This is a genomic window from Simplicispira sedimenti, from assembly GCF_022760965.1.
GTDB classification, from domain to species: Bacteria; Pseudomonadota; Gammaproteobacteria; order Burkholderiales; family Burkholderiaceae_C; genus Simplicispira; species Simplicispira sedimenti.
The window spans coordinates 1-55,793 of sequence record NZ_JAKVIJ010000015.1 but is presented as its reverse complement, the minus strand read 5'-3'; the positions used below and the strand labels follow the sequence as shown (position 1 = coordinate 55,793).

General features: G+C 66.3%; 52 protein-coding genes, 1 tRNA gene, 1 other RNA gene and 1 pseudogene (1 of these 55 running past the window's edge). 30 read left to right on the top strand and 25 right to left on the bottom strand.

Annotated features, from left to right (window positions below):
- Positions 1-556 carry the 3' portion of a hypothetical protein gene (locus MJ602_RS15055; RefSeq protein ID WP_243021616.1) on the top strand. It extends 113 nt beyond the left edge of the window, so only the last 556 of its 669 coding nucleotides appear in the window; its start codon lies beyond the left edge, outside the window; its stop codon occupies positions 554-556.
- Between the two features lie 6 nt (positions 557-562).
- Here the strand turns inward: MJ602_RS15055 and MJ602_RS15050 are convergent, their stop codons facing one another.
- The gene (locus tag MJ602_RS15050) at positions 563-1,945 is read right to left on the bottom strand and encodes a phenylacetate--CoA ligase family protein (RefSeq protein WP_243021615.1); all 1,383 of its coding nucleotides are present in this window, start codon (positions 1,943-1,945) and stop codon (positions 563-565) included.
- Between the two features lie 282 nt (positions 1,946-2,227).
- Between MJ602_RS15050 and MJ602_RS15045 the strand changes: the two genes are divergently transcribed.
- Entirely contained in the window at positions 2,228-4,027 is a 1,800-nt protein-coding gene (locus MJ602_RS15045; protein WP_243021614.1) for a PHA/PHB synthase family protein, read from the top strand.
- Positions 4,028-4,085: 58 nt separating this feature from the next.
- Here the strand turns inward: MJ602_RS15045 and MJ602_RS15040 are convergent, their stop codons facing one another.
- The 4 genes from MJ602_RS15040 to MJ602_RS15025 form a co-directional block, all read right to left on the bottom strand.
- Positions 4,086-7,181, bottom strand: coding sequence for an efflux RND transporter permease subunit (locus MJ602_RS15040; protein ID WP_243021613.1), 3,096 nt, complete (start codon positions 7,179-7,181; stop codon positions 4,086-4,088).
- A gap of 21 nt (positions 7,182-7,202) precedes the next feature.
- Positions 7,203-8,321, bottom strand: coding sequence for an efflux RND transporter periplasmic adaptor subunit (locus MJ602_RS15035; protein ID WP_341474766.1), 1,119 nt, complete (start codon positions 8,319-8,321; stop codon positions 7,203-7,205).
- A gap of 217 nt (positions 8,322-8,538) precedes the next feature.
- The gene (rnhA, locus tag MJ602_RS15030; RefSeq protein ID WP_162016511.1) at positions 8,539-8,985 is read right to left on the bottom strand and encodes a ribonuclease HI; all 447 of its coding nucleotides are present in this window, start codon (positions 8,983-8,985) and stop codon (positions 8,539-8,541) included.
- Positions 8,986-9,777 carry a class I SAM-dependent methyltransferase gene (locus tag MJ602_RS15025; protein WP_243021611.1) on the bottom strand — a complete coding sequence of 264 codons (792 nt, stop codon included), beginning with the start codon at positions 9,775-9,777 and terminating at the stop codon, positions 8,986-8,988.
- On the opposite strand from MJ602_RS15025, the gene gloB reads away from it, so the two are divergent.
- Positions 9,776-10,552 (top strand): hydroxyacylglutathione hydrolase, encoded by a 777-nt coding sequence (gloB, locus tag MJ602_RS15020; RefSeq protein WP_243021610.1) that lies wholly within the window; start codon positions 9,776-9,778, stop codon positions 10,550-10,552. The genes MJ602_RS15025 and gloB overlap by 2 nt on opposite strands.
- Positions 10,549-12,081 (top strand): transglycosylase SLT domain-containing protein, encoded by a 1,533-nt coding sequence (locus MJ602_RS15015; RefSeq protein WP_243021634.1) that lies wholly within the window; start codon positions 10,549-10,551, stop codon positions 12,079-12,081. Before gloB ends, MJ602_RS15015 begins: the two co-directional genes overlap by 4 nt.
- 24 nt (positions 12,082-12,105) lie before the next feature.
- Here MJ602_RS15015 and MJ602_RS15010 read toward each other — a convergent pair whose 3' ends face one another.
- The 6 genes from MJ602_RS15010 to dnaX form a co-directional block, all read right to left on the bottom strand.
- Positions 12,106-12,258, bottom strand: coding sequence for a DUF3096 domain-containing protein (locus MJ602_RS15010; RefSeq protein ID WP_162016514.1), 153 nt, complete (start codon positions 12,256-12,258; stop codon positions 12,106-12,108).
- 72 nt (positions 12,259-12,330) lie between these two features.
- A complete protein-coding gene (locus tag MJ602_RS15005; protein ID WP_243021609.1) occupies positions 12,331-13,377 on the bottom strand; it encodes an ABC transporter substrate-binding protein in 1,047 nt (348 codons plus the stop codon).
- A 181-nt stretch (positions 13,378-13,558) separates the two neighbouring features.
- Complete coding sequence (locus MJ602_RS15000; RefSeq protein WP_162016516.1) at positions 13,559-13,981, bottom strand: MAPEG family protein; 423 nt, start codon at positions 13,979-13,981, stop codon at positions 13,559-13,561.
- Between the two features lie 228 nt (positions 13,982-14,209).
- Positions 14,210-14,800, bottom strand: coding sequence for a recombination mediator RecR (recR, locus tag MJ602_RS14995; protein WP_162016517.1), 591 nt, complete (start codon positions 14,798-14,800; stop codon positions 14,210-14,212).
- A gap of 159 nt (positions 14,801-14,959) precedes the next feature.
- Positions 14,960-15,292 carry a YbaB/EbfC family nucleoid-associated protein gene (locus MJ602_RS14990; RefSeq protein WP_243021608.1) on the bottom strand — a complete coding sequence of 111 codons (333 nt, stop codon included), beginning with the start codon at positions 15,290-15,292 and terminating at the stop codon, positions 14,960-14,962.
- 40 nt (positions 15,293-15,332) lie between these two features.
- Positions 15,333-17,333: a DNA polymerase III subunit gamma/tau gene (gene dnaX, locus MJ602_RS14985; RefSeq protein ID WP_243021633.1), complete on the bottom strand. Its 2,001-nt coding sequence runs from the start codon at positions 17,331-17,333 to the stop codon at positions 15,333-15,335.
- Positions 17,334-17,557: 224 nt separating this feature from the next.
- Here dnaX and ffs point away from each other — a divergent pair.
- The 3 genes from ffs (at position 17,558) to mepK (ending at position 19,848) form a co-directional block, all read left to right on the top strand.
- Positions 17,558-17,654: signal recognition particle sRNA small type (ffs, locus tag MJ602_RS14980), an RNA gene on the top strand.
- 54 nt (positions 17,655-17,708) lie between these two features.
- Complete coding sequence (locus MJ602_RS14975) at positions 17,709-19,274, top strand: L,D-transpeptidase family protein (protein WP_243021607.1); 1,566 nt, start codon at positions 17,709-17,711, stop codon at positions 19,272-19,274.
- A 16-nt stretch (positions 19,275-19,290) separates the two neighbouring features.
- Positions 19,291-19,848, top strand: a complete 558-nt coding sequence (gene mepK / locus MJ602_RS14970; protein WP_243021606.1) for a peptidoglycan L,D-endopeptidase MepK — start codon at positions 19,291-19,293, stop codon at positions 19,846-19,848.
- A 31-nt stretch (positions 19,849-19,879) separates the two neighbouring features.
- Here the strand turns inward: mepK and plsY are convergent, their stop codons facing one another.
- The 3 genes from plsY to MJ602_RS14955 all read right to left on the bottom strand — a co-directional run bounded on the left by plsY (position 19,880) and on the right by MJ602_RS14955 (position 22,294).
- Entirely contained in the window at positions 19,880-20,569 is a 690-nt protein-coding gene (gene plsY, locus MJ602_RS14965) for a glycerol-3-phosphate 1-O-acyltransferase PlsY (RefSeq protein ID WP_162016521.1), read from the bottom strand.
- Positions 20,570-20,658: 89 nt separating this feature from the next.
- Positions 20,659-21,162 (bottom strand): Cys-tRNA(Pro) deacylase, encoded by a 504-nt coding sequence (gene ybaK, locus MJ602_RS14960; RefSeq protein WP_243021605.1) that lies wholly within the window; start codon positions 21,160-21,162, stop codon positions 20,659-20,661.
- 70 nt (positions 21,163-21,232) lie between these two features.
- A complete protein-coding gene (locus MJ602_RS14955; protein ID WP_243021604.1) occupies positions 21,233-22,294 on the bottom strand; it encodes an aldo/keto reductase in 1,062 nt (353 codons plus the stop codon).
- Between the two features lie 130 nt (positions 22,295-22,424).
- Between MJ602_RS14955 and MJ602_RS14950 the strand changes: the two genes are divergently transcribed.
- The 5 genes from MJ602_RS14950 to MJ602_RS14930 all read left to right on the top strand — a co-directional run bounded on the left by MJ602_RS14950 (position 22,425) and on the right by MJ602_RS14930 (position 28,449).
- Positions 22,425-23,348, top strand: coding sequence for an alpha/beta fold hydrolase (locus tag MJ602_RS14950; RefSeq protein WP_243021603.1), 924 nt, complete (start codon positions 22,425-22,427; stop codon positions 23,346-23,348).
- Positions 23,349-23,499: 151 nt separating this feature from the next.
- Positions 23,500-24,604 (top strand): peptide chain release factor 2 gene (gene prfB, locus MJ602_RS14945; RefSeq protein WP_243021602.1). Its coding sequence is split into 2 segments (ribosomal slippage): positions 23,500-23,580 and positions 23,582-24,604, totalling 1,104 coding nucleotides; the frame shifts between segments, so codons are not numbered across the junction.
- Between the two features lie 11 nt (positions 24,605-24,615).
- Positions 24,616-27,342, top strand: coding sequence for an aminopeptidase N (pepN, locus tag MJ602_RS14940; RefSeq protein WP_243021601.1), 2,727 nt, complete (start codon positions 24,616-24,618; stop codon positions 27,340-27,342).
- Between the two features lie 11 nt (positions 27,343-27,353).
- Positions 27,354-28,361, top strand: coding sequence for a class 1 fructose-bisphosphatase (locus MJ602_RS14935; RefSeq protein ID WP_243021600.1), 1,008 nt, complete (start codon positions 27,354-27,356; stop codon positions 28,359-28,361).
- Positions 28,362-28,373: 12 nt separating this feature from the next.
- Positions 28,374-28,449, top strand: a tRNA-Thr gene (locus MJ602_RS14930).
- A 170-nt stretch (positions 28,450-28,619) separates the two neighbouring features.
- On the opposite strand, the gene MJ602_RS14925 is transcribed toward MJ602_RS14930, so the two are convergent.
- Together MJ602_RS14925 and MJ602_RS14920 are read right to left on the bottom strand one after the other, a co-directional pair.
- On the bottom strand, positions 28,620-28,862 hold the full coding sequence (locus MJ602_RS14925; RefSeq protein WP_162016528.1) for a hypothetical protein: 243 nt from the start codon (positions 28,860-28,862) through the stop codon (positions 28,620-28,622).
- Between the two features lie 240 nt (positions 28,863-29,102).
- Positions 29,103-29,627 (bottom strand): hypothetical protein, encoded by a 525-nt coding sequence (locus MJ602_RS14920; protein WP_243021599.1) that lies wholly within the window; start codon positions 29,625-29,627, stop codon positions 29,103-29,105.
- A 44-nt stretch (positions 29,628-29,671) separates the two neighbouring features.
- On the opposite strand from MJ602_RS14920, the gene MJ602_RS14915 reads away from it, so the two are divergent.
- Positions 29,672-30,196: an FKBP-type peptidyl-prolyl cis-trans isomerase gene (locus tag MJ602_RS14915; protein ID WP_243021598.1), complete on the top strand. Its 525-nt coding sequence runs from the start codon at positions 29,672-29,674 to the stop codon at positions 30,194-30,196.
- Positions 30,197-30,235: 39 nt separating this feature from the next.
- On the opposite strand, the gene MJ602_RS14910 is transcribed toward MJ602_RS14915, so the two are convergent.
- The 4 genes from MJ602_RS14910 to coaBC all read right to left on the bottom strand — a co-directional run bounded on the left by MJ602_RS14910 (position 30,236) and on the right by coaBC (position 33,064).
- On the bottom strand, positions 30,236-30,664 hold the full coding sequence (locus MJ602_RS14910; RefSeq protein WP_243021632.1) for an outer membrane lipoprotein: 429 nt from the start codon (positions 30,662-30,664) through the stop codon (positions 30,236-30,238).
- A gap of 214 nt (positions 30,665-30,878) precedes the next feature.
- Positions 30,879-31,328, bottom strand: a complete 450-nt coding sequence (dut, locus tag MJ602_RS14905; protein WP_243021597.1) for a dUTP diphosphatase — start codon at positions 31,326-31,328, stop codon at positions 30,879-30,881.
- Complete coding sequence (locus tag MJ602_RS14900; protein WP_243021596.1) at positions 31,325-31,822, bottom strand: hypothetical protein; 498 nt, start codon at positions 31,820-31,822, stop codon at positions 31,325-31,327. The genes dut and MJ602_RS14900 overlap by 4 nt, the downstream gene beginning before the upstream one ends.
- Positions 31,823-31,852: 30 nt before the next feature.
- Entirely contained in the window at positions 31,853-33,064 is a 1,212-nt protein-coding gene (coaBC, locus tag MJ602_RS14895; protein WP_243021595.1) for a bifunctional phosphopantothenoylcysteine decarboxylase/phosphopantothenate--cysteine ligase CoaBC, read from the bottom strand.
- A 101-nt stretch (positions 33,065-33,165) separates the two neighbouring features.
- On the opposite strand from coaBC, the gene MJ602_RS14890 reads away from it, so the two are divergent.
- The 5 genes from MJ602_RS14890 (at position 33,166) to MJ602_RS14870 (ending at position 37,655) form a co-directional block, all read left to right on the top strand.
- On the top strand, positions 33,166-34,821 hold the full coding sequence (locus MJ602_RS14890) for a CTP synthase (protein ID WP_243021594.1): 1,656 nt from the start codon (positions 33,166-33,168) through the stop codon (positions 34,819-34,821).
- 11 nt (positions 34,822-34,832) lie between these two features.
- Positions 34,833-35,690, top strand: a complete 858-nt coding sequence (kdsA, locus tag MJ602_RS14885) for a 3-deoxy-8-phosphooctulonate synthase (RefSeq protein ID WP_243021593.1) — start codon at positions 34,833-34,835, stop codon at positions 35,688-35,690.
- 4 nt (positions 35,691-35,694) lie between these two features.
- Positions 35,695-35,985 carry a DUF1330 domain-containing protein gene (locus MJ602_RS14880; protein ID WP_119965937.1) on the top strand — a complete coding sequence of 97 codons (291 nt, stop codon included), beginning with the start codon at positions 35,695-35,697 and terminating at the stop codon, positions 35,983-35,985.
- An 84-nt stretch (positions 35,986-36,069) separates the two neighbouring features.
- Positions 36,070-37,356 carry a phosphopyruvate hydratase gene (gene eno / locus MJ602_RS14875; RefSeq protein ID WP_243021592.1) on the top strand — a complete coding sequence of 429 codons (1,287 nt, stop codon included), beginning with the start codon at positions 36,070-36,072 and terminating at the stop codon, positions 37,354-37,356.
- Between the two features lie 20 nt (positions 37,357-37,376).
- Positions 37,377-37,655 (top strand): septum formation initiator family protein, encoded by a 279-nt coding sequence (locus MJ602_RS14870; protein ID WP_162016537.1) that lies wholly within the window; start codon positions 37,377-37,379, stop codon positions 37,653-37,655.
- Between the two features lie 162 nt (positions 37,656-37,817).
- Here MJ602_RS14870 and hslO read toward each other — a convergent pair whose 3' ends face one another.
- Positions 37,818-38,819: an Hsp33 family molecular chaperone HslO gene (hslO, locus tag MJ602_RS14865; protein WP_243021591.1), complete on the bottom strand. Its 1,002-nt coding sequence runs from the start codon at positions 38,817-38,819 to the stop codon at positions 37,818-37,820.
- Between the two features lie 19 nt (positions 38,820-38,838).
- Entirely contained in the window at positions 38,839-39,363 is a 525-nt protein-coding gene (locus tag MJ602_RS14860; protein ID WP_162016539.1) for a gamma carbonic anhydrase family protein, read from the bottom strand.
- 206 nt (positions 39,364-39,569) lie between these two features.
- On the opposite strand from MJ602_RS14860, the gene MJ602_RS14855 reads away from it, so the two are divergent.
- Positions 39,570-40,838 (top strand): EAL and HDOD domain-containing protein, encoded by a 1,269-nt coding sequence (locus tag MJ602_RS14855; protein ID WP_243021590.1) that lies wholly within the window; start codon positions 39,570-39,572, stop codon positions 40,836-40,838.
- Between the two features lie 38 nt (positions 40,839-40,876).
- The gene (locus MJ602_RS14850) at positions 40,877-42,148 is read left to right on the top strand and encodes an EAL and HDOD domain-containing protein (protein WP_162016541.1); all 1,272 of its coding nucleotides are present in this window, start codon (positions 40,877-40,879) and stop codon (positions 42,146-42,148) included.
- Positions 42,149-42,159: 11 nt separating this feature from the next.
- Here MJ602_RS14850 and xerD read toward each other — a convergent pair whose 3' ends face one another.
- On the bottom strand, positions 42,160-43,086 hold the full coding sequence (gene xerD / locus MJ602_RS14845) for a site-specific tyrosine recombinase XerD (protein ID WP_243021589.1): 927 nt from the start codon (positions 43,084-43,086) through the stop codon (positions 42,160-42,162).
- A gap of 57 nt (positions 43,087-43,143) precedes the next feature.
- Here xerD and MJ602_RS14840 point away from each other — a divergent pair, with 57 nt between their 5' ends.
- The 5 genes from MJ602_RS14840 (at position 43,144) to MJ602_RS14820 (ending at position 48,264) form a co-directional block, all read left to right on the top strand.
- Entirely contained in the window at positions 43,144-44,103 is a 960-nt protein-coding gene (locus MJ602_RS14840; RefSeq protein ID WP_243021588.1) for a TAXI family TRAP transporter solute-binding subunit, read from the top strand.
- A 104-nt stretch (positions 44,104-44,207) separates the two neighbouring features.
- On the top strand, positions 44,208-46,253 hold the full coding sequence (locus MJ602_RS14835) for a TRAP transporter permease (protein ID WP_243021587.1): 2,046 nt from the start codon (positions 44,208-44,210) through the stop codon (positions 46,251-46,253).
- 8 nt (positions 46,254-46,261) lie between these two features.
- Positions 46,262-46,672 (top strand): DUF1850 domain-containing protein, encoded by a 411-nt coding sequence (locus MJ602_RS14830; RefSeq protein WP_243021586.1) that lies wholly within the window; start codon positions 46,262-46,264, stop codon positions 46,670-46,672.
- Positions 46,673-46,690: 18 nt separating this feature from the next.
- Complete coding sequence (locus tag MJ602_RS14825; RefSeq protein ID WP_243021585.1) at positions 46,691-47,596, top strand: AEC family transporter; 906 nt, start codon at positions 46,691-46,693, stop codon at positions 47,594-47,596.
- Between the two features lie 20 nt (positions 47,597-47,616).
- Positions 47,617-48,264, top strand: coding sequence for a GDSL-type esterase/lipase family protein (locus MJ602_RS14820; RefSeq protein WP_243021584.1), 648 nt, complete (start codon positions 47,617-47,619; stop codon positions 48,262-48,264).
- A gap of 56 nt (positions 48,265-48,320) precedes the next feature.
- On the opposite strand, the gene queG is transcribed toward MJ602_RS14820, so the two are convergent.
- Positions 48,321-49,388 carry a tRNA epoxyqueuosine(34) reductase QueG gene (queG, locus tag MJ602_RS14815; protein ID WP_243021631.1) on the bottom strand — a complete coding sequence of 356 codons (1,068 nt, stop codon included), beginning with the start codon at positions 49,386-49,388 and terminating at the stop codon, positions 48,321-48,323.
- Positions 49,389-49,400: 12 nt separating this feature from the next.
- Between queG and tsaE the strand changes: the two genes are divergently transcribed.
- From tsaE to MJ602_RS14800, 3 genes are read left to right on the top strand one after another with little or no spacing between them, the layout of a single operon-like run.
- Entirely contained in the window at positions 49,401-49,916 is a 516-nt protein-coding gene (gene tsaE / locus MJ602_RS14810) for a tRNA (adenosine(37)-N6)-threonylcarbamoyltransferase complex ATPase subunit type 1 TsaE (protein ID WP_162016547.1), read from the top strand.
- A complete protein-coding gene (locus MJ602_RS14805) occupies positions 49,913-51,337 on the top strand; it encodes an N-acetylmuramoyl-L-alanine amidase (RefSeq protein ID WP_243021583.1) in 1,425 nt (474 codons plus the stop codon). Before tsaE ends, MJ602_RS14805 begins: the two co-directional genes overlap by 4 nt.
- A 32-nt stretch (positions 51,338-51,369) precedes the next feature.
- Positions 51,370-52,212 (top strand): OmpA family protein, encoded by an 843-nt coding sequence (locus tag MJ602_RS14800; RefSeq protein WP_243021582.1) that lies wholly within the window; start codon positions 51,370-51,372, stop codon positions 52,210-52,212.
- 39 nt (positions 52,213-52,251) lie between these two features.
- Here the strand turns inward: MJ602_RS14800 and MJ602_RS14795 are convergent, their stop codons facing one another.
- The gene (locus tag MJ602_RS14795; RefSeq protein WP_243021581.1) at positions 52,252-52,905 is read right to left on the bottom strand and encodes a DedA family protein; all 654 of its coding nucleotides are present in this window, start codon (positions 52,903-52,905) and stop codon (positions 52,252-52,254) included.
- A 58-nt stretch (positions 52,906-52,963) separates the two neighbouring features.
- Between MJ602_RS14795 and mutL the strand changes: the two genes are divergently transcribed.
- Positions 52,964-54,892 carry a DNA mismatch repair endonuclease MutL gene (gene mutL / locus MJ602_RS14790; protein ID WP_243021580.1) on the top strand — a complete coding sequence of 643 codons (1,929 nt, stop codon included), beginning with the start codon at positions 52,964-52,966 and terminating at the stop codon, positions 54,890-54,892.
- Between the two features lie 165 nt (positions 54,893-55,057).
- Positions 55,058-55,747 (top strand): annotated as a pseudogene (locus MJ602_RS14785) (IS630 family transposase); the annotation flags it as partial.
- Positions 55,748-55,793 lie beyond the last annotated feature (46 nt).

Sequence of the window (55,793 nt, the reverse complement as noted above, 5' to 3'; positions counted from 1 at the left end):
CGCAGGATGGGGCCTGTTCGCCTTGGCAAGCGGCGCGCTGGTGTTTCGGGGCAGCCTGCTCGCGGCGTTCGTGGTGCGCTGGGTGGCCTGCCTTGCACTTGCGGCCAGCACGGCATTGCTCCTGGGCATGCCCATGATGCAGCCCTTCAGCCTCACCTTCACGCAGTTGCGCCTGAACCAAGGCCCGGCCCTGGAGTCGGTGGCCATCACAGCCGCAGTGCTGGCGCTGCTGGCCTGGCTGGTGTGGCAGCTGGGGCGCGCGCCCATCCGTGCCGCACGCCACAGTGCAGGCCTGCCGCAGCGCTCCATGCTCGTCCCCGTGCTGGCCGGCGTGGCCATGGTCATGGTGCTGGCCGTTTTCCTGGTCACCATGCGGATCGGCACCACGGCCAACAACGCCAAGATCCTGGCCGAGCAGAAGGTGGGGCCAGGCTACCGCTTCCATATCAGCTCATTGCGCAGCAGCCAGGGCGACAATGGCAAGTCGGTGGTTGGAGTGGTCATCGCCTGGAAGGAAGATGACATCCAGCGCATCCCCGTGCACTGGCTGGAGTGAAAAGGGTCAACAGGCCACGATGCGGCACGCCTTGCCGCTGCGCCCCCTGGGCACACTGTGGCCCAGCTCGGTACGCACCTGGATGGGCGCCAGCCCCTGGCTGGCGGCGTAGCCTTTGAGCGCCGCACGGCAGCGCGCCGCAGCGGCCCGCCCCTCTTCGCCGCGCAGGGGCAGGCGCAGCAACAGCGTGCTGGCATCGATCTGACGCAGGTGAAAGTCGAACACGCCCGCGCCCTCCTCCAGCACCGTGCTCAGCGCCAAGGGCAGCAGCGTGGCCGTGCCGCCATCGCTGCGGACCATGCGCAGCGGGTCGTCCTGGCGGCCACGCACCTCGATCACCGGCAAGGGGGATCCGCAGGCACAGGATTCGCCCCGCAGCACCACCTGGTCAGCCAACTCGTAGCGAATGAGCGGCTGCACCTGGTTGGCCAGGCTGGTCAGCAACACGCTGCAGGCAGGCTCGCCCGCTGGCACGGGGCGGTGCTTTTCGTCCACCGGCTCCAGGATGACCCAGTCGGCGTTGAGGTGCATGTGCCCATGCACGCATTCCCAGCCCATGGCCAGAAACTCCGAGGCCCCGTAGCTGTTGCGCAGCACCCCGCCCAACCCCTGGAGAATGTGCGCGCGCACCGCCGGGCTGAGGGTTTCACCACCGGTCCAGATCTCGCGCGGCGCAATGTGCAGGCGCCCCTCCAGCGCCTCTTGCGCGAGCAAGGCCGCTGCTGTGGGGTAGGTGATGAGCACCGTGGGCGCAAAGGCATTGAGCCCATCCACCAGTTGCGCCGTGGGGACCTGGATGGAAAAGCTGCGCGTGGTGGCCGCTATCCAGGGGTTGATGCTGCGCAGGCGCTGCAGCGACACCATGCTGGCAAAGTGCCCGCCCGTCGCGCCCACAAAGGCATGGCGCTCGGACAGGTGCAGCGGGTCCATCCAGTGTGCCAGCGGGCGCCGCTGGCAGCGGCGCAAGGCTTCCAGCGCGTCGTACACGGCCATGGCATGGCCGTCCTGCACAAAAATGCCCGGCATCCCGGCAGTGCCCGAACTCTCCCACACCATGTAGCGGCCCAGCCAGGGCTCGGCAACGCGCTCGGGGTCGGCGGTGAGTTCGCGCAGCTCGTCAAGATGCAAGCGCGGGTCGGTCACCCAGTCATCGAAGCGCTCCATGAGCTGACCGCGAGTGACCACCGGCAGATCCTGCAGCTGCGTACTGGCGCTGGCCCGGGTGCCCAGGTGCTCCTGGTAAAAACGCGACCCACGCAGCGCGTTGTCCAACATCTGGGCCAGCCGGTTGCGCTGGCGTTGGGCAATGCCGACGCGGCCACTGCGCTGTGCCGCCACCACGTCCATCGAAATCAGCGACAAGCGCAGCAGGTCAAACACCGGCGTCATGCGCTGGCCTTTGCACCTGCGGCGCAGGAAGGCCGCAGCGTGCCAACGGGGGGAGGAATCGGCAGGGGCATCGGCGGAAGTGCTCCAAGGAAATGCAGGCGCCATTTCGGGGCGCGGCGCCATGAACCGACCCATGACCACCACGACCCATCCTGCATCATAGAAAGCATGGCCCTTGGCAGCAATGGATGTCCTGCGGTTCCGCGCGGTCGTCATTGACCTGTGTCACGGACAGGTCGGTGTCGCGGCGCACAATGGATGATGTCCTCTCCAGGAGACCCCATGCCCCGCAAGCCCTCCTCCGCCCCTGCATCCACGCCCCCTCAGGCACCGCACCGCGCTGCTCGCGCTCCCCGCCCGGCAGAGACACCCACCCAGAAGCTCGACCGCCTGGCGCAGGCCGCCGCAGCACCACTGACCGGTGGGCTCTCGCCGGTGTCGCTGGGGCTGGCCGCTGCCGACTGGGCCTGGCACCTGGCCCTCTCGCCGGGGCGCCGACTGGAGCTGGCGGCACTGGCCATGCAGTTGGGACGCCAGCACCTGGCGGAAGGCTGGGCACCGGGCGACGAATCCCCTCCCCCCGATGAAGACCCGCGCTTTCGGCACGAGGCCTGGGCACAGTGGCCCTACCGCCAGTGGCGCGCGGGCTTTCGCGCTGCCGAGACCTTCTGGAGCGAAGCCACGCAAGTGCCCGGCATGACCACGCACCACGCCCAGCTCACCCACTTCTTTGCCCGCCAGTGGCTGGACATGCTGGCCCCCGCCAACTGGCCCGCCACCAACCCCCTGGTGCACCAGGACCTGTGGCACAACGGCGGTGCCCACCTGCGCCAGGGCCTGCAGAACTGGCTTGCCGACGCCACCGGCACGCCCGACGACAACGCGCCGCCGCAGCGCTTTCGCGTGGGACACGACGTGGCCGTCACTCCCGGCAAGGTGGTGTACCGCAACGCGCTGATCGAGCTGATCCGCTACACACCGCAATCCGCCAAGGTGCACCCCGAGCCCGTGCTCATCGTGCCGTCGTGGATCATGAAGTACTACATCCTCGACCTGTCGCCACACAACTCCATGGTGCGCTACCTGGTGCAACAGGGCCACACGGTGTACATGCTGTCCTGGCGCAACCCGGACGCACGCGATGCCGAACTCACCATGGACGACTACCTGCGCCTGGGCGTGCTCGATGCCCTGCAGGCCGTGGGCGTACAGCACGGCGCCGATACGCCCGTACACGCCATGGGCTACTGCCTGGGCGGCACGCTGCTGGCCATCGCCGCCGCTGCACTGGCCAGGCCCCAGGGCGTGGCCGGACAAGACCAGTTGCCGCCGTTGCGGAGCCTCTCGCTGCTGGCCGCGCAGACCGATTTCTCCGAGCCCGGCGAGCTGGGCCTGTTCATCGACGAGGGCCAGATCGACTGGCTGGACCACACCACCCGCGGCCAGGGCTACCTGTCGGGCAAACAAATGGCGGGTTCCTTCGAGTTTCTGCACTCGCGCGACCTGGTGTGGGCGCGGCGCATGCGCGAATACCTGCTGGGCGAGCGCGACCAGCCCAACGACCTGATGGCCTGGAACGCCGACAGCACACGCATGCCCGCGCGCATGCACCACGAATACCTGACCGACCTGTACCTGAACAACGCCCTGGCGCGCGGCAGCTACCGCGTGGAAGGCCGCCCTGTGTCGCTGGACGACCTGCACCTGCCCGTGTTTGTGGTGGGCACGCAGCGTGACCATGTCTCGCCCTGGACATCGGTGTACAAGCTGCACCACCTGTGCGACGCCGAGATCACCTTTGCACTGACCAACGGCGGACACAACGCAGGCATCATCTCCGAACCCGGCCACGCCGGCCGCCACTACCAGATGGCCACCCGCCCGGCGCACGGCCCCTGGATCGAAGCGGCAGACTGGGCCGCCAGCGCGCCACGGCACGAGGGTTCCTGGTGGAGCGCCTGGCAGGCCTGGCTGGCCGCCCGCTCCTCGGCACCGCAACCCGCTGCCCAAATCCCCAAGGCCAGCGTGCTGTGCGACGCGCCCGGCACCTATGTGCTGCAACGCTACCGCGAGAAAAATTAGATCAAATCAGCCCACAGGGCAATAAATACGGGCGCAAGCAGCTATCAAATAAATAGCATCAATGCGACGTCCCCGCAGGCTGCACCTGCGCATTGCGCGGCCCTGGCACGGCGCCCCGTGCCAGCAAGGCATACATGGTGGGCACCACAAATACGGTGAGTAACGTGCCCAGGCCCATGCCGCCCACGATGACCCAGCCGATCTGCATGCGGCTCTCCGCGCCTGCACCATGGGCCAAAGCCAAGGGGATGGCGCCCAACACCATGGCGCCAGTGGTCATGAGGATGGGGCGCAGGCGCTGGCTGGAGGCCTGCACCAGCGCATCGACCATTTCCAGCCCCTGGGCACGCAACTGGTTGGCAAACTCGACGATCAGGATGCCGTGCTTGGTGATCAAGCCCACCAGCGTGATCAGGCCAATCTGCGAATACACGTTGAGCGACCCCCCGCCCCATTTGAGCGCCAGCAGCGCCCCCAACATGGACAAGGGCACCGAGAGCAAGATGACCAGCGGGTCGATGAAGCTCTCGAACTGCGCCGCCAGCACCAGGTAGATGAACACCAGCGCCAGCACAAACACCACGCCCAGCGCCCCTTGCGAACTGCGGAATTCACGCGAGATGCCATTGAGCTCTGTGGTGTAGCCCGGCTTGAGCACCTGGGCGGCCGTGCGGTCCATGAAGGCCAGCGCCTCGCCCAGCGAATAGTCGGGCGCCAGGTTGGCGGTAATGGTGGCCGAACGGCGCTGACCAAAGTGGTTGAGTTCGCGCGGGCTCACGCTCTCCTGCACGCTGACCAGGCTGGACAGCGGCACCATGGCATCGCCGCGCCCACGCACATGGATGGCATCGATATCCTTCGGCGTGCTGCGGCTGCCGCCCTCGGTCTGCACGATCACGTCGAACTGTTCGGCATCGCGCTTGTAGCGTGTGACGGTGCGCCCCCCCAGCATGGTCTCGATGGCACGCGCCACCACGTCCACATTCACGCCCAGATCGGCCGCACGCTCCCGGTTGACGCTGATGCGCAGTTCAGGCTTGTTCAGGCGCAGGTCCACGTCGGGCGAGAGGATGCCGGGGTTCTTGGCCACCTCGGCCAGGATGCGCGAGACCGCAGCATGCAGATCCTCGTAACTCTCCGAGGTCTGCACCACAAAGTTGAGCGGCCGGGAGCGAAAACCCTGCCCCAGTGACGGCGGCGTGACGGGAAACGCGCTCACCCCCGGCAGGCTGCTGATGCGGCCCTGCATCTCGCGCGCCAGTTGCAGGGTGCTGCGCTGGCGCTCCTCCCAGTCCACTGCGCGATAGACCACACTGCCTTGCGACACGGTGGGATTGCCCACGTTGGCGTAGATGCGGTCGAACTCGGGGTAGTCGCGGCCGATTTTCTCCAGTTCACGTGCATAGCGGTCGGTGTATTCCAGCGTGGCGCCGTCGGGCGCGCTGAAGCTCGCCAGGACGGTGCCCCGATCTTCCAGCGGCGAGAGCTCCTGGCGCATGGTCGGCCAGATCAGCGCAATCGCCACCGCACAGGCCAGCATGACCGCCAGCACCAGCCAGCGTGCCTGCAGCAGCGCACCGGCACGGGCCGTGAGCACCCAACGCAGCAGGCGGCCGTAGCCATCGGACAGGGCCGTGAGCCAGCGCTCCATGCTGCGGTCGAACCAACCAGGCTTCGGGTTGTGGCGCAGCAGCAGCGAGCACATCATGGGCGAGAGCGTGAGCGCCACAAAGCCCGACACCAGCACCGCCCCGGCCAGTGCCAGCGCAAACTCGATGAACAGGCGCCCCGTGCGCCCCGGCGTGAAGGCCAGCGGCGCATACACCGCCACCAGCGTGAGCGTCATGGCGACAATGGCGAAGCCGATTTCACGCGCGCCCCGAATGGCTGCGCTGAAGGGCTCCATGCCCTCCTCGATGTGGCGGAAGATGTTCTCAAGCATGACGATGGCATCGTCCACCACCAGCCCAATGGCCAGCACCAGCGCCAGCAGCGTGAGCGTGTTGATGGAGAACCCGGCCAGGTGCATGAGCGCAAAGCTGCCGATCAGGCTGACCGGAATGGTCACGATGGGAATAATGGATGCGCGCACCGTGCGCAGGAAGACAAAGATCACCAGCGCCACCAGCACCACCGCCTCCACCAGGGTGGTGAACACGCTCTGGACAGAGCGGTCGATGTAGCGCGAGTTGTCGTTGGCGATCTCCACCGTCACCTCGGGCGGCAGGTCCGCCTGGAGCTGGGGCAGCATGTCGCGCACGCCCTTGGAGATGTCCAGCGGGTTGGCCGTGGTCTGGCGGATCACGCCCACCGAGATGGCCTCGCGCCCGTTCAGGCGCACGCGGCTGCGGTCGCTGGCCGGGCCCTCTTGCACGCGCGCCACATCGCCCAGGCGCACGGCAAAGCCGTTGACGCTGCGCACCACGATGTTGGCAAACTCCTGCGGCTGCGCCAGGCTGGTCTGCGCGGTCACGCTGAACTCGCGCTCCATCGACTCGATGCGCCCGGCAGGCAACTCCAGGTTGCTGCGGCGGATGGCATCTTCCACGTCCTGCGGCGTGAGCCGGTAGCCCGCCATGCGCTGCGGGTCCAGCCATACGCGCATGGCGTAACGGCGCTCGCCGTAGATCGGCACATCGGCCACGCCGCTCACGGTCTGCAGCCGGGGCTTGACGATGCGCACCAGCAGGTCGTTGATCTGCAGCGGTGAGAGTGTGTCGCTGCTGAAGGCCAGCCACATCACGGGCACGGCGTCGGCCTCGACCTTGGCAATCACGGGCTCATCCACCCCATCGGGCAGACGGTTGCGCACGCGGGAGGTGCGGTCGCGCACCTCGGCGGCGGCATTGTCGGCATCCTTTTCGAGCCGGAAGCGCACGCTGATCTGGCTTTGCTCGGCGCGGCTGAGCGAGGTGATGACATCGACGGCATCGATACCCGCGATCGAGTCTTCCAGCGGCTTGGTGACCTGCGCCTCCATCACCTCGGCCGAGGCCCCCCCGTAGCGAACGCTCACGGTGACCACGGGTTCGTCGATGCGCGGGTACTCGCGCACCGACAGACGATTGAAGCTCACGGCGCCGATCAAGAGCACCAACAGCGACAGCACGGTGGCCAGCACCGGGCGACGAATGGAGATTTCAGCCAACTGCATGGGGCAGGTGCTCCGACGCCGTCAACGGCCTGGTGCCTGGGCAGCGCTGGCCGCCGGGGCTGCGGGACGTGCCTCGGGCTGCGTCGCGGCCACGCGCACCGGCGTGCCGTCGCGCTGCAGCCGTTGCTGGCCTGCAGTGACCACCTGGTCCTGCAGCGCCAAGCCCTGGCGCACCTCGACCATGCCCTCGCGGCGCTGACCCAGTTGCACGCTGGTGCGGCGTGCCACCCAGCCCTGGGCCGAAGCATCGGCCTCCAGCCGGTACACATAGGGGCTGGTGCCCTGGGGCACGATGGCCTCCTCGGGAACGACCAGTGCCTGCACCGGGGCACCAAACACGGCGGTCACCCGTGCAAACATGCCGGGGCGCAGAACACCCTGGCGGTTGTCCAGCCCGGCGCGCACCGCCACCGAGCGGCCATTGGCATCGATCTGCGGGTCGATGGCCAAGACCTGCGCCTCGAAGCCGCGGCCGGGCAGCGCGTCCAACTCCACCCGCACAGCCTGGCCGGTGCGCAATTGCGTCTGGTAGCGCTCAGGCAGACGAAAGTCCACCACCATGCTGTCGATGTCCTCGATGTTGACGATGTCGGCCCCGTCCTTGAGGTAGTCGCCCACATGCACATTGCGGATGCCCGCCATGCCATCGAACGGCGCCACGATGCGCAGGCGCGCCACCTGGGCCTGTGCCAGCGCCAGCTTGGCCTGAGCCACCTGCAGGCTGGCTGCGCTCTCATCGAGCGAGCGTTGGCTCACAAAACCTTGCGCCACCAGCTCGCGGTTGCGCTGGTGGTTGGCCTGGGCAATGGACAGCTCGGCCTGCGCCTGCTGCACCTGGGCCAGGGGCAACTGATCGTCAAACTGCACCAGCACCTGACCCTTGCGCACACGCGCACCGTCGCTGAAGTGGATGTGCGTCACCCGCGCGCTGACCTCGGGCCGCAGCACCACGCTGCGACGCGAGCGCAGGCTGCCCACGGCCTGGGCCTCGTCGCCCAGGGCCATGCTGCGCACCATGGACACTTCCACCGCCACGGGTTGCGCCGGCCCCGAAGCGCCGGCACTGCGGGTGGGTGCGCCCAACTTGGCGGGTGTTGCAGGTTTTTGCAACCACCATGCGGCCCCCAAGGCAACGGTCAAGCCGCAGGCAGCGAGTACAAGGGTTGTGGTTCTGGAGAAGGCCATGGAGTTGTTCTGGAGAAGCTGGCTCGCAGTGAGAAGCGCCCGAGCAATGTACCAGTGCTGCGCCGCAGCAACTGCTGCCCGGCCACGTCACCCCCAGGCAAGGCTGCGGAATTTACCCAGGCTTTACACAAGAACCCGCAGCGCAAGCGTCAGGCGCATGGCCCACACCGGCTCAGCGCCCCAACGCCTGCTCCACGCCCCGGTTGGCCAGCGCATCGGCGCGCTCGTTGCCAGGATCGCCCGAATGGCCCTTGACCCAGCGCCAGTCAATGCGGTGGCCGCTGCCCTGCACCAAGGCATCAAGCCGCTGCCACAGCTCGACGTTCTTCACCGGCTGGCGCGATGCGGTGCGCCAGCCCTTGGCTTTCCAGCCGTGGATCCATTCGGTGATGCCCTTGCGCACGTACTCGCTGTCGAGGTAGAGCTGCACATCGCAGGGGCGCTTGAGTGCCGAGAGCGCCTCGATCACCGCCATCAGTTCCATGCGGTTGTTGGTGGTGCCCAACTCGCCGCCAAAAAGCTCTTTTTCCACCGCCCCCGAGCGCAGCAGCACGCCCCAGCCGCCGGGGCCGGGGTTGCCTTTGCAGGCGCCGTCGGTGTAAATCTGTACCTGGTTCACTCAATGTCCTGTCTTGTGGTGTTTGCCGCTGCGGCGCACCAATGGCACGGCAGCTGCGGCACGCGGGCGCGCAGTGCGCCAGGAGGGTTCCAGCAGGCGCATGCCATGCACGCGCTTGATGCCCACCATGAAATAAGCGGCCCCGAGTATCGGCCATAGTCGATCACCCACATCGTCCATCCAGGCCGTGCGCTGCAGCCAGGGCTCGGTGCGCACGGCGGGGCGGTAGCAACCATACTGCACGGCGTCCAGCTCGAAGTTCAGCAGCCGCAGCCAGTCGCGCAGGCGCCAGGGGCCAATGAATTCGCCCACATCGGGCAGGAACAAGCGCCCCCGCCCCCCCGTCAGGCGCCGATACAGATGCTGGCGCTGCTGGCGCAACCCCCACAGGCTGACCGGGTTGAGCCCGGTGATGACCACCCGGCCTTCGGGCACCAGCACGCGCGCCACCTCGCGCAGCGCGGTGTGCGGGTCCTGGCTCAGTTCCAGCGCATGCGGCAGCAATACCAGGTCCAGGCTGTTGTCGGAAAAGGGCAGTGCCGCCGCATGTGACAACAAATCGGGCGCCGGGCTCTCATCGCTGCCGGGCTCGGGCCATGCATCCAGCGCACGCCAGCGGTGGGGCATTCGGTTGGCGCGAAGGCCGTCCAGCAGGGGCATACCTACCTGCAGGCTGTGGTAGCCAAAAATGTCGGCCACAGCCTCGTCGATGCGCGCCTGCTCCCAGGCCAGCAGGTAGCGCCCAGGCGGAGATTCGAACCAACGGTGCATACCTATAATTTGATCGCTCATGAACCTGCTTGCGTTGCCCGCCTTTGCTGACAATTACCTATGGCTGCTGCACGACGCGCACGAGGCCGTGGTCGTGGATCCCGGCCAGGCCGAACCCGTGCTGCAGGCGCTGCAAGAACGCGGATTGCGCTTGCTGGCCATTCTAGTCACGCACCACCATGGCGATCATGTCGGTGGCGTGGAAACCCTGCGTCAGGCCACGGGCGCCACCGTGTACGGCCCCGCACGCGAGGCCATTGCGGCCCCGTTCGTGCCCCTGGCCCAAGGCCAGACGGTGCAGGCGCTGGGATATTCCTTCACGGTGCTCGACGTGCCTGGCCACACCGCTGGGCACATTGCCTACTTCTGCGCCCAGGCCGAGGGCGGGCCGCTGCTGTTTTGCGGCGACACCCTCTTCTCGGGCGGTTGCGGTCGCCTGTTCGAAGGCACCGCCACGCAAATGCAGGCCTCGCTGGACCAGCTTGCCGCCCTGCCTGACGACACGCGGGTATGCTGCGCCCACGAATACACACTTGCTAACCTGAAATTCGCCCGCGCCGTGGAACCCGGCAATGGCGAACTGCTCCACTACAGCGCCCAGTGCGAGACCCTGCGTGCACAGGGCCTGCCCACGCTGCCCTCGCGCATGGCTCTCGAAAGGGCGATCAACCCTTTCCTGCGCACCCGCGTGCCCACCGTGGCAGCGGCTGCGGCAGGTTTTGCCCCCTCTACCGACACCCGCGATGCAGTGGCCGTACTGGCCGCGCTGCGCGAATGGAAAAACGTATTTCGATGAAGCTCTTCCACATTGCCTGCCTGGCGGGCCTGCTCTGGCTCTCGGGCTGCGCCACCCAGGTGGGCACCCCCGGTGCAGCCGGCACCCCCGGCAACGACAGCACCACCGCCACGACCACCTCCCCTGCATCCGAAGCAACACACACACCGCAGTACCCCGCGGGCCCGTTGCTGCCCATCGCGCCGGCGCGGGCATCGCGCCTGGAGGTGATGCCGCTGTTCACCCCCTCGGACCTGTGGGACCGCATCCGGCGCGGCTTTGCCATGCCCGACCTGCAGCATCCGCTGGTACAGGACCGCGAGCAGTGGTATGCCAATCGACCCGACTACATGCAGCGCATGACCGAGCGCTCGCGCAAGTACCTGTTCCACATCGTCGAGGAACTGGAACGCCGCAACATGCCCACCGAACTGGCGCTGCTGCCCTACATCGAAAGCGCCTTCAACCCGCAGGCCGTGTCCTCGGCCCGGGCGGCCGGCATGTGGCAGTTCATGCCCGCCACCGGCAACTACTTCGACCTCAAGCAGAACGCGTTCCGTGACGACCGGCGCGACGTGCTCGCATCCACCCGTGCAGCGCTGGACTACCTGCAAAAGCTCTACGGCATGTTTGGCGACTGGCACCTGGCCCTGGCCGCCTACAACTGGGGAGAAGGCAGCGTCGGCCGCGCCATTGCGCGCAACCAAAAGGCAGGGCTGGGCACCAGCTACACCGACCTGACCATGCCCACCGAAACACGCCTGTATGTGCCCAAGCTGCAGGCGGTGAAGAACATCGTGGCCAACCCCGAAGCCTTCCGCACGGAGCTGCCGCTGATCGAAAACCACCCCTACTTCCAGACGGTGGACATCACGCGCGACATCGACGTGGCACTGGCGGCCCGGCTGGCCGACGTGGAGCTGTCCGACTTCAAGGCACTCAACCCTTCCCTGGACAAGCCCGTGATCCTGGCCGCAGGCACGCCCCAGATCCTGCTGCCCTGGGACAACGCCAAGGTGTTCGAGCGCAACCTGGCCGCCTACAAGGACGGCCAATACGCAAGCTGGACGGTCTGGATGCTGCCCTCCACCATGAGCACCGCCGAAGTGGCCCGCCGCGTGGGCATGGACGAAACCGAGCTGCGCAACATCAACCGTATCCCCCCGCGCATGCGCGTCAAGGCGGGGTCGGCACTGATCGTGCCACGCTCGGCCACGACGCGCACCGACGTAGCCGAGCATGTGGCCGACAACGGAAAACTGTCACTCGCACCTGACGTAGTCACCCGGCGCAGCGTGGTGCGTGCCCGCAAGGGCGACACCGTGAGCAGCCTGGCCAAGCGCCACCGCGTGAGCGCGGCCAGCCTGGCGGATTGGAACGACGTCAAGACCAGCGCCGCCTTCAAGGCCGGACAGGAAGTCGTATTGATGCTGCCTGTCCGCATGCAAGCCAGCCGCGACACCCAAGCCAGTGCCGGCAAGCGCTCGGCTGGCAAGAGCTCCGCGCGCGTCACGCGCGAAAGCAAACCGTCCAGGAAAAAACGGCGCTGAACGCCCCAAAATGTGCGCTGACGCCTACCAGCGCCATTGGTGCAGCCCAAGCAGACCCAGCACACCGACAAGAATGAGGTACAGCGCCACAATGGTGCTGAGCAGGCGCGGAAACACGAGAACGAGAATGCCCGCCACCAGGGCGATCAACGGGCCGAGACTGAGGTGAATGGTCATGGCTGCAAGCGGTGCAAAAGGCCGCAAGCATACGCCAGGATCAGGTCACCGCGCGAGGTGCGGGGCACGCCCTCAGGCGCTGTACTTCTGTTTGGCCTTGCGCGCAAACTCCTGCGTGTAGCTGCGCGCCAAATCGCTCTGGCGCACAGCCATTGCCGGGTTCAAGACCGACAGCGCGCGCAGCGCTGTACGCGGTGCATCTTCAGGCATCAGCCCATCAGGAGACATCGCATCGCGCGCACGCGCCAGTGCCGCCAGGAACAGACTGCGTTCGGCCAACAAGCCCGAGGTCGGCACATGCTTGACCACATCGGCGGGTTCGGCGGTCTGCAGCCACTTGAGTGCATGCACCAGCCCATGGACCAGCGCCTGCGCTTGCGCTCCCCGCCCCTGCGCAAAACCGGCAGGCGCCAGCAGGCAGGTTCCTGGCAGGGTGCCGCCAAACACGGCCTGCGAGCCCAGCAGACCGCGCGCATCGGCCACGATGCGCACCTCGCCCTGGTGCTCCAGCAGCGCCAGCACCGCGTCGGAATGGCACAGCGCCTGCACCTGGCCCGTGCGCAGCGCCTCCTGAGCGCGTTCGCCCTCGCCCACCGCCACGAAGGCGACTTCGGTCCCCTCCACCCCGGCCTGGTTCAGCGCCAACATCGCCATGGCATGGCCCAGCGAGCCAAAGTCGGCAATGCCCACACGGGCATGCCTCAGATCCGCCACGCTGCGATGGGTCGGCGCTGCCTTGGTGGAAACCGCCAAGGCCATTTGCGGCACGCGCGTCTGCAATACCAAGGAACGCAGACCTTGCGGAACGGCGGCCGTGGGCAAGGCATGCTCAAAGCCCACCGCCGCCACATCGGCCACCCCCTGCTTCAGTGCCTGCAGGGCCAGCAGATCGCTGGCGTAGTCCAGCGTGGTGACCTCCAGGCCCTCCAGGCGGAAAAAATCCAGTTGCTCCGCCACACTCAAAGGCAACTGACGCAAAGGCTGGGCGCTGCGCGCACCCACCGCCACCGTGATACGCCCCAGCCCGGCAGCCCGCGCGCGCAAGACCGTGCCCACCCCCACAAGGGACAGGGCACAGAGCGCACCCAGGGCGCGGCGGCGAGACGGCAGGCCATGCATGGCGATGGAACCACAGAAAATTGTTGCGACGCAGCAATTTTGACCGGCACGGCAGGACCGCGCATCAGGGATGTCCCGTGAGGGAATATACGTACGCAGGCGGCCCCTGGGCCACCCTCAAGGGCCGAGACCGACGCTGGCTTGGCGCCGCGCTGGCCCAGAACGGCGAGACGACAGGAAGTCAGCGATAGCCGAGAAAGAAAATCGCGATGTTGACCGCAAACGCCCCGCCCCACACCATGCTGCGGGCCAGGGGCATGTCGGCCACATACATCAGGATGTAGAACATGCGCAGCAGCACCCACAGCAGGGCCAGCAGGTCCAGCGCCGTCTGACCGGCACCGAGTTGGTGGGCGATGATGACCGCCCCCATGAAGAACGGCAGCGCCTCGAAGCTGTTGGCCTGCGCCGCATTGGCGCGTGCCGATGCCCCGTTCTGCCGCGCCAGCCAGGCACGTGGCTCATGGTTGTCGTACCCGCCTTGCGAGCGCTTCTTGCCAAAGCCGGCGCGCTTGGCAATGAGCGAGCAGGCCAGCGGCAGCAGCACCGCCACAAAAACGCACCAGTAGGCCACGGTGAACGGCATCCAATGGGTATTGTTCATGACAAAAATGGCCTCCAGCGCCCTATTTATCAGCGCAAATAGCTATCAAACTTATAGCAAAAATCACTGGACTGACTTTGCAGGTCCGCAGTCACCCAAAACTGGCACACCCCAGGCCAGGGCTCCCGCGCAAGGGCCGCCCCGCCGCGCTGGGAGCGTTCCCCTGCCCGCAGCGCGCAGCGCTGCGAGAGCGGGGGGAAGGCGCACAGCGCCACAGGGGGGTGCTCCCTATCTCCTATCCGCCAACGCATGCGCAATGGTGCCCAGGTCCACATATTCCAGCTCGCTGCCCACGGGCACGCCGCGCGACAGGCGCGTGACGCGCAGCCCGCGCGCACGCAAGGCCTCGCCCACGACGTGGGCCGTGGCCTCGCCTTCGGCAGTGAAGCCGGTGGCCAGGATGACCTCCTGCACCACACCGTCGCTGGCGCGTTCCAGCAGGGCCTGCACGCCAATGTCGCGCGGGCCCACGCCGTCCAGCGGCGACAGCCGGCCCATGAGCACGAAATACAGGCCATGGAATGCGCCGGTGCGCTCCATGGCGGACTGGTCGGCCGGCGTCTCGACCACGCACAGCCGCGTGGCGTCGCGCCGTGCATCCAGGCAGGTGGCGCACACGGGCGCCTCGGTAAAGGTGTGGCAGCGCTCGCAATGGCGCACTTGGTCCACGGCATGCTCCAGCGCCTGCGCCAACTGGCGCGCGCCCGCGCGGTCATGCTGCAGCAGATGAAACGCCATGCGCGCCGCCGACTTGGCCCCCACCCCCGGCAACCGCCGCAGAGCCTGGATCAGTGCGTCAAGCGAATGGGTGTTGGACATGGTGGTTGCAGATATCTGCGTTTCATACCCCGCCCTCAAGGGCGTAGCGAGCGGGATGGGCCGCTAGGCGGACGGAGCACAGCAACCGGAGCGACCTTGCGGGTCGTGAGGATTGCGAGCACCGCCCAACGACGCGGACCGCCCGCGCAGTAGCCAGCATCAGAAAGGGAATTTCATGCCGCCGGGGAGGCCTGGCATCCCTGCGGTGATCTTGCCCATCTTCTCGGCCGAGGTTTCCTCGGCCTTTCGCACCGCAGCGTTGAAAGCGGCGGCCACCAGGTCTTCGAGCATGTCCTTGTCTTCTTGCAGCAGGCTGGGGTCGATGGTGACGCGCTTGACGTCGTGCTTGCAGGTCATCACGACCTTCACGAGGCCCGCACCGGACTCGCCTTCCACCTCGACGTTGGCCAGTTCGTCCTGGGCCTTCTTGAGGTTGTCCTGCATGGCCTGGGCCTGCTTCATGAGTCCAGCGAGTTGTCCTTTGTTGAACATGGAAAAACCTTTCGTTGAATGGGTAGGAAAAGAGAGAGGTTCAGAGCGGCAGCACGCTGCCCGGAACGATGCGCGCATCGAACTCGCGCACCAGGGTCTGCACGAAGGGGTCGTTCTGCACCACTTCCAGCGCGCGCTCCTGGCGGGCGTTCTGCCGCGCGGTGTTGCGCAGCGCGGGGCTGTCGGACACAGGCCCCAGCTCCACGCTGATGTCTTGCGCCAGCCCTGCAGCCTCCAGCGCGGCGCGCAGGCGTTCGCGCGTGCCGCTTTGGTTGAGCGATTCGCGCTCCACGCGCAGCAGCCAGTGCCCGCCGTCGCGCGCCACCAGCTGGGACTGCAAGGCCAGCTCACGCACCAGCGCAGCAATGGCATCGCTGGCCACCAGCTGCTGTACGGCGGCATACCAGACCTCGCCCTCCTCGGTGGGCACCAGGCGCCGGGCAGCGGGCGCGCCCCCGGGCTCAGCGGGCCGGGGCTGCAGGCGGGTGCTGTCCTGGCGCGGCTCACGCACGGGGATGGGGGCGACACGCGGCGCGCCCTGCGTCACCTGCGGGGCAGGCTCAGGTGCTGCGGGCTGCGCTTGCGGCGCAGGGGCCAGGGCCTCGGGGTGGCGCACAGGCAGGCTGCGCAGGGGCGCGGACACCATAGCCTCTGCCTGCGACGGGATCGGCTGGGCAGGGACGGCCTGCGGTGCGGAAGGTATCTCAGTGGCCCGCGCCTCGCGGGTGGGCACTGCGGGCGGCACCGGGGCGACAGATTCTGCGTCGGGCTGCTCAGGCAGGTCGTTTGCTATATTTTTGATAGCTGATTGCGCAATGAATTCGGGCGCTTTGACCGTTTTGCCCTCAAAATTCTGCAAAGCCGCCGCTGCGCTGGCGCCAGCCGCTGTGGCGCCATTCTCAGCAGGTTTCAGTGTTTTTTTTTCTGCCGCGCCCCCTGGGGCTTTGAAGGGCAGCAGGCGCAGCAGCACCATGGTGAGCGCAGCGTATTCGTCGGGCGCAAGGCCCAGTTCGGCGCGGCCGTGCAGGCAGATGCTGTAGAGCAGCTGCGTCTCATCGGCGGGCAGCAGGGCCGCCAGGCGCTGCACCTCGGCCGCCTCGGGGTCGCTGGCGTCGCCGCCGTCCAGACCTGGCACGGCCTGCAGCACAGCCATGCGCTGCAGCACGGTGACCATTTCCTCCAGCGTGGAGGCGGCGGACAAACCGTTCTGCCGCAGGGTTTCGACGGTATGCACCACGCTGCGGCCATCGGCCTGGGCCAGCGCTTCGATCAGGCGCAGCACATGGCTGCGGTCCACGCTGCCCAGCATCTGGCGCACGGTGGCTTCTTCAAGGCTGCCACCGCCAAAGGCAATGGCCTGGTCGGTGAGCGACAGCGCGTCGCGCATGGAGCCGCGCGCCGCGCGCGCCAGCAGGCGCAGGGCCTGGGGCTGCGCCTGCACCTGCTCGGTGGCCAGGACCTGGGCCAGGTGCTCCAGCACCGTCTCGGGTGCCATGGGGCGCAGGTTGAACTGCAGGCAACGGCTCAGCACGGTGACCGGCACCTTCTGCGGGTCGGTCGTGGCAAGCACGAACTTGAGGTACTCGGGCGGCTCCTCCAGCGTCTTGAGCATGGCGTTGAAGGCCGTGTTGGTCAGCATGTGCACTTCGTCGATCATGAAGACCTTGAAGCGCCCCTGCACCGGCTTGTACACGGCCTGCTCCAGCAGGCCCTGCACCTCGTCCACGCCGCGGTTGGAGGCGGCGTCCAGCTCGGTGTAGTCAGGGAAACGGCCGCTGTCGATGTCGGTGCAGGCCGGGCACACGCCGCAGGGCGTGGCGGTGATGCCGCCCTGCCCGTCGGTGCCCTGGCAGTTGAGCGACTTGGCCAGGATGCGCGAGACCGTGGTCTTGCCCACGCCGCGCGTACCCGTGAACAAATAGGCATGGTGCAGCCGCTGCTGCGTGAGCGCATTGGTCAACGCCTGCACCACATGCTGCTGCCCCACCATTTCGGTGAAGTTGCGCGGGCGGTACTTGCGGGCGAGCACGAGGTAGGACATCCGCGCGATTCTACGGCCCATGGACTGCAAGGTTTCGGTATGGCGTCCACCACCCTCTACTGCACTTTGTCGCTCCACCATACTTGCAATACTGGCGCGCACCACGCGAGAGATGCCGCGCAAGGGCCGCCCCGCAGCGCTGGCATCGTCCCCCTTCCCGAATTGCGCAGCAATTCGAGAGAAGGGGGAAACGGCGCAGCCGTTCAGGGGGTAGAATGCTGGATGACGGGCCTCCCCGCATGGTGAAGCGGCCAACCGGGTCAGGTGGGGAACCAAGCAGCCCTAACTGTGGAGCCAGTGCCGGGGGTAAGGCTCGTCACCTTCTTTTGTGTGCGTTGCCCAGGCGGCGCCTTCTGGTGAACGCGACTTTGCACGATGCGTTCTTCTCCCACCCGTATTCCCTCTTCCCTTCTTTCACGCGGTCTGGTGGCCTTGTGGCTGGCCTGCCTGGGCCAGGCCGCGTGCGCCGGCGTCTTCCTTGACGGTGGGCGCCCCACCCCCGCCGCACGGCAGGCCACCGAAGTGCTGGCCGATGCCGGCGCCGAGGGCCTGGTACCCGAGGATTACGACGCCGAGACACTGGCCCTGGCCGTGGCCAGCGCTGCCCAGGGGCCGGCTCTCGCCGATCCTCAAGCCGAGCAACTGGATGCGGCACTGACCACCGCACTGCACCGCTATCTGGCCGACCTGCACACCGGCCGCATCGACCCGCGCCAGATCCGTGCAGAGTTCACGGCCTTGCCAGCGCGGGACTTCGACCCCGCGGCCTACTTGAAGGCGGCACTGGCCGCCCCGCACTTTGCCGACGCCCTGCGCGCCGCGGCCCCCCGCGTGCCGCTGTATGCCAGCCTGCGCGCCCTGCTGGCGCACTACCGCACGTTGGCCGACCATCCGGCCTGGGCCACGACCCTGCCGCCACTTCCTGGCAAGCGCAAGCTCGAACCCGGCCAGCCCTGGGCCGGCCTGCCGCAGCTCACCAAACGACTCGTGGCACTGGGCGACCTGCCGGAAGGCACGCAGCCCACACCCACCTACGACACCACGCTGCAAGAAGGCGTCAAGGCTTTCCAGCAGCGCCACGCGCTGGCGGCCGATGGCGTGGTGGGCCGGGGCACGCTGGCCCAGATGGAGGTCGCGCCCGCCCAGCGCGCGCGGCAGATCACGTTGGCCATGGAACACCTGCGCTGGACACCGCTGCAACTGGCGCCCCGCATGATCGTGGTCAACGTGCCGGAATTCGTGCTGCGCGCCTATGAGGTGCGCGACGGCACCGTCTCCGTGGCCCTGACCATGAACGTGATCGTCGGCAAGTCCGTGAAGACGCACACCCCGCTGTTCGACGAGCCCATGCGCTTCATCGAGTTCAGCCCCTACTGGAACGTGCCCCCGTCGATCGCCCGCGAAGAGACCGTACCCCGCCTGCGCCGTGACAGCGCCTACTTCACGCAGCAGGGTTTCGAGTTCGTCAACGGCAGCGGGCAGGCCGTCACCGACCTCTCGCAAGACCATCTGAACGCCGTGATGCAGGGAACGATGCGCCTGCGCCAGCGGCCCGGCCCGCGCAATGCGTTGGGGGACATCAAGTTCGTGTTCCCGAACCACAGCAACATTTACCTGCACCACACGCCGAGCACCCAGCTCTTTGCGCGCGAGCGGCGCGACTTCAGCCACGGCTGCATCCGCGTGGAAGACCCCGTGGCCCTGGCCCGCTTCGTGCTGCAGGACGACCCGGCCTGGACGCCCGAGCGCATCCGCGAGGCCATGGGCCAGGGGAAGTCGCACACCATACGCCTGCCCCAGCCCATACCGGTGGTGCTGGCCTACAGCACCACCATCGTCAAGAACGGCAGGCCCCATTTCTTTGCCGACATCTACGGCCACGACCAGTTGCTCGACCAGACCCTGCGCCGCAACGCCCAGGCACGGCGCCAGGCCCGCTGAACGATACTTGGACCCCATGACCCCACCGCAGCCCTCCCCACGCCGCCGCTTTCTGGGCCACTGCGCCCAGTGGCTGGCGGCGGGCACGGCCCTGCCGCTGGCCACCCCTTCGCTGGCCGCCCTGCCCGGTGCGCGCCATCTGGCGCTGGACCATACGCACACCCGCGAGCAGATTGCGCTGGTGTACGCCCTGGGCGACACCTTTCTCACGCCGGCGCTGGCCAGCCTCAACCACTTCCTGCGCGACCACTACAGCGGCGAGGTGGGCCCGATGGACCCGCAGCTCTTCGACCTGCTGCACCGGGTACAGCAAGCGCTGGGGACACAACAGCCCTTCGAGGTGATTTCCGGCTACCGCAGCCCCGGCACCAATGCCACGCTGCGCAGCACGCGCGAGGGCGGCGTGGCCAAGCACAGCCTGCACATGGACGGCAAGGCCATCGACGTGCGCTTGCCCGGCGTGCCGCTGGCCGATCTGCGCGATGCCGCGCGCTCACTGCGCGGCGGCGGCGTGGGCTTTTATCCGCGCGAGCAGTTCGTGCACATCGACACCGGCCGCATGCGCCACTGGTAACCCGGCCCGCACAGCGCCACAGGGCCTGGGCTCAGTGGCGCTTGTGCTTCTTGTGCGGCGCTTTCACCGCGGCCACGGCGGGTGCACCCTTGTCCTTGCCCTTGCTGCCCAGGCGTGACTCCTTGCCCTGCATGAGCCGGATGATGTTCTCCTTGTGGCGCCAGACCAGCAATGCGGCCATCACCACGATGGCGCCGGTGACGGGGCGTTCCGCATTCCACAGCAGGCCCGAGGCCAGCACATACACCACCGGCGACAGCACCGCCGCCGACAGCGAGGCCAACGACGAATAGCGCGACATGGCCGCCACGGCCAGCCACAGCAGGCCCAGCACCAGCCCCAGCCAGCCGCTGATGCCCACCAGCACGCCCAGCGCCGTGGCCACGCCCTTGCCGCCCTCGAAGCGGAAGAACACCGGCCACAGGTGGCCCAGGAAGGCCGCCAGACCGACCAGGGCCAGCGTGAAGTCCCCCAGCCCCCAGGGCTCGCCAAACCAGCGCACCAGCACCACAGGCAGCCAGCCCTTGACGGCATCAAGCAGCAGTGTGACCACCGCCGCCGCCTTGCTGCCCGAGCGCAGCACATTGGTGGCGCCAGGGTTCTTGCTGCCGTAGGTGCGCGGATCGTTCAGCCCCATGGCGCGGGAGACGATGACGGCAAACGACAGCGAACCCAGCAGGTAGGCTGCCAGCACGGCGAGTACGGAATAGACAACGGACACGAAACACTCTCCTGAATTCAGCGACGCGCCGCGGGGCTGCGGTACGGTGCGGGCGCCATTCTGCCAGCCCGGCGTGGCACCCAGCCCGGTCAATCCACCAGCGCGCACTGCACGGGCGTGGCACCCAGCAGGCGCACGCAGGCCTGCGGGGCTATCTGCACCAGGTAGCCCCGGCGCCCGCCGTTGATGGCAATGCGCGGCAGTTGCAGGATGCTTTCCTCGATATAGACGGGCATGTCGCGCCGCGTGCCGAACGGCGAGGTGCCGCCCACCAGGTAACCACTGTGGCGCTGGGCCACCTCGGGCGTGCATGGCTCGACCGACTTGGCGCCGATCTGGCGCGCCAGGTTCTTGGTGGAGACCTTGCGGTCGCCGTGCATGAGCACGATCAGCGGCTTGGCGTCCTGGTCCTGCATCACCAGGGTCTTGACCACCTGGTGCTCGTCCAGCCCAAGTTGGCGCGCCGACTCCGCCGTGCCGCCGTGCTCCACGTAATCGTAGGGATGGCCGGTGAACGCCACCTTGTGGGCCTTGAGCATCTGCGTGGCCGGGGTTTCGCTCACATGCGCGGTTTTGCCTTCTTTTTTGGCCATGTCTACTATTGTTTTGATAGCGATTCGCGCTTTACCAATAAGCGCTTGCGACCCATTTTGCCATCAACCCTCAAAGCGCCGGGTCGCCCAGCTCCCAGCGGATGGCGTCAATCTGCGCCAGCAGCTCGGGCGACAGCTGCGTGCCCCAGGCGTCCAGGTCTTCGTCCAATTGCGCCAGCGAAGTCACGCCGATGATGGTGCTGGCCACCTGCCACTTGGTGTAGCAGAACGCCAGCGCCATGCGCGTGGGCGTGAGGCCGTGCTCGCGCGCGAGCTGGTTGTAGCGGCGCGCCGCCTGCAGAGCCTCGGGCCGGCCCCAGCGCTGCTTGCGCACCGATTCGTAGCGCGCCATGCGTGCGCCCTCGGGCGCACCGGGGCCAGTGGTGCCGCTGGCGTCGAACTTGCCCGTCAGCAGGCCGAAGGCCAGCGGCGAATAGGCCAGCAGCGACACGCCGAGGCGGTGACAGGTTTCATCGAGCGCGTTCTCGTACGTGCGGTTGAGCAGGCAGTACGGGTTCTGCACCGAGGCCACGCGCGGCAGGCCGTGCTGCTCGGCCAGGCGCACAAATTCATGCACGCCGTAGGGTGTTTCGTTCGACAGGCCGATGGCGCGCACCTTGCCCGCCTTGACCAGGCCCGCCAGCGCGTCGAGCTGCTCGTGGATAGGCGTCTGCGAAGTTTCCTTGGACGGGTCGTAGTAGCGCGTGCCGAAGGCGGGCACATGGCGCTCGGGCCAGTGGATCTGGTAGAGGTCGATCACATCGGTTTGCAGGCGGCGCAGGCTGCCCTCGCACGAGGCCACGATGTCGGCCGCCGTCATGCCTTTGCCCTCCCGGATCCACGGCATGCCGCGCGAGGGGCCAGCCACCTTGGTGGCCAGCACCACTTTCTGCCGCTGGCCGGGATGCTGCGCGAACCAGCGGCCCAGGATGGTTTCGGTGGCGCCAAACGTCTCGGCACGCGCGGGCACGGAATACATCTCGGCCGTGTCGAGGAAATTCACGCCGCGCCCGCAAGCACGGTCGAGGATGGCAAACGCATCCGGCTCGGCCACCTGCTCGCCAAAGGTCATGGTGCCCAGGCAGATGGGGGAAACGTTCAGGCCACTGTGGCCCAGGGAGACATTCTTCATAGGGGCGTAGGCAAAGAGCGAGATCGGGCCAGTTTACGGGGCATCGGCGGCGCCTGCAGCGTCACGCGTGCGACAACCCACCGGGACCAGGCAGATATACACAAAGCATTTGCTTGGTAATAATCCCCCCATGTACCAGGAACTCCAACCCGCGCGCAGCGAATTCGTCCCCATCCGCCAACTGAACTACCACGTGCGCCTGTGGGGCCCTGCCACCTCGGACCTGCCGCCGCTGGTGCTGGTGCATGGGTGGATGGACGTGTCGGCGTCGTACCAGTTCGTGGTCGATGCGTTCTCGCAGGCCTTTGCTCAGGGCCGCCGCATCATCGCGCCCGACTGGCGCGGCTTTGGGCTCACGGCACCGCCCGTGCCCACGGACCACTATTTCTTCCCCGACTACCTGGCCGACCTGGACCAGTTGCTGGACCATTACGCACCGGGCACTCCGGTCGATCTGGTGGGCCACAGCATGGGCGGCAACGTGGCCATGTTCTATGCCGGTGCCCGGCCCGCGCGCGTGCGCCGCCTGGTCAACCTGGAGGGCTTTGGGATGCCCGCCAGCAAACCCACCAAGGCCCCCAAGCGCTACGCCGAGTGGATGGACGAGCTCAAGGCCCTGCAGCGCGGCGAGATGGCCCTGAAAACCTACGACAGCGCCGACGGTGTGGCCCGCCGCCTGATGAAGACCAACCCGCGCCTGCCCCAGGACAAGGCCCAGTGGCTGGCCCGGCACTGGGCGCGCCCCAATGCTCAGGGGCAGTGGGAAATCCTGGGCGATGCCGCACACAAGATCACCAACGCCATGCTGTTCCGCCTGGAAGAGGCCCTGGCGCTGTACGCCGCCATCACCGCGCCAACGCTCAGTATCGAGGCCAGCGACGACAGCCTGGGCCTGTGGTGGAAGGGCCGCTACACGCTGGAGGAATACCACCAGCGCCTGCAAAGCGTGCCCGACTGCCGCATCGCGCGCGTCGAAGACGCAGGCCACATGCTGCACCACGACCAACCGCAGGCCGTGGCCGCATTGATCGAGGGTTTTCTGCAATCCAAGTAAAAAAGGCCTCTAGCGCCCTTAGATAGGGCGCTAGCAGCTATATTTTTGATAGCATCATCCACCCAGAGCGTGCCTGCGCGCACTGCAAGCCCGGGAGCGGCCCGCGCATGAGAAAATCGCGGGTTATTCAGAACACTCAGGATTGCACACCATGGAAGCAGAACGCATCAACCAGATCGGCAACACCCTCCAGGACTTGGCCGCGCGCACGGCCGAGTTACGGAGGTATCTTTGACTTCGATGCCAAATTTGAACGCCTGCGCACGGTAAACGCCTCGCTCGAAGACCCCTCGGTCTGGAACGACCCCAAGAAAGCCCAGGAGCTGGGCAAGGAGCAGAAGTCGCTCAACGGCGTCGTGCTCACGCTCGACAAGCTCACACGCGAGCTGGCTGACAACGCCGAACTGTTCGAGATGAGCAAGGAAGAAGGCGACGACGCGGGCCTGCAGACCATCGAAGCCGAGGCCGAGAAACTGCGCCCGCTGGTGGAGGAGCTGGAATTCCGCCGCATGTTCAGCAACGAGGCCGACCCGCTCAACTGCTTTGTGGACATCCAGGCCGGCGCTGGCGGCACCGAGGCCTGCGACTGGGCCAGCATGCTGCTGCGCCAGTACCTCAAGTACGCCGAGCGCAAGGGCTTCAAGGCCACGGTGGAAGAAGAAACCCCCGGCGATGTGGCCGGCATCAAGAGCGCCACCATCAAGATCGAGGGCGAGTACGCCTACGGCCTGCTGCGCACCGAAACCGGCGTGCACCGCCTGGTGCGCAAGAGCCCGTTCGACAGCTCGGGTGGGCGCCACACCTCGTTTGCCTCGCTGTTCGTCTATCCCGAGATCGACGACTCCATCGAGATCAACATCAACCCCGCCGACGTGCGCACCGACACCTACCGCGCATCGGGCGCGGGCGGTCAGCACATCAACAAGACCGACTCAGCCGTGCGCCTGACGCACATCCCCACCGGCATCGTGGTGCAGTGCCAGGACGGCCGCAGCCAGCACAGCAACCGTGACGTGGCCTGGCAACGCCTGCGCAGCCGCCTGTACGACTACGAGCTGCGCAAGCGCCAGGAAGAGCAGCAAAAGCTCGAAGACACCAAGACCGACGTGGGCTGGGGCCACCAGATCCGCAGCTACGTGCTGGACAACAGCCGCATCAAGGATCTGCGCACCAACGTCGAGATTTCCGCCACGCAAAAGGTGCTGGACGGTGACCTCGACGCCTTCATCGAAGCCTCGCTCAAGCAAGGCGTATAAGAAAGCAACCCATGCCACACCTGCGTGACGGGCAGGCGGCCCCTGCCGCCATCTTCCGTGCCGACTACCAGGCGCCCGCCTGGTGGATCGACAGCGTGGAACTCACCTTCGACCTGGACCCGGCCAAGACCCGCGTGCTCAACCGCATGCGCGTGCGCCGCAACGCTGCCGTGCCCGCGCAGCCCCTGCGCCTGGACGGCGAGGACCTGAACCTGGCCCGTGTGCTGGTGGGTGGTGCAGGCACCAGCTTCAAGATGGAAGGCCAGCAGCTCGTGCTGGAAAACCTGCCCGAAGGCACCGAGCCGGTGGAGCTGGAGATCTTCACCACCTGCGCCCCCGAGAAGAACACCCAGCTCTCGGGCCTGTACGTGAGCCAGGGCGCCTTCTTCACGCAGTGCGAGGCCGAGGGCTTCCGCCGCATCACCTACTTCCTGGACCGGCCCGACGTCATGGCCAGCTTCACCGTGCTGCTGCGCGCCGACAAGGCCGCGTACCCGGTGCTGCTGTCCAACGGCAACCTGGTCGAGCAGGGCGAGCTGGACGGCGGGCGCCACTTCGCCAAATGGGTTGATCCGCACAAGAAGCCCTGCTACCTGTTCGCCCTGGTGGCAGGCACGCTGGTAGCGCGCCAGCAGCGCATCGTCTCGCGTTCGGGCCAGGAGCATTTGCTGGAGGTGTATGTGCGCCCCGGCGACCTGGGCAAGACCGAACACGCCATGAACTCGCTCATGGCCAGCGTGGCCTGGGACGAGGCGCGCTTTGGCCTGCCTCTGGATCTGGAGCGCTTCATGATCGTCGCCACCAGCGACTTCAACATGGGCGCGATGGAGAACAAAGGCCTCAACATCTTCAACACCAAGTACGTGCTGGCCAGCGAAGCCACGGCCACCGATGCCGACTTCGCCCACATCGAAAGCGTGGTGGGGCACGAGTACTTCCACAACTGGACGGGCAACCGCGTCACCTGCCGCGACTGGTTCCAGCTCAGCCTGAAGGAAGGCCTGACCGTCTTCCGTGACCAGGAATTCAGCATGGATCTGGCGGGCAGCCCCTCGGCGCGCGCCGTCAAGCGCATCGAGGACGTGCGCGTGCTGCGCACCGCGCAGTTCCCCGAGGACGCAGGCCCCATGGCCCACCCGGTACGGCCCGACAGCTACATCGAGATCAACAACTTCTACACCGTCACCATCTACGAAAAGGGCGCCGAGGTGGTGCGCATGCAGCACAACCTGGTGGGCCGTGAGGGTTTCGCGCGGGGCATGAAGCTCTACTTCGAGCGCCACGACGGCCAGGCCGTGACCTGTGACGATTTCGCCCAGGCCATTGCAGACGCCAACCCTGGGTCTGAGCTGGCCCAGCGGCTGGAGCAGTTCAAGCGCTGGTACAGCCAGGCCGGCACGCCGCATGTGCGCGCCACGGGCCAGTACGACGCCGCAGAGCGCCGCTACACCCTCACCCTCACGCAAAGCTGCGCGCCCACGCCGGGCCAGCCCAGCAAGGCGCCCTTCGTCATCCCGGTGGAGCTGGGCCTGCTCACGCAGGACGGACGCGCCCTGCCCCTGCAACTCGATGGCGAAGCCGCCCCCGGCACTACCACGCGCACCGTGGTGCTGGCCGATGAGAGCCTGCAGCTCACCTTCGTGAATGTGGACAGCGCCCCCGTGCCCTCGCTGCTGCGGGCTTTTAGCGCCCCGGTGGTGCTGGACTGCGACTACAGCGATGCCGCGCTGCTGACCCTGCTGGCGCACGACAGCGACGCCTTCAACCGCTGGGAAGCCGGCCAACGCCTGGCACTGCGTATTGCTATCAAAACAATAGCTGATAGCGCAATACTGACGGGCGCTGAAGGCCAAATTGATCAAAACATTCTGCCCGACAACTTCGTTCAGGCCATGCGCGGCGTGCTGCGCCACCCTGGGCTGGATGCCGCGTTCAAGGAGCTGGCGCTCACCCTGCCCTCGGAAACCTACATCGCCGAGCAGCTGGATGTGGTCGATCCGCAGCGCGTGCACGCCGTACGCGAGGCCATGCGCCTGCAACTGGCCCTGGCGCTGCAGGACGACTGGCAGTGGGCCTACGAGCAACACCAGCAGACGGGCGCCTACCGGCCCGACGCAGTCTCTGCCGGACGCCGCGCCCTCGCAGGCATGGCCTTGTCCATGCTGTGCCTGGCCGCGCGCACCACGGGCGACCAGGTCTGGCCCGGCAAGACCTACCAGCGCTTCAAGACCGCAGGCAACATGACCGACCGCTTCAACGCCCTGGCCGCCCTGGTGGGCAGTGGCAACGCGCTGGCGGCACCGGCGCTGGAGCGCTTCCACGCACTCTTCAGGCACGAACCGCTGGTCATCGACAAGTGGTTTGCACTGCAGGCCGGCAGCCCCGACCGCGGCGGCAACGTGCTGCCCACGGTGCGCCAGCTCATGCAGCATGCGGACTTCAGCCTCAAGAACCCCAACCGCGCGCGCAGCCTGATCTTCAGCTACTGCAGCGCCAACCCTGGCGCCTTCCACCGCCGGGATGCAGCGGGCTACGTGTTCTGGAGCGAGCGCGTGATCGAGCTCGATGCCATCAACCCGCAGGTCGCAGCACGCCTGGCCCGCGCCATGGACCGCTGGAAGAAACTGGCTGAACCCTGGCGCACCGCCGCCCGTGAAGCCATCGCCCGCGTGGCCGCACGCGAACACCTGAGCAATGATGTGCGCGAGGTCGTCACCCGCGCACTGGCCGACGAATAAGGAGAACCCGCATGGCAAAACGCATCAGCCTCACCCGCTACCTGGTGGAACAGCAGCGCGTGGCAGGCCACATCCCCTCTGAACTGCGCCTGCTGCTCGAAGTGGTGGCCCGCGCCTGCAAGAGCATCAGCCAGGCCGTCAACAAAGGCGCCCTGGGCGGCGTGCTCGGCAGCGCCGAGAGCGAAAACGTGCAGGGCGAAATGCAGAAGAAGCTCGACATCATCGCCAACGAGGTGCTGATCGAGGCCAACGAATGGGGAGGCCACCTGGCCGCCATGGCCAGCGAGGAAATGGACGGCATCTACGTGGTGCCCAACCGCTATCCCCAGGGCGAATACCTGCTGCTGTTCGATCCCCTCGACGGTTCATCCAACATCGATGTGAACGTGAGCATCGGCACCATCTTCAGCGTGCTCAAGATGCCGGAAGACGACCGCGGCGTGGACGAAGGCGACTTCCTGCAGCCCGGCAGCCACCAGGTGGCCGCGGGCTACTGCGTCTACGGCCCGCAGACCACGCTGGTGCTCACCGTGGGCGACGGCGTGGCCATGTTCACGCTCGACCGCGAGCAGGGTTCGTTCGTGCTGACCCAGGAGAACGTGCGCATTCCCGAAGACACCAAGGAATTCGCCATCAACATGAGCAACATGCGCCACTGGGACGAGCCCGTGCGCCGCTACATCGACGAATGCCTGCAGGGCAAGGAAGGGCCGCGCGGCAAGGACTTCAACATGCGCTGGATCGCCAGCATGGTGGCCGATGTGCACCGCATCATGACGCGCGGCGGCATCTTCATGTACCCCTGGGACAAACGCGAACCCAACAAGCCCGGCAAGCTGCGCCTGCTGTACGAAGCCAACCCCATGGGCTGGCTCGTCGAGCAAGCCGGCGGAGCCGCCACCAACGGCCGCCAGCGCATCCTCGACATCCAGCCCACCCAGTTGCATGAACGCGTCAGCGTGATCCTCGGCTCAAAAAATGAGGTCGAGCGCGTGACAAGCTACCATTCCACGCTATAATTTGAGGCTTACGCCGGTGTAGCTCAGTCGGTAGAGCAGCTCATTCGTAATGAGAAGGTCGGGTGTTCGATTCATCTCTCCGGCACCAAGTCAGTAAAGAAAAAACCCCGCTATCGTTCCGATAGCGGGGTTTTTTCTTTGGCCACACTATGTCGTCGCACTGACACGCCCAATAAAAAAGCCCCGGCCTGTGAAGGTCGGGGCTGGAGTGTCATCGGCACACACCCGTCGGGGCATGTACCAAACACCTGTCTATGCTTACTTGGCGGCTTCGGAAGCTGCTGCGGGAGCAGCCGGTGCTGCCTCGGATGCTGCAGGAGCGGCGGCAGGTGCAGAAGCTGCTTCTGCAGCAGCGGAAGCGGCCTCGACGGCAGGAGCGGCCGGTGCTGCAGGAGCGGCAGCAGGTGCGGGCGCGGGAGCAGGTGCCGGCTCTTCCTTCTTGCCACAGGCAGCCAGGGCGGCAGCAGCGATCAGGGAAGCGATGACGAGGGACTTGTTCATTTCAGGTTTTCCTTGAGGAGGGTCAAAAAAACGAAGATCAGGTATTTCGACTGATTTCAGCCAAAATTTGCTTTGGCAGTACGTTGATACAGGCCAAAGCGCTATCAAAAAATCAGCTGGCGATTGTATTGCGAATTCGTCAATAGTGAAAAACACCAATCCGCATACACCCTGGGCTGCATTGCCTATAACTGACGGCGGCCTGACATGGTTGACATGATTTCCACACAAACCACGGACTCACAGCCCCAGGGTGGTCGCCGGAAATCCCGGAGCACTCTTGCTGCGCACCCACTCCCCCAACACCTCTTGCAGCAGCACCCGGCGCGAGGGCTCTGTTCCCGTCACACCCGCACAGCGGTCGGGGTCCAGACGATGAAGAACCCACTGCGGGGACCAGATGGCGCTGGGAATGTCCAAAGGGTCGGCCGCTGGGCAGGCGCGGCAAGTCAGGATGTGGTCCCAGGTGGTACGCCATCGCACCAACCGGGCGTGGCGTCGAATCACCTCGTTGTAGTTGCAGGCCAGAAAGGTGAGGCGTCTGCCGCCACGGGCCCATTCCTGCAGCGATTCGACCACCGCACGCTCACCCAGCGGCCAGTCATGAAAATCGGCATCGCTCAGGATGATCTCGCGCCAACCCTCGCGGGCAGCGGTTGCCAGCGCATCGCGCACCAACTGCTGAAAGGCCTCGCGCCCACTGAAACGCCCCTCCGGGAGCGTCTGTACTGCGTTGCTTTGGGGGGGCTGCGGATCGATGGTCATGGTGCACTCCGGGCATGGATGGGCCAAACTGCGACAATTCTCGTATGGAAATCAAACATCAATGTGTAGTGGCGCTGACTTGGGTGCTCAAGGACACCCTCGGCGAAGAGCTGGACGTACTCGACGATCCAGTTGAGTTTCTGGTGGGCGGCAACGATCTGCTCGCGCGCATCGAGGAAGCACTGCAGGGCCACCGCGTGGGCGATACGCTGGCACTGCACCTGGAGCCGGAGGATGCGTTTGGCGACTACCAGGATCAGCTGCTGTTTCTGGAGCCGCGCTCACTGTTTCCGGACAGCCTTGAAGAAGGCATGACCATTGAGGGCCACGCCCTGCCTGCGGGCTGCAATGCCGATGCGCCGCGCGATGTGCTGTACACCATCAGCGAAATCTACCCCGAGCACATGGTACTCGACGGAAACCATCCCCTGGCGGGCATCGCCCTGCGCCTCCAACTGAAAGTGTGTGCCATACGGGAAGCCACGGTGGATGAAGTCGGGCGCGGCACCGCAGGCACCGGGTTCTTTCGCGTACAGCCTCAGGCACCGGGCAGTGCATCACTGCACTGAACCAGACCACGGGCAATCCAGCACCGGTCTGACCCCGGCTCAATAGCGCGATATCTGGCCATTGACCATGCGCACGGGATCGCCCACGCGCAAGTCGCCGACGGAAGGCACGTCATACACCCGCTGCCCACCGCGGTCGAGCCGGATGGTGATGCGGTAGGCCCCCTGGGCAGACTGATTGCGCTCTTCAATGGCGTTGCCAGCCACCGCCCCGCCCACCACGCCCACGGCCGTGGCAGCGGCGCGGCCACTGCCCTTGCCGACCTGGTTGCCAATCAGGCCACCGACCACGGCACCAATGACAGCGCCAGCCCCGGTGGACTGCCCCTGGTGATAGCCCTGCAGCCACTGAATGTGGGTGACACGCCCATACTCCGTAGCGGCTGGTGCATGCGCCGGGTAACCGCCTTGATAGGTCCCTTGAGGGTAAGCCTGCGGGGCCGGGCGCTGGTGCGCGCAAGCAGACAAGAGCCCGACCGCGACAGCTGCGCAGACAAGCGCGCTGGCGCGCGCACGCCGATGGTTGTGGGGTTGATTCAAGCGAACCTCCTAGTGAAAGAATGGACTGTCAATACAACCATTGAACGCCTGTCCAGCCACACCCCACTGCCGGGCGACAGCCGGACTGCCCGTAAGAAGCCGCCCCACCCCGCCGTACGAACCGTCCTACAGGCGCCGATGTTCAACGCGAACCGGTGGAGCCGTAGCCCCCCTCGCCACGCGCGCTGGATTGGGAAAACTCGCTGACCACGTTGAACTGGGCCTGGACCACCGGCACGATGACCATTTGCGCCAGGCGCTCCATGGGCTCGATGGTGAAGGCCTGGTCGCTGCGGTTCCAGGCGCTGACCATGAGTTGCCCCTGGTAGTCACTGTCGATCAGACCCACCAGATTGCCCAGCACAATGCCATGCTTGTGGCCCAGGCCAGAGCGCGGGAGGATCAACGCCGCGTAGCCCGGGTCGCACAGGTGGATGGCAATGCCCGTGGGCACCAGATGCCAGGCGTTGGGTTCCAGCGTGAGCGGCGCATCCAGGCAGGCCCGCAGGTCGAGCCCGGCGCTGCCGGGCGTGGCGTAGGCGGGGAGTTGCTCCGCCATGCGCGGATCCAGTATCTTGACGTCAATCTTCACTTGCGTTTTCCTGCGTTCTTTTGCTGCGCCAGATCGGCCAGCTGTTTCTTGAGTTGCGCTAGGCCTTGGTCTGCGTTCGCAACCCCTGGCAGCGTCAGGACGGTGCGCACCATGCTCGCCACCCGGCCCAGGCCCCACCATACGAAGGCCGTGGCAAACAGCCCCCACCAGGAGCCCTGTTCCAGCACGAAGAGCATCAGCACCTGCACCACCACCGACAGCAGCAGCACACCGCGCACCGCACGCACGACTCGGGACAAAGGCTCCCACACCGAGTACGGTCCGGGCGCCACAGCCTTGCCCTGCACAGCACCCACGGCCTCCGTACGCTTGCCCGGCCCAGCCTTGGGATTTGGCCGCGTGGCCGGACTGGAAGCCTGCAGCAAACGCCCTGCGGACTGAGCACCAGGCACTGCACCGCTGAGCCGCTCCACATAGGCAGCAAAGTCGCCGTGGGGCGGGGTATCCCATTCGGGCTTGGGTGCAATGGACATGGTCTGCCTCCTGTCGAACCCACAAGGGGCTCAGGGCAATCGTTGGGCAATCTCCGCAACCAACTGGCGCGCCAGCGTGCGCTTACTGGCATGGGGCAGTTCGCGGTGCCCCGTGGCATCGACCAGCAGCAGCGCATTGTCGTCCTGACCAAACGTCGCCGGGCCGATGTTGCCCACCAGCAGCGGCACGCCCTTGCGTTCGCGCTTGGCGCTGGCGTGCGCGAGCAGGTCGTGGCTCTCGGCCGCGAAACCGACGCAGAACAGGCTGCCTGCGCGTGCGCGCGGCGACTGCGCCACCGTGGCCAGGATGTCCGGGGTCTCGACGAAGCCCAGCACGGGGGTCTGTCCCGAGCCGTCCTTCTTGATCTTCTGCTCGGCCTGCGTGGCCGGGCGCCAATCAGCCACCGCCGCGGTTGCTATGAAAACAGTAGCTGACTGCGCCCGTGGCTCGGTCGCCGCAAGCATTTCCTGCGCAGAACGTACGTTCACGCGCTGCACGCCGCGCGGCGTGGGCAGGTGCACGGGGCCCGCCACCAGCGTGACCTCGGCGCCAGCCTCGCGGGCCGCGCGGGCGATGGCAAAGCCCATCTTGCCGCTCGAATGGTTGGTGATGCCGCGCACCGGGTCGATGGCCTCGAACGTGGGCCCCGCCGTGACCAGCACCTTCTGCCCCGCCAGCAACTTGGGCGTGAAGAAGGCGATCACCTCCTCCAGCAGCTCCGCCGGTTCGAGCATGCGGCCGTCGCCGGTCTCGCCGCAGGCCTGGTCGCCGTTGCCCACGGCCAGCACCGTGGCGCCGTCCTGCGCCACCTGGGCCAGGTTGCGCTGCGTGGCCGGGTGCGCCCACATCTCGCGGTTCATGGCCGGCGCCAGCAGCAACGGCACGCGCTCCTGCGGGCGCGCCAGGCACAGCAGGCTCAGCAGCTCGTCGGCCCGACCCTGGGCCAGGCGGGCGATGAAGTCCGCGCTGCACGGCGCGATCAGAATGGCATCGGCCTCGCGCGAGAGGTTGATGTGCGGCATGTTGTTGGCCTCGCGCGCATCCCACTGCGAGCCGTACACGGGCCGGTTCGACAGCGCCTGCATGGTCACGGGCGTGATGAACTGGGCGGCCGCCTCGGTCATCACCACCTGCACGGTGGCCCCCTCCTTGATGAGGGCACGGCACAGCTCCGCCGATTTGTAACAGGCTACGCCTCCACTGAGGCCCAGGACGATGTGTTTGCCGGCAAGCTCTTTCATGGGCCGCAATTTAGCAGACAGAACCCCCACTCACGGCACGCGGACGATGGCAGGACGGGGCCGCCCTCTATAATCCCAATTTCCCACCACCTTAAAAAGACATGACCAAATTTGTCTTCGTCACCGGCGGTGTGGTGTCTTCCCTGGGCAAGGGAATCGCCTCAGCCTCCCTTGCCGCGATCCTCGAATCGCGCGGCCTCAAAGTCACCCTCATCAAGCTCGACCCGTACATCAACGTGGACCCGGGCACCATGTCCCCGTTCCAACACGGCGAAGTGTTCGTGACGGACGACGGCGCCGAAACCGACCTCGACCTCGGCCACTACGAGCGTTTCATCGAAACGCGCATGAAGAAGGCCAACAACTTCACCACCGGCCGCATCTACCAGTCGGTGCTGGAGAAGGAACGCCGGGGCGACTACCTCGGCAAGACGGTGCAGGTGATCCCGCACGTCACCAACGAGATCCAGGAATACATCAAGCGCGGCGCCGGTGTAGGCACCGACGATGCCGTGGACGTGGCCATCGTCGAAATCGGCGGCACCGTGGGCGACATCGAATCGCTCCCCTTCCTCGAAGCCGTGCGCCAGCTCAGCCTCAAGCTGGGCCCGAACAACGCCGCCTTCGTGCACCTGACCTACGTGCCCTTCATCGCGGCTGCCGGCGAGCTCAAGACCAAGCCCACGCAGCACACGGTGCAGAAGCTGCGCGAAATCGGCATCCAGCCCGACGCGCTGCTGTGCCGTGCCGACCGCCGCATTCCTGAAGACGAGCGCGGCAAGATCTCGTTGTTCACCAACGTGCCCGAATGGGGCGTGATCAGCATGTGGGACGTGGACACCATCTACAAGGTGCCGCGCATGCTGCACGAGCAGGGCCTGGACGGCCTGATCTGCGACAAGCTGCGCCTGAACACCCCGCCCACCAGCCTCAAGCGCTGGGACGCGCTGGTGCATGAGACCGAGCACCCACAGGGCGAGGTCACCATCGCCATGGTCGGCAAATACGTCGATCTGTCCGACAGCTACAAGTCGGTCAACGAGGCGCTGCGCCACGCCGGCATGCAGAACCATGTGCGCGTGAAGATCGACCATGTCGATTCAGAAACCATGGAAGGCCCGGACGCCGCAGAGAAGCTGGCCCGTTACGACGCCATCCTGGTGCCCGGCGGCTTCGGCCAGCGCGGCGTGGAAGGCAAGATCAACACCGCCCGCTATGCGCGCGAGCACAAGGTGCCCTACCTGGGCATTTGCCTGGGCATGCAGGTGGCCACCATCGAATACGCGCGCCACGTGGCGGGCCTCGAAGGCGCCAACAGCACCGAGTTCGACCCGGACTGCAAGCACCCCGTCATCGCCCTCATCACCGAATGGAAGGATGCGGACGGCAGCATCCAGAAGCGCGACGCCAGCTCCGATCTGGGCGGAACGATGCGCCTGGGCGCGCAAAGCTCCGACGTGCAGCCAGGCACGCTGGCCCACAGCATCTACGGCGACGTGGTGACCGAGCGCCACCGCCACCGCTACGAAGCCAACGTGAACTACCTCGACCCGTTGCGCAAGGCGGGCCTGGTGATCTCGGCGCTGACGCAGCGCGAGCACCTGACCGAGATCGTCGAGCTGCCGCACAGCGTGCACCCCTGGTACATCGGCGTGCAGTTCCACCCCGAGTTCAAGTCCACCCCATGGAACGGCCACCCGCTGTTCAACGCCTTCATCAAGGCGGCCGTCGAGCACCAGAAGGCCACCAAAGCCTGAAGGAACGCACCATGCAACTCTGCGGATTCGACGTCGGCCTCGACCAGCGCTTCTTCCTGATCGCTGGCACCTGCTCCATCGAAAGCCTGCAGATGTCGCTGGACGTCGCGGGCCAGCTCAAGGAGACCTGCACGGCGCTGGGCATTCCGCTGATCTACAAGGGCTCGTTCGACAAGGCCAACCGCTCGTCCGGCACCAGCCAGCGCGGCGTGGGGCTGGACGCAGGCCTGAAGATCCTCGATGAAGTGCGCCGCCAACTGCAGCTGCCCATCCTGACCGATGTGCACGAAGCCGCCCAGGTGGCCGAGGTGGCCAGCGTGGTGGACGTGCTGCAGACGCCGGCCTTCCTGTGCCGCCAGACCGACTTCATCCGCGCCGTGGCACAGTCCGGCAAGCCGGTGAACATCAAGAAGGGGCAGTTCCTCGCACCCTGGGACATGAAAAACGTCATCGACAAGGCCCGTGCCGCCGCCAAGGAAGCCGGACTGTCGGAAGACCGCTTCCTCGCCTGCGAGCGCGGCGTGAGCTTCGGCTACAACAACCTCGTGGCCGACATGACCAGTCTGGCCGAAATGCGCAACTCCGGCGCGCCCGTGGTGTTCGACGTGACCCACTCGGTGCAAAAGCCCGGCGGCCTGGGTGCCGTGAGCGGCGGCGCGCGCGAGATGGTGCCGGTGCTGGCCCGTGCGGGCGTGGCGGTGGGCGTGGCGGGGCTGTTCATGGAAACGCACCCCAAGCCCGCCGAGGCCTGGTCGGATGGGCCCAACGCGGTGCCGCTCAAGCACATGCGGGCCTTGCTCGAAACCCTGGTGGCGCTCGACGACGTCACCAAAAAGAACGGTTTTCTCGAAAACAACTTTGGAGCCTGAGAACATGCCCAGTGGCTACGTCATCGCCAACGTGCGCGTCACCAACCCCGCGCAGTACGAGGAATACAAGAAATGGTCCACCGCGGCCTTCCAGGCCCACAACGCCGAGATCTGCGTGCGCGGTGGCCAGGTCGAGGTGATGGAAGGCGACTGGACGCCCGAGCGCCTGGTGATCGCCAAGTTCCCCAGCTTCGAGGCGGCCAAGGCCTTCTACCATTCGCCCGAGTACGGCAAGGCCCGCGCCGCGCGCGAGGGTGCCGCCATCATGCGCCTGGTCTGCGTCGAAGGCCTTTGATACTCCCAATTTGATAGCTTCCAGCGCTTACCGGATAAGGGCTGGATGCCGATTTGATTTGAAACTCTCGCAAAAAGGAAACCCATGAGTGCCATCGTTGACATCGTAGGCCGCGAAGTGCTGGACAGCCGCGGCAACCCCACCGTCGAATGCGACGTGCTGCTGGAAAGCGGCGTGATGGGCCGCGCCGCCGTGCCCTCGGGCGCCTCCACCGGCTCGCGTGAAGCCATCGAGCTGCGCGACGGCGACAAGAGCCGCTACCTGGGCAAGGGCGTGCTCAAGGCCGTGGAGCACATCAACACCGAGATCTCCGAGGCCGTGCTGGGCCTGGACGCCTCCGAGCAGGCCTTCCTCGACAAGACCCTGATCGACCTCGACGGTACCGACAACAAGAGCCGCCTGGGCGCCAATGCCATGCTGGCCGTCTCCATGGCCGTGGCCCGCGCCGCCGCCGAAGAGTCCGGCCTGCCGCTGTACCGCTACCTCGGCGGCATGGGCGGCATGCAGCTGCCCGTGCCGATGATGAACGTCATCAATGGCGGCGCGCACGCCAACAACAGTCTGGACCTGCAGGAGTTCATGATCATCCCCGTGGGCGCCCCCTCCTTCCGTGAGGCCGTGCGCTGGGGCGCCGAGGTGTTCCACGCCCTGAAGAAGATCATCCACGACAAGGGCATGAGCACCGCCGTGGGTGATGAAGGCGGCTTTGCGCCTTCCGTGGAGAACCACGAAGCCGCCATCCAGCTCATCCTGCAAGCCATCGACGCCGCCGGCTACACCGCCGGTGAACAGATCGCCCTGGGCCTGGACTGCGCCGCCAGCGAGTTCTACAAGGACGGCATGTACGTGCTCGAAGGCGAAGGCGGCCTGCGCCTGACCGCCCAGCAGTGGACCGACATGCTCGCCACCTGGTGCGACAAGTACCCCATCATCTCCATCGAGGACGGCATGCACGAGGGCGACTGGGACGGCTGGAAGATCCTGACCGAGCGCCTGGGCAAGAACGTGCAGCTGGTGGGCGACGACCTGTTCGTCACCAACACCAAGATCCTCAAGGAAGGCATCGACAAGCGCATCGCCAACTCGATCCTCATCAAGATCAACCAGATCGGCACGCTGACCGAAACCTTCTCCGCGATCGAGATGGCCAAGCGCGCGGGCTACACCGCCGTGATTTCGCACCGCTCGGGCGAAACCGAAGACAGCACCATCGCCGACATCGCCGTGGGCACCAACGCCGGCCAGATCAAGACCGGCTCGCTCTCGCGCTCGGACCGCATCGCCAAGTACAACCAACTGCTGCGCATCGAGGAAGACCTGGGCGACATCGCGCACTACCCTGGCCGCGCTGCTTTCTACAACCTGCGCTGAGCGCGCTGTAGCGCTGTCCCATGGGCACACGATTGCTGCCATTGGTGCTGCTGGCCTTGCTGGTAGCCGTACACGCCCAGCTCTGGCTGGGCCGTGGCAGCCTTCCGCGCGTCCAGGAAATGCAGCGCCAGATCGACGCCCAAAAGGCCGCCAATGCCCAGGCCAGCCAGGCCAACGAGCGCCTGGCCTCTGAGGTGCAGGACCTCAAGGAGGGCCTGGACATGGTCGAGGAAAAAGCCCGCAGCGAGCTGGGCATGGTCAAGCAGGGAGAGGTGTACGTACAGTACACACAGAAATAGGGGTATCCCCCTGGGGCGCTTCGCGCCTTCCGCCTTCTCCCGAATGGCTGCGCCATTCGGGAAGAGGTACGCCACCAGCGTGGCGGGGCGGCCCTTGCGCGGTGGCTGCTGGCCTGACCGCGCCCGCTTCACACAAGTCGGGCTGAACCTCGGTGTCAGTGGTCAGTGCAGCGTGGGAGAGGCCGGAGAATCCGACGGCTGCGCCACGGGCGCTGCCGTGAACAGGCTGGCAGCATCCACAGCGTCAAAGCGGTATTGCTGACCGCAGTATTCGCAACCCACTTCAATATGGCCTTGCTCGGCCACGATGCCTTCGGCTTCGGCCTGGCCCAGGCCCTGGAGCATGCGGCCCACGCGCTCGCGTGAGCAGGTGCACGCAAAGCGTGGGCCTTGCGCGCCCTGCAGGGGCTCGAAGCGCACCAGTTTTTCTTCCCAGAACAGCCGACGCAGGATGGTGTCGGCATCGAGCGTGAGGAGTTCCTCGCGCGTCAGGCTCGCGGCCAGGTGCGCAATGCGGTTGTAGTCCTCGTTGCGACCGATCTGGTCTTCGTTCTCGCTGTGGCTGAGCGAGCCCGCCAGGTTGCCCTCGCCCTTGACCGGCATGCGCTGGATCAGCAGACCTGCGGCCACCTTGTCGTCGGCCGCCAGCACCAGCACGGTATCGAGCTGCTCGGACTGCAGCATGTAGTGCTGCAGCACGTCGGACAGGCGTTCAAGCTTTTCGTGCTGGTCGCCGTGCAGCGGCACCACGCCTTGGTACGGCTGCTGGCCCGGCAGGCGGTCTTTGGGATCCAGCGTGATGGCGCAGCGCCCGCCGCCATGCAGGTTGACCATCTGGCTCAAGCGCGCATCCTCGGGCACCTCACCCAGCACCGTGGCCGTGGCACGCAGGCTCAGGTCGGGCTGCACCTCGGCCACCGCCAGCTTGATCGGGCCGTCGCCAAACACCTGCAACACCAAAGCGCCATTGAACTTGATGTTGGCCTCCATCAGCACGGCAGCAGCAGCCATTTCGCCCAGCAGCGCACGCACCGGCTCCGGGTACGGCCCGGTGGCCGTGTTGCCCGCGCGGCGTGCCAGGATTTCACTCCAGGCATCGGTCAGGCGCACCAGCATGCCGCGCACGGGCAGGCCGTCGAAAAGAAACTTGTGTAGTTCAGACACGAAGGGGTTCCAGAAAGGTTCAGCCGATCTTGCGCAGGCCGCTCTTGAAGCGGCGGGCGTTCTCGATGTAATGCAGCGCGCTCAGGCGCAGGCCCTCCATCTGCTCGGGCGTCAGTTGGCGTACCACCTTGGCAGGGCTGCCGATGATCATGGAGCCGTCGGGAAATTCCTTGCCCTCGGTCACCAGCGCACCAGCACCCACCAGGCAGTTCTTGCCGATCTTGGCACCATTGAGAATGACGGCACCAATGCCGATGAGCGATTCATCGCCGATGGTGCAGCCATGCAGCATGACCTGGTGGCCCACGGTCACGCGCTCGCCCACCACCAGGGGCTTGCCGTAGTCGGCGTGCAGCACACTGGCGTCCTGGATGTTGGAGCCCGCGCCGATGGTGATGCTCTCGGTGTCCCCGCGCACCACGGTGCCAAACCACACGCTGGCGTCCTCGCCCAGCACCACCCGGCCCATGACCTGGGCGCTGTCCGCCACCCAGCTACTGGCAGCCATCTGGGGCGCCACACCGTCGAGTTCGTAGATTGCCATGTCCAGCACTCCCAAGCTGCCCTTGGTTACACAAAGCCCTGCCAACGGGCTTCGCAGCAGGGCCTAGAATTGTAAGGATCACGCGCAACCCCGGCTGCGGGCAGGGTATGCAGGGCACTTTCTCGGCGACAGTCCCTTGGTGCCCACCATCTTTACAATCCGCGCCCTCCCGCACGCATTGCACCTCCCTCTTGGAAAGCCTTTTCATGTCAAGCACCCCAGTTCCCGCCGGTCAAGCGACCACCTCGCAGGACGCCAGCCTGACATCCGTGGCGCTGATCGCGCGCCAGGCGATCGTGAATTCACAGCACGTCGTCATCGGCTACGAGCTGTTCAACCGTTCGCGCTCAGGCCAGGCCCACACGGCCGCCAGCGATGTGGCGCTGGTGTTCACGGCCCTGTCGCACGCTGGCTCGGATGAGCTGGTCGGCAAGAAGCTCATCTTCGTCAACTGCACCCACGAGAGCCTGACCGGCGGCCACCTGGAGTTGGTCGATCCTGAGAAGGTGGTACTCGAAATCTCCCCGCTGGGCCATGCGGCCTCCGAGGAAGTGGCTGCGCGACTGCCCATCCTGCAAGGCCTGCGCGACCGCGGATTCCACCTGGCGTTCAACCATACGGTGTTGCAGTCGCCCTATGCAGCCTGGCTGCCCTTGGCCGACTACATCAAGTTCGATCTGTCGGTGCTGGCCCAGGACCAGCTGGCCGTACTCCTCAACTATGCCAACCGCCGCAGCCAAGCGGAGCTGATTGCCGAAAAGGTCGAGAACGCGCAGCAGTACGACTTTGCATCCAGCCAGGGTGTGCAGATGTTTCAGGGCTATTGGTTTGCGCGTCCTTCCCTGGTGCAGACCAAGCTGGTGGCGCCGTCGCAGGCGGCCATTCTGGAACTCATCAACCTGGTGCGCAAACAGGCCAGCACGGACGAGATCGAAGAAGTGCTCAAAAAGGATGCCGGCCTGGCCTTCAACCTGATGCGGCTCATCAATTCGGCGGGCCTGGGCATGTCGCGCGAAGTCACTTCGTTCCGCCAGGCCGTCATGCTGCTGGGCCTGAAAAAGCTGTTCCGCTGGGCCGCATTGCTGCTGACGGCCTCGCGCGCCAACGGCACGCCATCGTCTGTGGGGCAGACCGCCGTCGTGCGCGGCCGCCTGATGGAGCTGCTGGCCCTGGAAACCGTCTCCCAGGAAGAGGCCGACGAGGCCTTTGTGGTTGGTATCTTTTCGCTGCTGGACGTCATGCTTCGCATGCCCATGGAAGAAGCGCTCGCTCTGTTGAGCGTTCCGGAAGCAGTGCGCGCCGCATTGCTGCACCGGGAGGGCTTTCTGGGCGATCTGCTCAAGCTGGCCGAGGCCTGTGAGTCCAGCGATGACGACGCCTTCCACCATGCCGCCAGCACCTTGCACCTGAGCAGCGCACAGATCAATGGCGCCCACCTCCAAGCCCTGGCCTGGGCCGACCATGTGACCGACTGAAGCGCCTAGAATCGAAGGGTTCCATCGACCCAAGCACCATGTCCAGCACCCAAGAAGAATCCCCCTCCACGCCAGAGCTGCCGCCGGAAGACGGACTGGCCGCACTGATCGCCCGCCAGGCCATCGTGGATGAACACCGTGCCGTCTTTGGCTACGAGCTGTTTGACCGCACCACGGCGCTGGATTCGCACACCGCCGCCAGCGATGCCGCACTGCTGTTCAACGCCTTGTCGCATGGCGGCGCAGAGGCCTTGGTGGGCAAGAAGCTGGTGTTCATCAACTGCACCCACGAAAGCCTGGCCAGCGGCCACCTGGAACTGGTGCATCCGGACAAGGTGGTGCTGGAGATTCCCCCGCTGCCGGACGGTGCCACCCCCGAAGACATCGAGGCCTGCGTGGTCCAGTTCGAGGCCTTGAACAAGCGAGGGTTCAAGCTGGCGTTCAACCAGAATGTGCTACGCAAAGCCTATGCGTGCTGGTTGCCGCGCGCCGCTTACATCAAGCTGGACATGAAGGCCTTCAAGCCCGAGCTGGCGGCTCCCCTGGTCAAATTTGCCAGCACCAACAGCCAGGCCAAACTGGTGGCCGAAAAGGTGGAAACGGCCGAGCAGTACCAGCTTATGGCGGATTTGGGCGTCAAGCTGTTCCAGGGCTTCTGGTTTGCGCAGCCCTCGCTGGTGCAGACCAAAACGCTGCGGCCATCACAAGCCATCATCATCCAGTTGATCAACCTGATCCGCAAACAGGCCAGCTCTTCCGAAATCGAGGATCTGCTCAAAAAGGATCCGACACTCTCGTTCAACCTGCTGCGCTTCATCAATTCCTCGGGCTTTGGTCTGCAGTGCGAAATCACCTCCTTCAAACATGCGGTGATGATCCTGGGCCTCAAAAAACTGTTCCGCTGGGCAGCCCTGCTGCTGACCACCTCGCGCAACAGCGGATCGGCACCGGCCATAGGCACCACGGCGGTGGTGCGTGGGCGCCTGATGGAACTGCTGGCGACCGAACTGCTGTCCCCCGAGGAATGCGACAACGCCTTTGTGGTCGGTGTGTTTTCGCTGCTCGACGCCATGCTGGGCATTCCGCTGGACAAAGCCCTGGAATCCGTGGCACTGCCCCAGCCCGTGATCGATGCCTTGCTGCACAACTCGGGCGTGTACGCCCCCTTCCTGGCATTGACCAAAGCCTGTGAGAGTGGCGACGAAGCCGCCTTTGCCCACAACACCGAGCTGCTGCACCTCTCCGGCCGCCAGGTCAACATGGCCCACCTGGAAGCGCTGGCCTGGGCCGACAGCCTGGAAGCCGCGTGATCGCAGCACACTCACCCGCGTGGGTGGTGCTGCGCGTGCAACTGGCGCAGGCGCTCACGCGCCACATGGGTATAGATGGTGGTGGTGGAAATATCCGCATGCCCCAACAGCAACTGCACCACGCGCAGATCAGCCCCATGGTTGAGCAAATGGGTGGCAAAGGCATGGCGCAGCGTATGGGGTGACAGCGGCGCGGTGATGCCCGCAATGCCTGCGTACTTTTTGACCAGCATCCAGAACATCACCCGGGTCATGCCTGCGCCACGGGCAGTCACAAACAGGTCTTCGGTCTGCTGCCCGGCCAGGATGGCCGACCTGGCTTCCTGCAGATAGCGCTCCAGCCACTGCCTGGCCACTTCGCCAAAGGGCACCAAACGCTCCTTGCTGCCTTTGCCGAGCACACGCAGCACACCCTCGCTCATGCCCAGATGCCAGGTCTTGAGCGCCACCAACTCTGACACCCGCAGACCACTGGCATACATCAGTTCCAGCATGGCACGGTCACGCAGCCCCAAGGGCGCGCCCACATCGGGCGCAGCCAGCAGGGCCTCCACCTGCGCCTGCGACAGCGTCTTGGGCACACGCAAGGGCTGGCGGGCTGCCTGCAGGCGCAGCGTAGGGTCTTGCGCCACAAGGCGCTCGCGCAGCGCCCAGCCAAAAAATCGCTTGAACACCGTGAGCCGCCGGTTGGCCGTGGTGGCCCGGGTCTGCGCATGGCGATAGGCAAAGTACGCCTGCAAATCGGCCTCCTGCACCTGTAGCAGATCCTTGCCGTGCGGTGCCAGCCAGTGCACGAGCGCGATCAGGTCGCGCCGGTAGGCATCCAGCGTATTGCGCGCCAGGCCCTCTTCGAGCCACAGCGCGTCGGCAAAGGCGTCGATCTGCGATCCGTCGGGAATGCCAGAGCAGGCAGAGTCAGCGTGGGGCGTGGGCGGCATACAAAAGCAAGTTGCGCTATTCTGCCTTTTTTCACTCAACAGACAGGAGACAAAACAATGCGCTGGATTCAGAAAATCAGCTTGTGTCTGGGACTGGGGGCAATCGCCATGGCCTCGGTGGCCCACGCCCAACAACAGCAGTTTGTCAACGTGCTCACGGGCGGCCAAAGCGGCGTGTACTACCCGCTCGGGGTAGCACTGTCGCAGGTGTATGCCAAGTCCATTCCCAATGCACGCGCCACTGCGCAGGTGACCAAGGCTTCGGCCGAGAACCTCAATCTGCTGCAGGCCGGGCGCGGTGAGCTGGCCTTCACCCTGGGCGATGCACTGTCCGATGCCTGGAAGGGCGACGCCGAGGCCGGTTTCCCCAAGAAGCTGGACAAGTTGCGGGGCCTTTCCGCCACCTACAACAACTACATCCAGATCGTGGCCAATGCCGACGCAGGCATCAAGACGCTGGCCGACCTCAAGGGCAAGCGCATTTCGGTGGGCGCGGCCAAGTCGGGCACAGAACTCAACGCGCGCGCCATTTTCAAGGCCGCCGGCATGAGCTACGCCGATCTGGCCAAGGTGGAATACCTGCCCTTTGGCGAATCGGTGGAACTGATCAAGAACCGCCAGCTTGACGCCACGCTGCAGTCGGCGGGCCTGGGCGTGGCCTCCATCCGTGACCTGGCCACAGCCGTCAAGATCGTGGTGGTTCCGGTACCTGCCGATGTGGTGACCAAGGTGGGTGATGCGGCCTACCAAGGCGCGGTGATTCCAGCCAATACCTACACGGGCCAGACGCAGGACGTACCCACGGCCGCCATTCCCAACTTTCTGGTGACGCACAGTGGTGTCTCCGACGAGCTGGCCTACCAGATGGCCAAGCAGATGTACGAGAACCTGGACACACTGCACGCCGCCCACAATGCCGCGAAGGCCATTGCACGCGACAACGCCATCAAGGGCATGCCCGTGCCGTTGCACCCAGGTGCGGAGCGCTATTACAAGGAAGTGGGGCTGATCAAGTAAGCAACCCCAGCGAGCCCCTCCCCCCGGCGCATCCCCGTGCCGGGGGGCTCCCATGGAAACGGCCCTGTCAGAGCCGTTCTTTGTCTTGACTTCAAGAGACGCCGATGACCGCTGCGCCCCCAACGCAACCCGACAGCCATGGCTCCCCACTGCGCGGTGCGCTGTTCGGGGTGGCCATCCTTTTTTCAAGCTATCAGCTCTGGATGGCAGCCTTCCATCCGCTGTCCAGCCAGGTGATCCGTGCCATCCATGTGGGCTTTGTGCTGCTCATGGTATTTGCACTGTCGCCCCCCTTCAAAAACGCATCGCCCACCCTGGCACGCTGGGGCCGGATCCTGGGCTGGGTGCTGGGGATCACAGGCTTTGTTTTCAGCCTGTACCACTGGGTGTACGAGGCCGACCTGACGCAGCGCGCAGGTGAGCTCATCCCCATGGACTGGGTCGTTGGCGTAACGCTGGTGCTCCTGGTCTTCGAGGCCGCGCGCCGCGCCATGGGCTGGGGGCTGCCGCTGATCTGCGCGACGTTCCTGCTGTATGCGTTGTTCGGCCAACACCTGCCGGGCATGCTGGCACACAGGGGCTTTGGCATCGACCAGATCGTGAGCACGTTGGCCTTTGGCACCGAAGGCATCTACGGCACGCCCACGTATGTGTCATCCAGCTACATCTTCCTGTTCATCCTGTTCGGTGCCTTTCTGGAACAGGCGGGCATGATCCGCCTGTTCAACGACTTTGCGCTGGGCACCGTGGGCCACACGCGCGGCGGCCCGGCCAAGGTGTCGGTGATTTCATCGGCGCTGATGGGCACCATCAACGGCTCGGGCGTGGCCAACGTGGTCACCACCGGCCAGTTCACCATTCCGCTGATGAAGCGCTTTGGTTACAGCCCCGCGTTTGCGGGCGGCGTGGAAGCCACAGCGAGCATGGGCGGGCAGATCATGCCGCCGGTGATGGGCGCCGTCGCATTCATCATGGCAGAAACGATCAATGTGCCCTATGTGGACATCGTCAAGGCCGCCGTCATCCCAGCCATTCTGTACTTCTTCACCGCCTTCTGGATGGTGCACCTGGAAGCTGGGCGCAAGGGCCTGATGGGCCTGCCCAAGGACGAATGCCCCAACCCCTGGACGGCCGTGCGCGAGCGCTGGTACCTGCTGCTGCCGCTTGCCGGGCTGGTGGCGCTGCTGTTCTCCGGCTACACGCCCATGTTCTCGGGCACGGTGGGGCTGGCGCTCACGGTGGTGTTGATCTTTGGCGCGGCCGTCATCAGCGGGGTCAAGGGTCTCGCGCTGCGTGGCTTGTTCTGGGTGCTGCTGGGCCTGGCCTGTGGGGGGTTCTTTCACTTTGGCGTGGGCACCTTCATGGTGGTCGTCGCGTTGCTGGTGGCACTGACCTACATCCGCCGCACCGGGCAGGATGCCCGCCAACTGGCCGTGACCGCCCTGGCTGAGGGCGCACGCCACGCGTTGCCCGTGGCCATTGCCTGTGCACTGGTGGGGGTGATCATCGGCGTCATCAACCTCACCGGCGTGGCGGCCGAACTGGGCGGGCGCATCATCGCGGTGGGCGAGAAAAGCCTGTTCCTGGCGCTGTTCCTGACCATGGTCACCTGCCTCGTGCTGGGCATGGGCATTCCCACCATTCCCAACTACATCATCACCAGCTCGCTCGCCGCGCCGGTGCTGCTGCAACTGGGCGTGCCGCTGATCGTCTCGCACATGTTCGTCTTCTACTTCGGCATCATGGCCGACCTGACCCCCCCCGTGGCCTTGGCGGCCTTTGCGGCGGCGCCCATCGCACGCGAATCGGGGCTGAAGATCGGGCTGCAGGCGGTGCGCATCGCCATTGCAGGCTTCATCGTTCCCTATATGGCCGTGTACAGCCCTGCACTCATGCTGCAGGGCGGCGACTGGCTGGCCACCGCCTGGGTGGTGTTCAAGGCGCTGGTGGCCATTGGCATGTGGGGTGCTGGTGCCATCGGCTTCCTGCTGGGGCCGCTGAACTGGCTGGAGCGCTGTGTGGCCATCGGGTCGGCCAGCTTCCTGGTGGTGGCCGTGCCGCTCACGGACGAAATCGGTCTGGCGGCGGTCACCCTGTTCCTGGTCTGGCATGTCTGGCGCACGCGCCAACGGGCCGCGCAGCCGGCCTGACGCAGCACATGCCAGCCCTGGGCCTGTGCCTTGCACTTGCGGCATCTGCGGCAGCGCCCGTGTTCGTGCCCGGCACGCAGTTCACCCTGGCCTGGACGCACTCCATCGAAAAAGTGCGCTGGGAGGAAGACTACACCGTGCTGCCCGCCCCCACGCCCGGCGCGGCACCCGTACTGCAGGCCGTGGCCGCGCGCGTGCAAGGCTCGGCCGCGGGCATGGAGCCGCCGCCCGGCGCACGCCTGCAAGGCGGCTGGTACCACTACCGCCCTGCGCTGACCACACACACCGAGCTGACCCTGACGCGCTCGGAGTTCACGGCCGACTACGAACTCTGCCCGCAAGGCGCCTGCCAGGCCCTGGGGCACTGGCTGACATCCGACGGCCACACCACGCGCCTGTGGGCCTGCGCGGCCCCCTGACCACTCTCTGCCCACACCTTGAACTACGCCCAACTGCTGCTGCCGGACTTCAGCATCATCCTTGCCGGTTACCTCATCTGCCGCTACACGGCGCTCAACCGCTCGGTGTGGCAGCCGGTGGAGAGCCTGGTGTACTTCCTGCTCTTCCCAGTGCTGCTGTTCCAGTCCATCGTCAAAAGCCCCATCCACCTGGGCGAGGCCTCGGGCCTGATGGCCGCCGGGCTGTTGTTAAGCCTGGGCGGCATTGCCCTGGCCTACGCCCTGCCCCGCCTGCCTGGCCTGCGCACGCACCTGGGAGCGCGCGAGCACGCAGCGGCTGCGCAGGTGGCCTTTCGCTTCAACTCCTTCATTGGCCTGGCGCTGGCCGAGCGTGTGGCGGGCAGCCAGGGGTTGCAGATGATTGCCGTGCTCATCGGCGTGTGCGTGCCGCTGCTCAACGTGGCTGCCGTGTGGCCCATGGCGCGCCAAGGCGAGCACCATTTTGTGCGCGAACTGCTGCGCAACCCCCTGATCCTGGCCACTGTGGCCGGCCTGGCCTGCAACCTGCTGGGGGTGCGGATTCCCGACTGGATGGAGCCCACCGTGCAGCGCGTGGGCGCGGCCTCGCTGGTGCTGGGCCTGATGGCCGCCGGGGCGGGTATGCAACTGGGCCAGTTGCAGCAGGCGCGCGTGCTGTCGGCTGCGGTGCTGGGCATTCGCCACCTGCTGCTGCCCTTGCTGGCCTGGACACTGGCGCGCGTGCTGGGGCTGGATACCACGCAGACTGCCGTACTGCTGGCCTTCTCGGCCCTGCCCACCGCGTCGAGTTGCTACGTGCTGGCCGCACGCATGGGCTACAACGGGCCGTATGTGGCGGGCCTGGTCACGCTGTCCACCCTGCTGGGACTGGCGAGCCTGCCGCTGGCGCTGGGGGTGCTGCGGTGAGCCATGCCGCACGGCCAGCAATGGTGTCGCCGGGCCGACGCCGGGTCTGCGGCGGCCTGGTGCTGCTTTCGTTCCTGCCGCTGGCGGGCTGCGGCCGCAAGGCACCGCGCGCACAGGCCGTGCCGCGCGATGCCACGGTGCTGGCGCTGGGCGACTCGCTGACCTCGGGCGTGGGCGCATCTGCCGACACGGCCTACCCGGCCGTGCTGCAGCGCCTGACCGGCTGGAAGGTGGTGAATGCTGGCGTACCGGGCGACACCTCCACACAGGCACTGGCGCGATTGCCCGGTCTGCTGCAACAGCACCAGCCGGCGCTGGTCATCGTCAGCATCGGCGGCAACGATTTTCTGCGCCGCCAGGGCGCCAGCACCACCCGCGCACAGGTGCGCCAGATCTGCGAGCTGGTCCGCGCCAGTGGGGCCCAGGTGCTGCTGGTGGCCGTGCCCGAGCTGTCCTTGCTGGCCGCCGCAGGCCGACTGAGCGACCACGCACTGTATGCAGACATCGCCGACGAACTGAAGATTCCGCTGCACCGCAAAGGCTGGTCTGCCGTGCTGGCCGATGCCCGCCTGCGGTCCGACCAGATCCATGCCAATGCGGCAGGCTACGCAGAATTTGCGCAGGGTCTGGTGAATACGCTGCGGGACAGCGGCTTTCTCGTCCACTGATTTGCTATATTTTTGATAGCTTGCAGCGCTTATAGATAAAGCGCTTTAAGCCATTTTCATTCAAATTTTCTTTGTTCCAATGCCCAGGCCACATGCTCGCGCACCAGGGCGCTGTCATGCGCTGCGCGTGTCTGCAGGGCTGCACGCAGCAGCGGGGCCTGCGTGGCGTCAGCACCGCGCAGTGCGTTGCCCAGCGCCACGGCAATATTGCGCAGCCAGCGCTCATGGCCGATGCGGCGGATGGGCCCGCCTTCGGTCTGGCGCAGAAAGGTGGCCTCGTCCCACGCGAACAGGTGCACCAGTTGCTGGCCCGTGAGCCCCGCGCGCGCGTCGAAGTCGGGCAACTGGCTGGGCCGGGCGTATTTGTTCCACGGACAGACGAGCTGGCAGTCGTCGCAGCCGTAGATGCGGTTGGCCAGCAAGGGCCGCAGCTCCAGCGGGATGGGGCCTGAATGCTCGATGGTGAGGTAGGAGATGCAGCGCCGCGCATCGAGCCGGTAGGGCGCAATGATGGCCTGCGTGGGGCACACGTCCATGCAGGCCTGGCAACTGCCGCAGTGCGCCGTGACGGGCTCACTGGGCGCCAGCTCCATGTCCACGTAGATCTCGCCCAGGAAGAACATCGAGCCCCCCTCGCGGTTGAGCACCAGCGTGTGCTTGCCGCGCCAACCCTGGCCGCTGCGCCGGGCCAGCTCGGCCTCCAGCACCGGGGCCGAGTCGGTGAACACGCGGTGCCCCAGCGGCCCCACGGCCTGCGCGATACGGTCGCAGAGCTTTTGCAGCCGCGCGCGCAGCACCTTGTGGTAGTCCCGCCCGCGTGCATAGACCGAGACGATGGCTTCATCCGGGCGCCGCAGGCGCCCGAACTCGATGGCCTGCCAGCCCGGCGGCACATCGATGGGGGTGCCCCGCGGCAGGTAGTCCATGCGCGCCGTGATCACGCTCACCGTGCCCGGCACCAGCTCGGCCGGTCGCGCGCGCTTGAGGCCGTGCGCTTCCATGTAATGCATCTCGCCATGGAACCCCTGGGCCAGCCATTGCATCAACCCCTCCTCCGCGGACGAGAGATCCACGCCGGCCACGCCGATTTGGGAGAATCCCAGCTCGCGCGCCCACTGCTGAATTTGAGGAACCCATTGACTGCTGCCGACCACCATCGCCCGATTGTAGAAAGCCCCCCCGCGCTGGCGACGCAACAAGCCACCTGGCACAGTGAGGACGATACGGCTGCGTTCGCGGGCCAGTTGGCCGCGCAGCCGCTGCTGGCCAACGCCTTCCTCACCCTGCACGGCGACCTGGGCGCGGGCAAGACCACGCTGGTACGCCACCTGCTGCGCGCGCTGGGCGTGCAGGGCCGCATCAAGAGCCCGACCTACGCCGTGGTCGAGCCGCACGAAGCGCCCGGCCTGAATATTTGGCACTTCGACTTCTACCGCTTCAACGACCCGCGCGAGTGGGAAGACGCCGGTTTTCGCGACGTGTTTGCCAGCCCCGGCCTCAAGCTGGCAGAATGGCCAGAAAAGGCCGCAGCGCTCATCCCTGCTGCGGATGTTGCTATCTTCATTGAAGCACTGGACGAAGAGGCGCGGCGCGTGACCCTGCACGCGCACACGCCCCTGGGCCAGCAACTGCTGCAAGGATTGCACCCATGACGCCTGCGCTGCACCACCGCCATGCCACGCAAACCGCCGCTGCCCCCACGCGGCGTGCGCTGCTGCGGGCGGGCACCCTGGTGCTGTTGCTGGGCACGCAGCACATTGCACGCGGCGCCACCATCGTGGCCGTGCGTGTGTGGCCTGCGCCAGAGTACTCGCGCGTCACGCTCGAATCGGACCAGCCGCTGCGCGTGCGCAAGCACTTTGTGAGCGACCCGCCGCGCCTGGCGGTGGACATCGAAGGCATTGACCTGAGCCCCGAACTGCGCGAACTGGTGGCCAAGGTGCGGCCCGACGACCCCAACATCGCGGGCATCCGCGTGGGCCAGAACACCCCCAACGTGGTGCGCCTGGTGGTGGATCTGAAGCAGGCCGCGCAGCCGCAGGTGTTTTCGCTTGACCCCGTGGCCGCCTATGGCCACCGGCTGGTCTTCGATCTCTACCCTGAAAAAGCCATCGATCCGCTCGAAGCGCTGATTGCCGAGCGCCTGCGCGACATGGGCGCAGACACCCCACCACCCAAAGCCTCGTCCCCCACCGGGCACGCCCTGGCCCTACCCTCCGCCACCGAGCTGCCCGACCCGCTGGGGGAGCTGATCGCCCGCACCGAAACCGAGCGCAAGCCCCAGGCCCCCGCCATCGCCAGCGCACCGGCGGCACCGCCCCCCATCACCCCCCGGCCCACACCCCATACCGATCGCCTCATCATCATTGCCCTGGACCCCGGCCACGGCGGTGAAGACCCCGGCGCCGTGGGCCCCAGCGGCACGCGCGAGAAGGACGTGGTGCTGAAGGTGGCCCACATGCTGCGCGAGCGCATCAACGCCACCACCGTGGGCGGCAACCCCATGCGGGCCTACCTCACACGCGACGGCGACTATTTCGTGCCCCTGGCCACCCGCGTGCAGAAGGCCCGGCGCGTGCAGGCCGACCTGTTCGTGAGCATCCACGCCGATGCCTTCACCAACCCCGACGCACGCGGTGCCAGCGTGTTTGCACTGAGCCAGGGCGCGGCCTCCAGTTCAGCGGCCCGCTGGCTGGCCAACAAGGAAAACCAGGCCGACCTGGTGGGTGGCCTCAACGTGCGCGCCAAGGACCGCGAGGTGCAACGCGCCCTGCTGGACATGAGCACCACGGCACAAATCAAGGACAGCCTGCAACTGGGCGGCGCGCTGCTGGGCGAAATCGGCAACGTCGGCAAGCTGCACAAGCCGCGCGTGGAACAGGCCGGCTTTGCCGTGCTCAAGGCGCCCGACATTCCCAGCGTTCTGGTGGAAACCGCCTTCATCAGCAACCCGCAGGAAGAAGCCAAGCTGCGCACCAGCGCCTACCAGGAGCAACTGGCCGACGCGCTGATGCGCGGCATCGTGCGCTACTTTGCCAAGAACCCACCGCTGGCACGCAGCCGCACGGTGTAAATTCATCCTCCCGCCCCACAGGAAAACCTCCCATGAAAGCCTTTCTGCGCCTGCTGCTGCCCCTGCTGACCCTTGCCCTGCTGTGCACCGCCGCCCGCGCCGAGCCCGACGCCAAGGGCAGCAAGGACCCCTCGGTCTTCACCCGCATGCAGGGGTTTCACATCAACCGCTACGACGAGCTGGCCTTTGGCAAGCATGACTTCCCCATCGCCCAAGGCAAGACCGAAACGGTGGAAGGCCGCTACTTCAAGGTCATCTACTACGCCAACAGCGGCATCACCCAGCCCAGCGGCCTGCAAATTACACGCAACTACGTCAACGCCGCCAAGGCCCTGGGCGGCAAGGCGGTGTACGAGTTCGAAGACGGCGGCACGCAGTACGCCGTGGTGCACATTCCGCACAAGGACGCCGATATCTGGGCCGAAGTGTCCGGCGCCAACAACGGCATGTACCACGTGAACCTGATCGAGAAGCAGCGCATGGCCCAGGAAGTGCGCACCACCGCGCTGGTGCTGGGCAACGACATCAAGACCACCGGCCACGCCACGGTGTACGGCATTTACTTCGACACCGGCAAGGCCATCGTCAAGCCCGAATCCGACGCCGCCCTGGTGGAAATCGCCAAGATGCTCAAGGCCGACCCCACGCTCAAGCTCAACGTGGTGGGCCACACCGACAACGTGGGCGGCATGGACAGCAACATGAAGCTCTCCATGGCGCGCGGCGAAGCCGTGGTGCAGGCCCTGGTGGCACGCTACGGCATTGCGGCCGACCGGCTCAAGGGCTATGGCGTATCGTCGCTGGCCCCCGTGGCCAGCAATGACTCCGACGCAGGCCGCGCCAAGAACCGGCGGGTGGAACTGGTCAAGCAGTGAGCCACGGCGCGGGTGCTGCGCGCTGGCGCCACAGCGGCTTCAACCCGCTGCCACCTTGCCCTGCCGCCCCGCGCGCCAGGCGCCAAAAATGGCGATCAGGCCTGGCACGATGATCAGCGCCCAGATGATCTTGTCCAGGTGTTCGCGCACCCACGGCAGGTTGCCGAAGAAGTAACCGGCCGTGCAGATGCCCAGCACCCACAGCAGCGCGCCCCCCACGTTGTAGGCCGTGAATTTGCTGCGCCCCATGGCAGCCACACCCGCCACAAAGGGCGCAAAGGTGCGGATGAACGGCATGAAACGCGCCAGCACGATGGTGATGCCGCCGTAGCGCTCGTAAAAGTCATGCGCCTGGTCGAAGGCGCGGCGGTTGAACCAGCGCGAGCTCTCCCAGCCAAAAACCTTGGGCCCGAAGTAGCGGCCGATCGAGTAGTTGCACTGGTCCCCCAGAACGGCGGCCACCAACAGCACGGTGACGGCCAGCCCGTAGTCCATAAGCCCCGCGCCGCACAGCGCCCCCACGATGAACAGCAGCGAATCCCCCGGCAGGAAGGGCATGACGACCACACCCGTTTCCACGAACACGATGATGAACAGCAGCGCATACACCCACACGCCATAGGCGGCCACGAAGGCTTCGAGGTGTTTGTCCACATGCAGGATGAAGTCGATCAGGAAGGCAATGATTTCCATGGGGCTCTCAGAGGATTGGGGCGCATTATCCCCAGCCACGGCCCCTAGAATCCGGCGGGTGACCCAAACCCCTGCAAACCCTCCGGCGCGTCGCCCCATCCGCGACCTGCCCGACGAACTCATCAGCCAGATCGCTGCCGGCGAAGTGGTGGAGCGCCCCGCCTCGGTGGTGCGCGAACTGGTGGACAACGCGCTCGATTCCGGCGCCAGCCAGATCACCGTGCGCCTGCTCGCAGGCGGCGTGCGCCTGATCGCCGTGGAAGACGACGGCTGCGGCATCCCCCAGGCCGAGCTGCCGGTCGCCCTGCGCCGCCACGCCACCAGCAAGATCACCAACCTGCACGACCTGGAGACCGTGGCCACCATGGGCTTTCGGGGCGAGGCGCTGGCAGCCATTGCATCGGTGTCCGAAACCGCCCTGCTCTCGCGCCCTGCCGACCAGCCCCACGCCTATCTGCTGGACGCGCGCAGCGGCGAACTGCGTCCTGTGGCGCGCAGCAGCGGCACCACCGTGGAGGTGAAGGAGCTGTTCTTCAGCACCCCGGCGCGGCGCAAGTTCCTCAAGACCGACGCCACCGAGCTGGCCCACTGCGTGGAGGCCGTGCGCCGCCACGCCCTGGCGCGGCCCGATGTGGGCTTCGCCATCTGGCACGAGGGCAAGCTGGTGGAGCAGTGGCGCGCCACCTTCCTGCCCGGCCAGGGGGATGTGCAGGACGCCCTGGCCCGCCGCCTGGCCGACGTGCTGGGCGAGGACTTCGTGGCCCAGTCACTGCCCGTGCAGCACACCGAAGGCGCCATCACCGTGACCGGCCGCGCGGGCCTGCCCGACGCCGCACGCTCGCGCGCGGACCAGCAGTACTGCTACGTCAACGGCCGCTTCGTGCGCGACAAGGTGGTCACGCACGCCGCGCGCAGCGCCTACGAGGACGTGCTGCATGGCCAGCGCCAGCCGGTGTACGCGCTCTACATCGAGATCGACCCGGCGCGCGTGGACGTGAACGTGCACCCCACCAAGATCGAGGTGCGCTTCCGCGACAGCCGCGAGGTGCACCAGGCCGTGCGCCACGCGGTGGAAAACGCCCTGGCCGTGCCGCGCGCCACGGCGCTGGCGGCGGCCGAGCCTCCAGCCCAGCCTTCCACGGCCCCATTTTTAGAGCAAAAAGTGCCTGCAACGCCCATGTTGCAAGCGCAGGCAGCTATGAAATTTGATGAGCGCCCAGGCCACCGCGTGTCCGACCTGGGCGCGCTGTGGGGCATGCCCGGCCCCGCCAGCGCCAGCCCGGCCCTGGAACCGGCACACTGGATGCCGGCGGCAGCGGCCCTGGCCACGCCCGAGCCAGCCGAAGCGTCGGCCGTGGTCTCTGAAACCCCCTTGCCCAGCGCCCCCGCCGCCGAGCAACCCTGGCCCCTGGGCCGCGCGCTGGCGCAATTGCACGGCGTGTACATCCTTGCCGAGAACGCCCACGGCATGGTGCTGGTGGACATGCACGCTGCGCACGAGCGCATCGTCTATGAACGGCTCAAGGCCCAGGCCGACACCGGCCAGCACATCGCCAGCCAGCCGCTGCTGATCCCCGCCACCTTCGCCGCCACACCCGAAGAGGTAGCCACGGCCGAGGCCCATGCCGACACCCTGCTGCACCTGGGCCTGGAGGTCTCGCCCTTCTCCCCGCGCACCCTGGCCGTGCGTGCCGTGCCCACCCAGCTCGCCCACGGCAACGCCGTGGAGCTGGCGCGCAGCGTGCTGGCCGACCTGGCCGCGCACGACGCCAGCACCGTGGTGCAGCGCGCCAAGAACGAAATCCTCGCCACCATGGCCTGCCACGGCGCCGTGCGCGCCCACCGCAAGCTCACGTTGGACGAAATGAACGCCCTGCTGCGCCAGATGGAGGTGACCGAGCGCAGCGACCAGTGCAACCACGGCCGGCCCACCTGGCGCCAGCTCACGATGAAAGAGCTGGACGGGTTGTTTTTGCGTGGGCGCTAACTGTCATGACCCTGGCGGTTCACCCTGAATGATGGAAGACACTGGGAGGCGTGCGGGCCAGCACGGGTAGAGGTCGGTCAATTCTTTGATGGCACTCGACCGCGATCGCTATTGATCCGGCCCTTGCGTACTTGAATTTGTCTGCACCACCCCCAACTTGGATTCATGCAAGCAACTGACATGAGATCGCTGAGCCGAGAGGCGCGGCATGAACGCCGAGTACAGGTCATCCGACTGCGCAAAGTCGGCAACACATACGACGAGATCGCTGCGCTCACTGGCCTGAGCCGCACGGGCGTGTTCAACATCTGCAAGCGCCATGAAGCACTCGGCAACAAGGCCTTGCACGACACCATCGGCGGCCGCAAGGTGGGTGAGAAACGGCTGCTTGACGCCAGCCAAGAAGCCCTGGTGCGCAAGCTCATCGCCGACAAGACGCCTGATCAGCTCAAGATGCCCTATGCGCTGTGGACGCGCGCCGCAGTGGCCGAGCTGATCGAACAGCGCTTCGGGCTGCGGCTGCAGGTGCGCACCATGGGCAAATACCTGGCGCGCTGGGGTTTCACGCCGCAAAAGCCCATGAAGAAGGCCTACGAGCAGTCACCCGCAGCGCTCAAGAAGTGGCTCGACGAGGACTACGCGGCCATCGCCGCGCGCGCGAAGGCTGAAGGGGCCGAGATTCACTGGGGCGACGAAAGCGGGCTGCGCAGCGACGACGTGCGCGGCAGAGGCTTCGCGCCCAAGGGTCAGACGCCGGTGGTGCGGGTCAACAACAAGCGCCATGGCCTGTCGGTGACCTCCACCGTGACCAACAAGGGGCAGATGAGGTTGCCCCTGGAAAGTGGAGTTCTTAACCCTTGTTGAAAATACCGACAAGGAGTTCAGAGATGAGTGACAAGCA

What these genes read in the sequence shown, in the direction of transcription:
- MJ602_RS15050 (WP_243021615.1), bottom strand. Translation starts at nt 1,945, where the DNA reads ATGACGCCGGTGTTTGACCTGCTGCGCTTGTCGCTGATTTCGATGGAC.
- MJ602_RS15045 (WP_243021614.1), top strand. Translation starts at nt 2,228, where the DNA reads ATGCCCCGCAAGCCCTCCTCCGCCCCTGCATCCACGCCCCCTCAGGCA.
- MJ602_RS15040 (WP_243021613.1), bottom strand. Translation starts at nt 7,181, where the DNA reads ATGCAGTTGGCTGAAATCTCCATTCGTCGCCCGGTGCTGGCCACCGTG.
- gloB (WP_243021610.1), top strand. Translation starts at nt 9,776, where the DNA reads ATGAACCTGCTTGCGTTGCCCGCCTTTGCTGACAATTACCTATGGCTG.
- MJ602_RS15025 (WP_243021611.1), bottom strand. Translation starts at nt 9,777, where the DNA reads ATGAGCGATCAAATTATAGGTATGCACCGTTGGTTCGAATCTCCGCCT.
- MJ602_RS15015 (WP_243021634.1), top strand. Translation starts at nt 10,549, where the DNA reads ATGAAGCTCTTCCACATTGCCTGCCTGGCGGGCCTGCTCTGGCTCTCG.
- MJ602_RS15010 (WP_162016514.1), bottom strand. Translation starts at nt 12,258, where the DNA reads ATGACCATTCACCTCAGTCTCGGCCCGTTGATCGCCCTGGTGGCGGGC.
- MJ602_RS15005 (WP_243021609.1), bottom strand. Translation starts at nt 13,377, where the DNA reads ATGCATGGCCTGCCGTCTCGCCGCCGCGCCCTGGGTGCGCTCTGTGCC.
- MJ602_RS15000 (WP_162016516.1), bottom strand. Translation starts at nt 13,981, where the DNA reads ATGAACAATACCCATTGGATGCCGTTCACCGTGGCCTACTGGTGCGTT.
- recR (WP_162016517.1), bottom strand. Translation starts at nt 14,800, where the DNA reads ATGTCCAACACCCATTCGCTTGACGCACTGATCCAGGCTCTGCGGCGG.
- MJ602_RS14990 (WP_243021608.1), bottom strand. Translation starts at nt 15,292, where the DNA reads ATGTTCAACAAAGGACAACTCGCTGGACTCATGAAGCAGGCCCAGGCC.
- dnaX (WP_243021633.1), bottom strand. Translation starts at nt 17,333, where the DNA reads ATGTCCTACCTCGTGCTCGCCCGCAAGTACCGCCCGCGCAACTTCACC.
- MJ602_RS14975 (WP_243021607.1), top strand. Translation starts at nt 17,709, where the DNA reads ATGCGTTCTTCTCCCACCCGTATTCCCTCTTCCCTTCTTTCACGCGGT.
- mepK (WP_243021606.1), top strand. Translation starts at nt 19,291, where the DNA reads ATGACCCCACCGCAGCCCTCCCCACGCCGCCGCTTTCTGGGCCACTGC.
- ybaK (WP_243021605.1), bottom strand. Translation starts at nt 21,162, where the DNA reads ATGGCCAAAAAAGAAGGCAAAACCGCGCATGTGAGCGAAACCCCGGCC.
- MJ602_RS14955 (WP_243021604.1), bottom strand. Translation starts at nt 22,294, where the DNA reads ATGAAGAATGTCTCCCTGGGCCACAGTGGCCTGAACGTTTCCCCCATC.
- MJ602_RS14950 (WP_243021603.1), top strand. Translation starts at nt 22,425, where the DNA reads ATGTACCAGGAACTCCAACCCGCGCGCAGCGAATTCGTCCCCATCCGC.
- pepN (WP_243021601.1), top strand. Translation starts at nt 24,616, where the DNA reads ATGCCACACCTGCGTGACGGGCAGGCGGCCCCTGCCGCCATCTTCCGT.
- MJ602_RS14935 (WP_243021600.1), top strand. Translation starts at nt 27,354, where the DNA reads ATGGCAAAACGCATCAGCCTCACCCGCTACCTGGTGGAACAGCAGCGC.
- MJ602_RS14925 (WP_162016528.1), bottom strand. Translation starts at nt 28,862, where the DNA reads ATGAACAAGTCCCTCGTCATCGCTTCCCTGATCGCTGCTGCCGCCCTG.
- MJ602_RS14920 (WP_243021599.1), bottom strand. Translation starts at nt 29,627, where the DNA reads ATGACCATCGATCCGCAGCCCCCCCAAAGCAACGCAGTACAGACGCTC.
- MJ602_RS14915 (WP_243021598.1), top strand. Translation starts at nt 29,672, where the DNA reads ATGGAAATCAAACATCAATGTGTAGTGGCGCTGACTTGGGTGCTCAAG.
- MJ602_RS14900 (WP_243021596.1), bottom strand. Translation starts at nt 31,822, where the DNA reads ATGTCCATTGCACCCAAGCCCGAATGGGATACCCCGCCCCACGGCGAC.
- coaBC (WP_243021595.1), bottom strand. Translation starts at nt 33,064, where the DNA reads ATGAAAGAGCTTGCCGGCAAACACATCGTCCTGGGCCTCAGTGGAGGC.
- MJ602_RS14890 (WP_243021594.1), top strand. Translation starts at nt 33,166, where the DNA reads ATGACCAAATTTGTCTTCGTCACCGGCGGTGTGGTGTCTTCCCTGGGC.
- kdsA (WP_243021593.1), top strand. Translation starts at nt 34,833, where the DNA reads ATGCAACTCTGCGGATTCGACGTCGGCCTCGACCAGCGCTTCTTCCTG.
- MJ602_RS14880 (WP_119965937.1), top strand. Translation starts at nt 35,695, where the DNA reads ATGCCCAGTGGCTACGTCATCGCCAACGTGCGCGTCACCAACCCCGCG.
- eno (WP_243021592.1), top strand. Translation starts at nt 36,070, where the DNA reads ATGAGTGCCATCGTTGACATCGTAGGCCGCGAAGTGCTGGACAGCCGC.
- MJ602_RS14870 (WP_162016537.1), top strand. Translation starts at nt 37,377, where the DNA reads ATGGGCACACGATTGCTGCCATTGGTGCTGCTGGCCTTGCTGGTAGCC.
- MJ602_RS14860 (WP_162016539.1), bottom strand. Translation starts at nt 39,363, where the DNA reads ATGGCAATCTACGAACTCGACGGTGTGGCGCCCCAGATGGCTGCCAGT.
- MJ602_RS14855 (WP_243021590.1), top strand. Translation starts at nt 39,570, where the DNA reads ATGTCAAGCACCCCAGTTCCCGCCGGTCAAGCGACCACCTCGCAGGAC.
- MJ602_RS14850 (WP_162016541.1), top strand. Translation starts at nt 40,877, where the DNA reads ATGTCCAGCACCCAAGAAGAATCCCCCTCCACGCCAGAGCTGCCGCCG.
- xerD (WP_243021589.1), bottom strand. Translation starts at nt 43,086, where the DNA reads ATGCCGCCCACGCCCCACGCTGACTCTGCCTGCTCTGGCATTCCCGAC.
- MJ602_RS14840 (WP_243021588.1), top strand. Translation starts at nt 43,144, where the DNA reads ATGCGCTGGATTCAGAAAATCAGCTTGTGTCTGGGACTGGGGGCAATC.
- MJ602_RS14835 (WP_243021587.1), top strand. Translation starts at nt 44,208, where the DNA reads ATGACCGCTGCGCCCCCAACGCAACCCGACAGCCATGGCTCCCCACTG.
- MJ602_RS14830 (WP_243021586.1), top strand. Translation starts at nt 46,262, where the DNA reads ATGCCAGCCCTGGGCCTGTGCCTTGCACTTGCGGCATCTGCGGCAGCG.
- MJ602_RS14820 (WP_243021584.1), top strand. Translation starts at nt 47,617, where the DNA reads ATGGTGTCGCCGGGCCGACGCCGGGTCTGCGGCGGCCTGGTGCTGCTT.
- MJ602_RS14805 (WP_243021583.1), top strand. Translation starts at nt 49,913, where the DNA reads ATGACGCCTGCGCTGCACCACCGCCATGCCACGCAAACCGCCGCTGCC.
- MJ602_RS14800 (WP_243021582.1), top strand. Translation starts at nt 51,370, where the DNA reads ATGAAAGCCTTTCTGCGCCTGCTGCTGCCCCTGCTGACCCTTGCCCTG.
- MJ602_RS14795 (WP_243021581.1), bottom strand. Translation starts at nt 52,905, where the DNA reads ATGGAAATCATTGCCTTCCTGATCGACTTCATCCTGCATGTGGACAAA.